Source organism: Paraburkholderia sp. UCT2 (assembly GCF_014397665.1).
In the GTDB taxonomy this organism is placed as follows: Bacteria; Pseudomonadota; Gammaproteobacteria; order Burkholderiales; family Burkholderiaceae; genus Paraburkholderia; species Paraburkholderia tuberum.
This window is the reverse complement of sequence record NZ_VZQO01000014.1, coordinates 1-51965: the sequence shown is the minus strand read 5'-3', so window position 1 is coordinate 51965 and position 51965 is coordinate 1. Positions and strand designations below refer to the sequence as shown.

Annotated in this window: 65 protein-coding genes and 2 tRNA genes; 31 read left to right on the top strand and 36 right to left on the bottom strand. The window is 63.3% G+C overall.

Features of this window, described 5'->3' with window-relative positions; all coding sequences use genetic code 11:
• Window positions 1-296 precede the first annotated feature (296 nt).
• The gene (locus F6X39_RS14000) at window positions 297-1349 is read left to right on the top strand and encodes a DGQHR domain-containing protein (RefSeq protein ID WP_187617027.1); all 1053 of its coding nucleotides are present in this window, start codon (window positions 297-299) and stop codon (window positions 1347-1349) included.
• Between the two features lie 4 nt (window positions 1350-1353).
• Complete coding sequence (locus tag F6X39_RS13995; RefSeq protein ID WP_187617025.1) at window positions 1354-2100, top strand: hypothetical protein; 747 nt, start codon at window positions 1354-1356, stop codon at window positions 2098-2100.
• Between the two features lie 33 nt (window positions 2101-2133).
• On the opposite strand, the gene F6X39_RS13990 is transcribed toward F6X39_RS13995, so the two are convergent.
• The 14 genes from F6X39_RS13990 to F6X39_RS13925 all read right to left on the bottom strand — a co-directional run bounded on the left by F6X39_RS13990 (window position 2134) and on the right by F6X39_RS13925 (window position 11993).
• Window positions 2134-2835, bottom strand: coding sequence for a hypothetical protein (locus F6X39_RS13990; RefSeq protein WP_187617023.1), 702 nt, complete (start codon window positions 2833-2835; stop codon window positions 2134-2136).
• Window positions 2836-2849: 14 nt separating this feature from the next.
• Complete coding sequence (locus F6X39_RS13985) at window positions 2850-3416, bottom strand: IbrB-like domain-containing protein (protein WP_187617021.1); 567 nt, start codon at window positions 3414-3416, stop codon at window positions 2850-2852.
• Window positions 3400-4602 carry a phosphoadenosine phosphosulfate reductase family protein gene (locus F6X39_RS13980; RefSeq protein WP_187617020.1) on the bottom strand — a complete coding sequence of 401 codons (1203 nt, stop codon included), beginning with the start codon at window positions 4600-4602 and terminating at the stop codon, window positions 3400-3402. Before F6X39_RS13980 ends, F6X39_RS13985 begins: the two co-directional genes overlap by 17 nt.
• Window positions 4599-5342 carry a cupin domain-containing protein gene (locus tag F6X39_RS13975; protein WP_187617019.1) on the bottom strand — a complete coding sequence of 248 codons (744 nt, stop codon included), beginning with the start codon at window positions 5340-5342 and terminating at the stop codon, window positions 4599-4601. Before F6X39_RS13975 ends, F6X39_RS13980 begins: the two co-directional genes overlap by 4 nt.
• Complete coding sequence (locus tag F6X39_RS13970) at window positions 5339-6088, bottom strand: ParB/Srx family N-terminal domain-containing protein (protein WP_184063991.1); 750 nt, start codon at window positions 6086-6088, stop codon at window positions 5339-5341. The genes F6X39_RS13975 and F6X39_RS13970 overlap by 4 nt, the downstream gene beginning before the upstream one ends.
• Entirely contained in the window at window positions 6036-6677 is a 642-nt protein-coding gene (locus F6X39_RS13965) for a hypothetical protein (protein WP_184063989.1), read from the bottom strand. The genes F6X39_RS13970 and F6X39_RS13965 overlap by 53 nt, the downstream gene beginning before the upstream one ends.
• A 204-nt stretch (window positions 6678-6881) precedes the next feature.
• The gene (locus tag F6X39_RS13960) at window positions 6882-7316 is read right to left on the bottom strand and encodes an antirestriction protein (protein WP_184060359.1); all 435 of its coding nucleotides are present in this window, start codon (window positions 7314-7316) and stop codon (window positions 6882-6884) included.
• A 1-nt stretch (window position 7317) separates the two neighbouring features.
• The gene (locus F6X39_RS37370; protein ID WP_316251683.1) at window positions 7318-7953 is read right to left on the bottom strand and encodes a HigA family addiction module antitoxin; all 636 of its coding nucleotides are present in this window, start codon (window positions 7951-7953) and stop codon (window positions 7318-7320) included.
• 684 nt (window positions 7954-8637) lie between these two features.
• Window positions 8638-8865, bottom strand: coding sequence for a hypothetical protein (locus F6X39_RS13950; RefSeq protein ID WP_184063986.1), 228 nt, complete (start codon window positions 8863-8865; stop codon window positions 8638-8640).
• The gene (locus tag F6X39_RS13945; protein WP_187617018.1) at window positions 8862-9353 is read right to left on the bottom strand and encodes a RusA family crossover junction endodeoxyribonuclease; all 492 of its coding nucleotides are present in this window, start codon (window positions 9351-9353) and stop codon (window positions 8862-8864) included. The genes F6X39_RS13950 and F6X39_RS13945 overlap by 4 nt, the downstream gene beginning before the upstream one ends.
• Window positions 9350-9886 (bottom strand): hypothetical protein, encoded by a 537-nt coding sequence (locus F6X39_RS13940; protein ID WP_187617017.1) that lies wholly within the window; start codon window positions 9884-9886, stop codon window positions 9350-9352. Before F6X39_RS13940 ends, F6X39_RS13945 begins: the two co-directional genes overlap by 4 nt.
• Window positions 9887-9947: 61 nt before the next feature.
• Complete coding sequence (locus F6X39_RS13935; RefSeq protein WP_187617016.1) at window positions 9948-10847, bottom strand: hypothetical protein; 900 nt, start codon at window positions 10845-10847, stop codon at window positions 9948-9950.
• A gap of 47 nt (window positions 10848-10894) precedes the next feature.
• A complete protein-coding gene (locus tag F6X39_RS13930) occupies window positions 10895-11092 on the bottom strand; it encodes a hypothetical protein (protein ID WP_187617014.1) in 198 nt (65 codons plus the stop codon).
• 49 nt (window positions 11093-11141) lie between these two features.
• Window positions 11142-11993, bottom strand: a complete 852-nt coding sequence (locus F6X39_RS13925; RefSeq protein ID WP_187617013.1) for a hypothetical protein — start codon at window positions 11991-11993, stop codon at window positions 11142-11144.
• A gap of 455 nt (window positions 11994-12448) precedes the next feature.
• On the opposite strand from F6X39_RS13925, the gene F6X39_RS13920 reads away from it, so the two are divergent.
• The 6 genes from F6X39_RS13920 to F6X39_RS13895 all read left to right on the top strand — a co-directional run bounded on the left by F6X39_RS13920 (window position 12449) and on the right by F6X39_RS13895 (window position 17209).
• Entirely contained in the window at window positions 12449-12640 is a 192-nt protein-coding gene (locus tag F6X39_RS13920; RefSeq protein ID WP_187617011.1) for a hypothetical protein, read from the top strand.
• A complete protein-coding gene (locus F6X39_RS13915; protein WP_187617009.1) occupies window positions 12637-12858 on the top strand; it encodes a DNA-directed RNA polymerase subunit alpha C-terminal domain-containing protein in 222 nt (73 codons plus the stop codon). Before F6X39_RS13920 ends, F6X39_RS13915 begins: the two co-directional genes overlap by 4 nt.
• 4 nt (window positions 12859-12862) lie before the next feature.
• Window positions 12863-13771 (top strand): YqaJ viral recombinase family protein, encoded by a 909-nt coding sequence (locus tag F6X39_RS13910; protein WP_187617008.1) that lies wholly within the window; start codon window positions 12863-12865, stop codon window positions 13769-13771.
• The gene (locus F6X39_RS13905) at window positions 13768-14928 is read left to right on the top strand and encodes a RecT family recombinase (RefSeq protein WP_187617007.1); all 1161 of its coding nucleotides are present in this window, start codon (window positions 13768-13770) and stop codon (window positions 14926-14928) included. The genes F6X39_RS13910 and F6X39_RS13905 overlap by 4 nt, the downstream gene beginning before the upstream one ends.
• Window positions 14925-15431, top strand: a complete 507-nt coding sequence (locus tag F6X39_RS13900) for a hypothetical protein (RefSeq protein WP_187612976.1) — start codon at window positions 14925-14927, stop codon at window positions 15429-15431. The genes F6X39_RS13905 and F6X39_RS13900 overlap by 4 nt, the downstream gene beginning before the upstream one ends.
• 86 nt (window positions 15432-15517) lie before the next feature.
• Window positions 15518-17209, top strand: a complete 1692-nt coding sequence (locus tag F6X39_RS13895; protein WP_316251686.1) for a recombinase family protein — start codon at window positions 15518-15520, stop codon at window positions 17207-17209.
• Here F6X39_RS13895 and F6X39_RS13890 read toward each other — a convergent pair.
• Window positions 17166-17242 (bottom strand) — tRNA-Met (locus F6X39_RS13890). The genes F6X39_RS13895 and F6X39_RS13890 overlap by 44 nt on opposite strands.
• A 223-nt stretch (window positions 17243-17465) precedes the next feature.
• On the opposite strand from F6X39_RS13890, the gene F6X39_RS13885 reads away from it, so the two are divergent.
• Together F6X39_RS13885 and F6X39_RS13880 are read left to right on the top strand one after the other, a co-directional pair.
• Complete coding sequence (locus tag F6X39_RS13885; RefSeq protein ID WP_184043993.1) at window positions 17466-17963, top strand: heme-degrading domain-containing protein; 498 nt, start codon at window positions 17466-17468, stop codon at window positions 17961-17963.
• A 4-nt stretch (window positions 17964-17967) separates the two neighbouring features.
• Window positions 17968-18306 carry a DMT family transporter gene (locus F6X39_RS13880; protein WP_184068636.1) on the top strand — a complete coding sequence of 113 codons (339 nt, stop codon included), beginning with the start codon at window positions 17968-17970 and terminating at the stop codon, window positions 18304-18306.
• Window positions 18307-18352: 46 nt separating this feature from the next.
• On the opposite strand, the gene F6X39_RS13875 is transcribed toward F6X39_RS13880, so the two are convergent.
• Both F6X39_RS13875 and F6X39_RS13870 read right to left on the bottom strand, forming a co-directional pair.
• A complete protein-coding gene (locus F6X39_RS13875) occupies window positions 18353-18742 on the bottom strand; it encodes a hypothetical protein (RefSeq protein WP_090805720.1) in 390 nt (129 codons plus the stop codon).
• Window positions 18743-18824: 82 nt separating this feature from the next.
• Window positions 18825-19016, bottom strand: a complete 192-nt coding sequence (locus F6X39_RS13870) for a hypothetical protein (protein ID WP_184029291.1) — start codon at window positions 19014-19016, stop codon at window positions 18825-18827.
• 290 nt (window positions 19017-19306) lie between these two features.
• Between F6X39_RS13870 and F6X39_RS13865 the strand changes: the two genes are divergently transcribed.
• Window positions 19307-19594 carry a hypothetical protein gene (locus F6X39_RS13865; protein WP_090804360.1) on the top strand — a complete coding sequence of 96 codons (288 nt, stop codon included), beginning with the start codon at window positions 19307-19309 and terminating at the stop codon, window positions 19592-19594.
• A 197-nt stretch (window positions 19595-19791) separates the two neighbouring features.
• Window positions 19792-20076 carry a DUF1488 domain-containing protein gene (locus F6X39_RS13860; RefSeq protein ID WP_184029285.1) on the top strand — a complete coding sequence of 95 codons (285 nt, stop codon included), beginning with the start codon at window positions 19792-19794 and terminating at the stop codon, window positions 20074-20076.
• Window positions 20077-20169: 93 nt separating this feature from the next.
• Here F6X39_RS13860 and F6X39_RS13855 read toward each other — a convergent pair whose 3' ends face one another.
• On the bottom strand, window positions 20170-21144 hold the full coding sequence (locus F6X39_RS13855) for an NAD-dependent epimerase/dehydratase family protein (protein WP_187617005.1): 975 nt from the start codon (window positions 21142-21144) through the stop codon (window positions 20170-20172).
• A 144-nt stretch (window positions 21145-21288) separates the two neighbouring features.
• On the opposite strand from F6X39_RS13855, the gene F6X39_RS13850 reads away from it, so the two are divergent.
• Together F6X39_RS13850 and F6X39_RS13845 are read left to right on the top strand one after the other, a co-directional pair.
• A complete protein-coding gene (locus tag F6X39_RS13850) occupies window positions 21289-22137 on the top strand; it encodes a TetR/AcrR family transcriptional regulator (protein WP_187617003.1) in 849 nt (282 codons plus the stop codon).
• Between the two features lie 46 nt (window positions 22138-22183).
• On the top strand, window positions 22184-23320 hold the full coding sequence (locus F6X39_RS13845; RefSeq protein WP_187617001.1) for an enoyl-CoA hydratase/isomerase family protein: 1137 nt from the start codon (window positions 22184-22186) through the stop codon (window positions 23318-23320).
• Between the two features lie 64 nt (window positions 23321-23384).
• Here F6X39_RS13845 and F6X39_RS13840 read toward each other — a convergent pair whose 3' ends face one another.
• A complete protein-coding gene (locus F6X39_RS13840) occupies window positions 23385-23810 on the bottom strand; it encodes a hypothetical protein (protein ID WP_090805723.1) in 426 nt (141 codons plus the stop codon).
• A 532-nt stretch (window positions 23811-24342) separates the two neighbouring features.
• Here F6X39_RS13840 and ssuD point away from each other — a divergent pair.
• The 4 genes from ssuD to F6X39_RS13820 all read left to right on the top strand — a co-directional run bounded on the left by ssuD (window position 24343) and on the right by F6X39_RS13820 (window position 27715).
• Window positions 24343-25503, top strand: coding sequence for an FMNH2-dependent alkanesulfonate monooxygenase (gene ssuD / locus F6X39_RS13835; protein WP_187616999.1), 1161 nt, complete (start codon window positions 24343-24345; stop codon window positions 25501-25503).
• 74 nt (window positions 25504-25577) lie between these two features.
• Window positions 25578-26426 carry an aliphatic sulfonate ABC transporter permease SsuC gene (gene ssuC / locus F6X39_RS13830; protein ID WP_187616998.1) on the top strand — a complete coding sequence of 283 codons (849 nt, stop codon included), beginning with the start codon at window positions 25578-25580 and terminating at the stop codon, window positions 26424-26426.
• Window positions 26423-27442 (top strand): ATP-binding cassette domain-containing protein, encoded by a 1020-nt coding sequence (locus F6X39_RS13825; RefSeq protein ID WP_187616996.1) that lies wholly within the window; start codon window positions 26423-26425, stop codon window positions 27440-27442. Before ssuC ends, F6X39_RS13825 begins: the two co-directional genes overlap by 4 nt.
• A 57-nt stretch (window positions 27443-27499) precedes the next feature.
• Window positions 27500-27715, top strand: coding sequence for a molybdopterin-binding protein (locus tag F6X39_RS13820; protein ID WP_008922916.1), 216 nt, complete (start codon window positions 27500-27502; stop codon window positions 27713-27715).
• Between the two features lie 35 nt (window positions 27716-27750).
• Here F6X39_RS13820 and F6X39_RS36785 read toward each other — a convergent pair whose 3' ends face one another.
• Entirely contained in the window at window positions 27751-28011 is a 261-nt protein-coding gene (locus tag F6X39_RS36785) for a hypothetical protein (RefSeq protein ID WP_090804375.1), read from the bottom strand.
• 240 nt (window positions 28012-28251) lie between these two features.
• On the opposite strand from F6X39_RS36785, the gene F6X39_RS13810 reads away from it, so the two are divergent.
• Both F6X39_RS13810 and F6X39_RS13805 read left to right on the top strand, forming a co-directional pair.
• Window positions 28252-28452 (top strand): hypothetical protein, encoded by a 201-nt coding sequence (locus F6X39_RS13810; protein ID WP_187616991.1) that lies wholly within the window; start codon window positions 28252-28254, stop codon window positions 28450-28452.
• 147 nt (window positions 28453-28599) lie between these two features.
• On the top strand, window positions 28600-28842 hold the full coding sequence (locus F6X39_RS13805; protein WP_018418205.1) for a DUF6566 family protein: 243 nt from the start codon (window positions 28600-28602) through the stop codon (window positions 28840-28842).
• Window positions 28843-29065: 223 nt separating this feature from the next.
• On the opposite strand, the gene F6X39_RS13800 is transcribed toward F6X39_RS13805, so the two are convergent.
• The 5 genes from F6X39_RS13800 to F6X39_RS13780 all read right to left on the bottom strand — a co-directional run bounded on the left by F6X39_RS13800 (window position 29066) and on the right by F6X39_RS13780 (window position 31798).
• The gene (locus F6X39_RS13800) at window positions 29066-29335 is read right to left on the bottom strand and encodes a hypothetical protein (RefSeq protein WP_018418204.1); all 270 of its coding nucleotides are present in this window, start codon (window positions 29333-29335) and stop codon (window positions 29066-29068) included.
• Window positions 29336-29686: 351 nt separating this feature from the next.
• Window positions 29687-29762, bottom strand: a tRNA-His gene (locus F6X39_RS13795).
• 89 nt (window positions 29763-29851) lie between these two features.
• Complete coding sequence (gene dusA, locus F6X39_RS13790; protein WP_187616990.1) at window positions 29852-30853, bottom strand: tRNA dihydrouridine(20/20a) synthase DusA; 1002 nt, start codon at window positions 30851-30853, stop codon at window positions 29852-29854.
• 124 nt (window positions 30854-30977) lie between these two features.
• Entirely contained in the window at window positions 30978-31352 is a 375-nt protein-coding gene (locus F6X39_RS13785; protein ID WP_187616989.1) for a hypothetical protein, read from the bottom strand.
• A gap of 191 nt (window positions 31353-31543) precedes the next feature.
• A complete protein-coding gene (locus F6X39_RS13780) occupies window positions 31544-31798 on the bottom strand; it encodes a hypothetical protein (protein WP_187617112.1) in 255 nt (84 codons plus the stop codon).
• Between F6X39_RS13780 and F6X39_RS13775 the strand changes: the two genes are divergently transcribed.
• On the top strand, window positions 31797-32228 hold the full coding sequence (locus F6X39_RS13775; RefSeq protein WP_262414702.1) for a sulfotransferase: 432 nt from the start codon (window positions 31797-31799) through the stop codon (window positions 32226-32228). The two genes, F6X39_RS13780 and F6X39_RS13775, sit on opposite strands and share 2 nt — an antisense overlap.
• On the opposite strand, the gene F6X39_RS13770 is transcribed toward F6X39_RS13775, so the two are convergent.
• Window positions 32204-32449 carry a hypothetical protein gene (locus tag F6X39_RS13770; RefSeq protein ID WP_187617104.1) on the bottom strand — a complete coding sequence of 82 codons (246 nt, stop codon included), beginning with the start codon at window positions 32447-32449 and terminating at the stop codon, window positions 32204-32206. The genes F6X39_RS13775 and F6X39_RS13770 overlap by 25 nt on opposite strands.
• Before the next feature lie 247 nt (window positions 32450-32696).
• Window positions 32697-32924 carry a DUF3820 family protein gene (locus tag F6X39_RS13765; RefSeq protein WP_187616987.1) on the bottom strand — a complete coding sequence of 76 codons (228 nt, stop codon included), beginning with the start codon at window positions 32922-32924 and terminating at the stop codon, window positions 32697-32699.
• Window positions 32925-33092: 168 nt separating this feature from the next.
• On the opposite strand from F6X39_RS13765, the gene F6X39_RS13760 reads away from it, so the two are divergent.
• Window positions 33093-34145, top strand: a complete 1053-nt coding sequence (locus tag F6X39_RS13760; protein ID WP_187616986.1) for an NADP(H)-dependent aldo-keto reductase — start codon at window positions 33093-33095, stop codon at window positions 34143-34145.
• 95 nt (window positions 34146-34240) lie between these two features.
• Here F6X39_RS13760 and F6X39_RS13755 read toward each other — a convergent pair whose 3' ends face one another.
• A complete protein-coding gene (locus tag F6X39_RS13755; RefSeq protein WP_187616985.1) occupies window positions 34241-35665 on the bottom strand; it encodes a M20 family metallopeptidase in 1425 nt (474 codons plus the stop codon).
• A 255-nt stretch (window positions 35666-35920) separates the two neighbouring features.
• Between F6X39_RS13755 and F6X39_RS13750 the strand changes: the two genes are divergently transcribed.
• Together F6X39_RS13750 and F6X39_RS13745 are read left to right on the top strand one after the other, a co-directional pair.
• The gene (locus F6X39_RS13750; RefSeq protein WP_187616984.1) at window positions 35921-36904 is read left to right on the top strand and encodes a LysR family transcriptional regulator; all 984 of its coding nucleotides are present in this window, start codon (window positions 35921-35923) and stop codon (window positions 36902-36904) included.
• Between the two features lie 280 nt (window positions 36905-37184).
• Window positions 37185-37607 (top strand): hypothetical protein, encoded by a 423-nt coding sequence (locus tag F6X39_RS13745; protein ID WP_090804526.1) that lies wholly within the window; start codon window positions 37185-37187, stop codon window positions 37605-37607.
• Window positions 37608-37699: 92 nt separating this feature from the next.
• On the opposite strand, the gene F6X39_RS13740 is transcribed toward F6X39_RS13745, so the two are convergent.
• Window positions 37700-38527 carry an ABC transporter permease gene (locus F6X39_RS13740; RefSeq protein WP_187616983.1) on the bottom strand — a complete coding sequence of 276 codons (828 nt, stop codon included), beginning with the start codon at window positions 38525-38527 and terminating at the stop codon, window positions 37700-37702.
• A 19-nt stretch (window positions 38528-38546) separates the two neighbouring features.
• Window positions 38547-39461: a nodulation factor ABC transporter ATP-binding protein NodI gene (gene nodI / locus F6X39_RS13735; RefSeq protein ID WP_187616982.1), complete on the bottom strand. Its 915-nt coding sequence runs from the start codon at window positions 39459-39461 to the stop codon at window positions 38547-38549.
• Between the two features lie 430 nt (window positions 39462-39891).
• On the opposite strand from nodI, the gene F6X39_RS13730 reads away from it, so the two are divergent.
• Window positions 39892-40359, top strand: a complete 468-nt coding sequence (locus tag F6X39_RS13730; protein WP_018418191.1) for a universal stress protein — start codon at window positions 39892-39894, stop codon at window positions 40357-40359.
• A gap of 118 nt (window positions 40360-40477) precedes the next feature.
• Here F6X39_RS13730 and F6X39_RS13725 read toward each other — a convergent pair whose 3' ends face one another.
• From F6X39_RS13725 to lexA, 3 genes are all read right to left on the bottom strand, one after another.
• Window positions 40478-41095 (bottom strand): DUF2939 domain-containing protein, encoded by a 618-nt coding sequence (locus F6X39_RS13725; protein ID WP_184043954.1) that lies wholly within the window; start codon window positions 41093-41095, stop codon window positions 40478-40480.
• A gap of 119 nt (window positions 41096-41214) precedes the next feature.
• Window positions 41215-41559, bottom strand: coding sequence for a hypothetical protein (locus F6X39_RS13720; RefSeq protein ID WP_184043952.1), 345 nt, complete (start codon window positions 41557-41559; stop codon window positions 41215-41217).
• A 102-nt stretch (window positions 41560-41661) separates the two neighbouring features.
• Complete coding sequence (lexA, locus tag F6X39_RS13715; RefSeq protein WP_184029221.1) at window positions 41662-42312, bottom strand: transcriptional repressor LexA; 651 nt, start codon at window positions 42310-42312, stop codon at window positions 41662-41664.
• Between the two features lie 311 nt (window positions 42313-42623).
• Between lexA and F6X39_RS13710 the strand changes: the two genes are divergently transcribed.
• The 6 genes from F6X39_RS13710 to F6X39_RS13685 all read left to right on the top strand — a co-directional run bounded on the left by F6X39_RS13710 (window position 42624) and on the right by F6X39_RS13685 (window position 49061).
• The gene (locus F6X39_RS13710) at window positions 42624-43670 is read left to right on the top strand and encodes a sulfate ABC transporter substrate-binding protein (protein WP_187616981.1); all 1047 of its coding nucleotides are present in this window, start codon (window positions 42624-42626) and stop codon (window positions 43668-43670) included.
• Window positions 43671-43831: 161 nt separating this feature from the next.
• The gene (gene cysT, locus F6X39_RS13705; protein WP_184029216.1) at window positions 43832-44728 is read left to right on the top strand and encodes a sulfate ABC transporter permease subunit CysT; all 897 of its coding nucleotides are present in this window, start codon (window positions 43832-43834) and stop codon (window positions 44726-44728) included.
• Entirely contained in the window at window positions 44725-45732 is a 1008-nt protein-coding gene (gene cysW, locus F6X39_RS13700; protein ID WP_187616980.1) for a sulfate ABC transporter permease subunit CysW, read from the top strand. Before cysT ends, cysW begins: the two co-directional genes overlap by 4 nt.
• Entirely contained in the window at window positions 45733-46791 is a 1059-nt protein-coding gene (locus tag F6X39_RS13695) for a sulfate/molybdate ABC transporter ATP-binding protein (protein ID WP_184064820.1), read from the top strand.
• A gap of 118 nt (window positions 46792-46909) precedes the next feature.
• Window positions 46910-47836, top strand: a complete 927-nt coding sequence (locus F6X39_RS13690) for a CysB family HTH-type transcriptional regulator (protein WP_184064823.1) — start codon at window positions 46910-46912, stop codon at window positions 47834-47836.
• 178 nt (window positions 47837-48014) lie between these two features.
• Window positions 48015-49061, top strand: a complete 1047-nt coding sequence (locus F6X39_RS13685; protein WP_187616979.1) for an asparaginase — start codon at window positions 48015-48017, stop codon at window positions 49059-49061.
• A gap of 259 nt (window positions 49062-49320) precedes the next feature.
• Here F6X39_RS13685 and F6X39_RS13680 read toward each other — a convergent pair whose 3' ends face one another.
• The 3 genes from F6X39_RS13680 to F6X39_RS13670 form a co-directional block, all read right to left on the bottom strand.
• Complete coding sequence (locus tag F6X39_RS13680; protein WP_187616978.1) at window positions 49321-50232, bottom strand: 2-hydroxy-3-oxopropionate reductase; 912 nt, start codon at window positions 50230-50232, stop codon at window positions 49321-49323.
• Window positions 50233-50304: 72 nt separating this feature from the next.
• Window positions 50305-51114: a 2-oxo-tetronate isomerase gene (gene otnI, locus F6X39_RS13675; RefSeq protein ID WP_187616977.1), complete on the bottom strand. Its 810-nt coding sequence runs from the start codon at window positions 51112-51114 to the stop codon at window positions 50305-50307.
• 129 nt (window positions 51115-51243) lie between these two features.
• Window positions 51244-51965: thiamine pyrophosphate-dependent enzyme (locus F6X39_RS13670; RefSeq protein WP_262414700.1), on the bottom strand; the 722-nt coding region annotated here is incomplete at its 5' end.

The following is a 51965-nucleotide window of genomic DNA, read 5'->3' as shown; positions in this document are numbered from 1 at the left end:
TGTCCGAAACGTGCTCGCGCCGCGCGAACTCGCGGATTGAAATGCCGTCAGCCACGGTGCAAAGACTTTTTGAAACCTGTAGCTACGGAAAGAACGGGGTCGCGCAATTCCCCCCGTTTTTTTGGCCGTGCCCAGGACCCGCACGGCCCCGCGACTCCGTCGGCTAGGGCTGCCGGAATCGGACAAGTTGGCGAGGGATCGTGGGCACGCTTCTCCGTGGCGCGATTTCCAGTCGTTACTAGCGTTGCGCTTGAAGACCTGTAAAATAACCGCGCCCCTTCCACCGAATCGCACAAATGGCCGCCCGCAAACCGAAAGCCGTAAAAACTTTTCCTTGTATCCATGTGAAACAGGAAAAGCATTCGTTTTTTCTGACTAGGTTGGATGCGAAGACTGTCACGCAGCTTAGCTATGCTGCGGTCCGCGGCCAGTCGCTTGAGGAGGGCGCCGTTCAGCGGGTGCTCAACACCAGCCGGATCGTCAACATCAAGCGATTCGTTATGAATGGCGGAAATTTCCCGAACGCGTTCGTTCTAAACTGGGTTAATACCGACCAGCCCCTGGAGTTCACGTCTACCACCATTAATATTCCCATGGTAGCGCAGTCGGCACAGATTATTGACGGTCAGCATCGGATTGCGGGTATTCGCGAAGCTATCGAAGAAGACGATAAGTGGGGCAAGCTCGAGGTGCCAGTCGTTATCTATGCCGGACTAGGAACGCAGGAGTGCGCGGACATTTTTCTTTCGATCAACACCGAGCAGAAACCAGTCCCACGCAGCTTGGTCTTCGACCTGTACGGTGTGGCGAGTGCCGAAATCGTGGATCCGGCCGCTGAACGCGCGCGCGATATCGTCATCTTTCTGAACGAAGATGAGGACTCGCCGTACCGTGAGCAAATCAAACTGCCCGGAGCGCCCACCAGGCGAGGCGGAATCGCGCTATCAACTGCTGTATCAGCAATCAAGCCACTCGTCGAGGAAAGGGGTGACTTCGACCGCATCGGCGTCAAGGAATTGAACATGCAAAAACAGATCATCATGAATCTGTTCGTCGCCCTGTCGGAAAAATACGGGGCGAAATGGTGGGAAAGGGAGAACGCTTTTATGTACGCGGCGGGCTTTACCGGGGCGATAAACTTTTTGCAACTCAAGCTTTTCCCTTACTGCAATCAGCGTAGCTCGTTTTCCTCGAAGACGATCAGTGATTCGTTGACCATGCCGGAAAACAGGCTCATTGAACAGGCGGATCTGAAGAGTCTCGGCGGCAGCGAGGCGACCAAGCGTGTGTACGAGCGCCTGACTGAGCAATTCAGGCCGAAGGTCGAAGCCAAACAGTTCGAGATTTGATCGCATGCATCAGGCTTCGACGTATTTGAACGGCGAATTTGGCGTCGGGGCCTCCTTCACGCCATTCACGGCATCCCAAGCGCAGAGTCTTCGACAAGCCCTGCGGGACGACGCGCGTTCATATCTTTATTCGGGAGCAGTATCGTTAGCGGAAGCTGTGAACGGAGCAGACGGATACGCGTTTAGCTGGAGCACGGTCAAAGCTTACTACGCCACGTTCTACGCGCTGCGAGCGCTCTTGGCGATTGAAGGCTGGGCCATCCTCTATCGGGGAACCAAGCCGTTCGTGGCCGAGGCTCAGACCGGGAGCGTTGTCTCAAAGACGAAAGGCAATACCCACGAAGTAGTACTAGAACTGTTCGCCACGAAATTTCCTTCTCATCCTTTGCTGTCTCAGGAAATCGCGTCCGAGAATCCGTTAGAATGGATTAAGCATCGTCGAGAGGAGGCGAACTACACGCGTGCGCGCTTTGTAGATCCAGAGATTCCTCAGCACTTTAGGGAGATCAAGCGACTTGGCGTGAGAAGAGCCCTAGGAGCTTATGTACGCGATAGCTATTACGCATTCGACGCTGATCACGCCATACTGGCTTTTCCCCTTGCTACCTTGTACACCTCGCTGAACCGGCTTCAGGTCGTGACCGGGACTCATCTCATCCCGGATGACGTTCGCTTCATCTGCCATCTTTGCAGGGATAAGGACGGGCCTCTAACGCCTTTCTCGTCTATTTTTGGCCGTCAGTTACCATAACGTTGCGAGCTTCGACTACTGTCGCGCCTGCGATCATTGCCCACTCGCGACGGCACGCGCAAGTTCACGCCCGAACATGCGATCAACGTTCGCCGTCACAACCGCTTCTGCGCGCTCGCCAAATTCAAGCCGCTTCTTCGTCTCAACGGGCGCCCTAAACTCGACGAGCAAGCGAAGCCGGCCTGTCGTGTTCGCGTCTTTCGCCAGCCGCTTGTGTCTGCCCCTGAGCTTCCTGCGCTGCGCAACGTCCCCGGTTATGTCCGTCGCATGTTCGCGGAGAAATGGACGCTGCCATACACCGTACACGGTGCCGCGTTTCGTTCTGACGCTTCCCATGAACACGTCAGGCCGCCCCATGTACTTGCGGATCGCGTTGCGCGGCAGGTTGCCGTACTGGTTCGCCGATGCGCCGGCCGGAACGAGATTCGCAGGCTTCGCGCCAAGATACTGCACGCCGCCGAATTCATAGGGTGCAAGGTATCGAGCGGCCTTGTCGCGGATATAGACGCGTGCAACGGGCGTTCCCTTGCGCGCGGGCTGCACGGCCACCGAGTTGACCGTAAAGGGCGTCGGGTTGTCAAATACCTGCGGTAGTGCGTTCCTTTCGGCGTCGGCGGCGAGCTTCGCCAGTTCGGTCACAGTGTGTGCTTCGGCAAAGGGCAATTGCCGATAAGCCAGCGCTGAGAGCTTGCGCGACACGGCCTCAATGTTCGAGCGGATCGACAGTTCAAGCATCGATACACGCAGCGTCAGGACGGAATCCACGCGCGGCCGAACTCCGCTTTTGCGAGGCGCTTACCCACACGTTCAGGCATGCCGGAACGGTCTGCAAGTCTGTCTACTTCCTCCGGTTCCATGCCAAGGCCGCGCTCGATCTCCGGTACCGGTACGCCTGCCTCGATGATCGTGCGGACAATCCCGGCCATCGGCAAAACTGCGTGCGTGCCACGCGCGCGATTGTGACGGATAGTGGACATCATCCGGTGTACCGGATCGGCTTCAATCTCCGCAGCCGGGACGAAGCCGCCGTACCGCTCGCGGATACGAGCATCGTCCGACACCAGCCAGCGATGAAAGCCATCAATCAGCAGATAACCGCTGCCGTCCCTGAGCACAACCAGCGGCTGTGTGAAGCCGTCCTCTAGGATCGAGAGAACCAGCAGTTCAAGTTCGGGCGGCGCAACGCGGTTGGGGTTGTAGTCGTTCGCCCGCACGCAATCGCGATGTACCCACTTCACGCGTGAGACGGCAGCGCGTTCAATAGCGCCGCGCACGTCATCCGGTAGTGGGGAAGCTGACTCAATAGCGGGTGCCATCGTTGTCGTTTTCCATTGCAAGCAATTCTTCGAGCGTCACCCCCCGTCGCTTCTGCTCCGCTCCGGCAAGCGTGACCAGCCCACCAGCCTTGCGGTTCTTGAAGTCGCCCTTGAGCGCGATCTGTGCGAGCGCGCGCCACGATACGCCGCTCATTGGATCAGCTCTTGTGTCGTCAATCGGCCGCTTCGTCTTGCGTTGGTGCACTTCTATCGCGCGCTTGAGGGAGAGTGCCACGCGTGAGCGCCAGGGTTCATCGTACAGATTGATGATCCGCCAGGTCCATTCCCGCCATGTCAGTCCTACTGGCGGCTCGCGCAGGTGCGTACCGTAAAGCTCGGTCAGCGCGTAGCGCGCGGCTGTTGCGGCACCCGGTACGCGCGCCGTCATCCGGTGCCACAGGTCGGGATAGCAGATCGCCCAGGTGTGCAGCAGGTTGAGCGGTTCTTCGCCAAACGGCGGGCAGACGCGCTGTTGGGCATGCGCCAGTCCCATCGCTTCGAAGCGGTCATAGGTGTGGTTGTAGTCCCAGCCGAAGCACGACGGCGCGACCCATACGTCTTCGAATCGCCAGTCGTATATCGGATCGCACAACCACACGTTGCGCGCGTTAGGGCTCTGATGAATGTAGTTATCGACGCGCGAGCGCATGGTCATGCGCAACCGGCGCAACGACTCCTGAGTACGGATGCCGCGCAGCATGGCGACGGTCTGCGACTGGCCCGCGAATGGCAGGTGACTGCAATCGGGAATCATCATTCCGCGCGCGAAACCCGGCATCGTCGGCTCAGCGCAGGACGGCATGGGGCGTACCCATTTCTCCCGCTCGTCAGGATTCCAGCAGTACCAGTACGGCTGCTGCCGCGAACAGGCGTTGCGGTGTTTGACCGGCACGCAATACCACGTAAGCGCGATATCGGGCTGCGCGCGCACCCACTCCACATAGTCCTCGGTGTCGGGCGATATGCATTCCTCGTCATAGAAATGCACCTCGAGCGGCAGGCGTCCGGTCTCGCGAGCGACCGCGAGTGCGAGATGCAGCACGACCGTCGAGTCCTTGCCGCCCGAAAACGAGACGACGATCCGGTCGAATCTGCTGTAAAGATGCCGGAGTCTTTCGAGCGCTGCATCGTGGACGGTTTCGTCCACATAGTGCCGGTCCAGCGTCAGACGCGCCTTGCCGCTCATGAGCGTTCCAGTGTCGTATCGCCGGTCGTGCGGATCGCAGCAAGATTGCGGGCCGACACGCCATCCACGATAGTGCGGTTGATCATCGGGTGATCGTCGTCGGCCGGGCCGCAATCGGAATCCGGGTGATAGGCGAGCACGCGCATTTCGTCGCCCCGGTCGGTTGCGAAGTGGTGTCGGCCGTTCGCATGGATGCAGAAGATCATTCCCGCTTCGAGCGCGATGCGGGCATCCGCGCCCGCATTACGTGCGACGCACGTCCCGCGCCCTGAGAGAACGAGTCCAAGCCGGTCCGATGGATGCGTGTGTGCGGTCTGAAAAACGCCTGCGGGGAAGTACAGCAGGTTCAGACATGGATCGCCGCGGCGAACCGGCTGAACCAGCGTGGTATCACTGCACTGGTCGATATAGCGCAAGCGGCCCTTGTGCTCGACGGGCCCACCGATCATGAACAGGCCGCGCCAGCCAGCGCGCCGCATGATGACTCCGCGGCTGCTCCGTGCAGACAGCGTGAACCGGCCCGGGACGCAGAAGTACTGGCCGGCGTGCAGCATCCACGCATGGCCGTTGTGCTGCAGGCGCGCTGCCCCCTCATGCACGTAGCCGAAGTGAGTCGCCTGCGGCTCAGTCATAGCGAGGTCCTCTGTCCACGCCTGCAATGCGTCAGCCAGATAGCCATGCTGCCAGCCGTAAGCCGTGAAGGCGTGCGAGGGCGCGCCGATGTGAGCGGATCGATTCATTGGATACTTTGGCTTGCATCAAGCCATTCGCGCGCTATCAGCAGGAGCGCCGCGCCGCTGTCGGCGGCGCCGCGCGTTCGCGCGTGTGCAATGGCATCGAACAGAATCTGACGGTCGGCAACTCGGACCATGCAGGAAAAGACTGCGAGAGATGCAGCTGCATCGCTCACAGCAGAAAAACCATTCTGGCTGGCGGCAGCGTCGGCGGCTGCACTGACAGGAGCCCGGTCGTGTGTATTGGCGTTCGCGCTTGCGAAACCAAATTCCGTAGGGTCTGCGACTTCGGCAATCTGCGCGGCGTGATCGAGCCGGAGCCTGTCTGTATCGTCAGTCAGCCGCGCCAGATCAGCGTCAGAGAAACCTAGCAGATCGGGCTCGAAGCCCTCAACGGTGAGTGCCTGAAGCTCCTGCGCGAGCAGTTCCGTGTCCCATGAGGCGTTAAGTGCGAGCTTGTTGTCCGCAATCCGGTAGGCGCGCTTCTGGGCCTCACTCCATCCCCGCGCCACGATTACGGGCGCATCGTCCAGCCCGATCTGGCGCGCGGCGAGCAGACGTCCGTGTCCGGCGATGATTTCGCCGACTTCGTCTACAAGTACGGGAATCGTCCAGCCAAATTCACGCAGTGAGCCTGCAAGGCTCTCCACCTGCTCCGGTGGATGGCTACGCGCGTTGCGCGTCGCAAGCTGCAGCCGCTCAAGCGGCCAGCGCTCCACGCTGTCGGCAGGCCAGGGCGGTTGTTTCTTCATTCGTGACGTCTGATGCGGATTCGTCGCGTACGATCCCCGCTTCGCGCAGGAGCGCATCGATGCGCCCGAACGCTGCGTCGAACTCACCGCTTTTCTGCCGCGTGCCGCTCAGTGTTGCACCGAGAATCGCGGTATGTTCGGCAACGGTCTGCCGGTGCACGCCGCAGCGCTGCGCGAGGCTGACCTGTGTCTCGCCGGTATGGGTGAGGATGTTGGCGACCAGCGCGGAACGCAAACGGATATTCGGGACGTGCCCGATGAAGAGCGGCGCAGTGTGCGCGACGATCTGAGCGAGCGCGCCCGACCATTCGGGATTGGGATAGTGCCCCGCGCAGCAGGGACGATGGCACGCGCAGGTTATGTTTTGGGGTGCGTAGCTGACTACGAGCAGCGCGCGCTGCAAATCCGTCAATCGGTCCAGCCGGTAACGGATACGCGCGGCCTGCGCGGTGGCATCCGTGCCGGTCAGTACGTCATCGCCGGGAGCCGACTGGTGTAGCGCCTTGAGAGACGACGCGCCTCCACGCAGAACCGCGTGCGAAAGCGCGTCACGCAGCGCCGCTGCTGTGCCGCAATAGGTGTCTTTCATGGGGGGCGGTGCAGAAATCTGAACGCGCAAAACGAAAAAACCCGCTCGAGGCGGGTTCCGGGTGCAGTTCGGAGACTACTAATCTTTGCGTATATTCGACTGTTTTTGCCGGTTGTCAAGAAATTTCAATCCGACCCACCAGCGCGCTAGCGTCAGAAACGCTCAGGCCTGCGCTCGGCGGGCCTGGACTGGTGCGCCAGATCGCTAGTCGATAGCCCGCAAAATCAGCCCGCCCTCGGCGTGCTGTTTCGCGTACTCCCTCAGCGCGTAGTACTGCTCGACCTGCGGATCGTAGTTACCGCCCTGTTCATGAATCGTCCATATCAGCCGGTTCAGGACGAACAGGCTGATGGTGATTCCGGCTGCGTCCGCGCTCATGGTGCTATCGAACTGATTGCCCTCTATCCTCAGTGTCATCCGTTCCGGCGCGCGGGGTGCAAGATAGAAACTGCCGTTCGACAGTTCGTAAAAATTCCACGCCCCGTGCGCATACTCCGGCGAGAGCTTGGCCGCGCAGGAATACACCAGGTTCTCTGCAACCGGCCATAAAAATTTGCCCAGCATTTTCGGGAGAAACCTCAGGCGACGACTCTCAGGGACCAGCTTTGCAACGATTCCGGCCGGCTTTTTCCTCGCCATCTCACGCTCCCCTGGAAGCGACGACAGGAGTCTGCGCGACGCGCGCCAGGGGCACGATCGACGCGAGTACGCCGGAGAGCTCCTGAGTCTCCTGCGCGATTTCGTACGCAAGCTGGTAGCCCATCCAGGTCATCGGATCGTCGCCGAAGAACACAGCAAGGCGAACGGCCGTATCAGCCGTCAAACGGCGCTTGCCCTCGATGATCTCGCGGATACGGCGCGGCGCAACGCTGATCGCTTTCGCCAGCTTGACTTCAGTCACGCGCGCGTCGGCGATTCGCGCAGCGAGCGCCGCGCCAGCCGTCTGAGGAAGAGATTTTGCACCGCTGGACTGGCTCGACGCAGGCGGCGTCGGCGCTAACGTTGTCGAGGTTTTTTCGCCAGGCGTCGGCGCGACCTTCGCTGCGGGCGTCTTGACGGCGGGCGCGGCCTTCGTCGCGGGAGTCTTGGCGGCGGGCGTCGGCGCGACCTTCGTCGTCGGAGCTTTGGCAGCCGCCTTCGCCGCCACCGTCGTTTTTGCCTTCGGCTCAACCACACTCGCAGCCATCGTTTTCTTTGCCGGTGCCTTCGTTGCCGGTGCTTTCGTTGCCGGTGCTTTCGTTGCGGCGTGGTTCGTGGTGGTCTTCGTCGATTTCATCTGGAATCCTATCTAATAAGTGGGTAATTACAAACAACTGCATACCCACCTTAAGGCGACCGCGCAGGCCTGTCCAGAGGCAAACTTCGGCCAGACTCAGATTTCTTCCGAGGCGGCGAGGATGCCGCGTTGATGGGCGAGGATTGCAACCGGGGCGGCGAGGATTGACCGTCGCCGGGCGAGGATTGCACCTGACGCGGCGAGGATTTGGTGTCCGCCGGCAAGGTTTGATACGCGGCTGATCGCCCCTCGGTGGTCTGCTCCCGTATCCATTCGAGCGCGGCGCGGTGCGCTTCCCGATACGAGCGCGAAGGATGGTCGCCGCGCTCGATTCCCTGACGGTAGGCGCGGCCGATCCACGCCCTCAGATCGTTCGGCAGCGCGTACCAGTGTCTCCGGCAACCCCACGCATTGCGCGGGTTGATCTGCCTGCAACCGGGCCACGGACAACGGTGCATGGCTATGTCCTCTCAGCCCTGAACACTTCGCCAAACACGATACGCAGGTCCTCACCTTTGCATGGTCTGCGTCCGTACCACTTGACCGCACGTGCCGCGCATTCGTCAGCCCGCGCCTTCCATTCGCCGCCGCGCCGGATCGCTTCAGCGCGCACCTGATCGGCGAGGGTCACGCTTAGGAGCGGCGCGCATTCGGCGACCGGAAATCTGTGCATGGTTTTCCCACTCAGTGTGTCACCGCACCGGATTGCTGACGCGGGTCCGCTGGTTCCGCACCCACCAGCGCGGCGCGTGCAATCCGCGCGATATCGGGCAGCGTTAGCGCGCTCGTCGTGCCTTCCGCGAGGTCGGCAATCAGCGCGAGCGCTTCGCGCAAACGTGCAGCGTCGTGCAATGCGCGGTGGCGCATCTGGTCGGAACGGATCACTCTGACCTCTCTCTGTCGCAGGTTCATGGCATGGCCTCCATCGATAGCGCGTGCGCGAACGACAGCACGCACTGCTGTGCTGCAAGCGGTTCAACGACGACCTCGGTGCGCGGATTGGTGCGGTCGATACCGTGATAGACGTGTTTCTCGCGCACCTGCCTGTCGTTCCTGTAGACGCCGGCCTGTACCAACTCGCGCACACTTGCACCATTGGCCTTCACCCTTGCATAGCGGTTCTGCAGCACGTCGAGAATCACGGATTCATCGAGGTCCGGCCGTTCGGACGCGTAGAAGATCCGCAGCGTGACGCGCACCGGGCCGGTCAGTTGCACGCGGCACAGTGGGGGAATCTGCCGTAGCGCGTAGCGCTCATAGGCGCGCGCCTTGTCTGACTTGATCGACATCGGGCGCGAACGGATGCGGTTCGCGTCATCGCGATAGCGGCGCGAGACGATTTCGCGGCTGTTCGCTTTGCCGGCGGGCTCGCCCAGGATCGTGAAGGCAATCGCGTTCACACCGTGGCCTCATGCGGCACTTCGTCGTCTTCGCCCGGTACACGCGAGGGCAGCACGCTGCCGCGCAATTGGAACGCGGCATCGAAAACTGCGCGGTACTGCGCTCGTTTCTCTGCAGGCGCGTTGTCCAGATATGCGCGGCCCGCTGGCGACAGTACTGCATCAATCGAGATTCGCTTCGTTTCATAGGTGAGCGGTGCGCCGTTTTTTGCGCACCCGCGTAGCAACATCTCAAAGGCCCATTGCGGCGAGGGCCGGCGATTCGCGAGCGGCGCAAGAATTTCCCGCATGCGTGCGAGGCACGCTTCTACCTTCGCCGGGTCCGCCCGGTCGGGCTGCGGCAGACGTGGCGGACTGCTTGCTGCGGCTTGTCGGCGCGTGGCGCGGCAGAGTTCAAGGAATTCGGGCAGCGTCGGTGGATGCGGCACATCGCAGAGCGCGACAATGCCGGCCTGTAGCGCTTCGGCTGGCACACCCTGAAGCGTGTGCGTCCAGACGCGTTTCAGATCGTTGGTATCGACGCCGCGCCACATCGCCACGAAGCGCGCGCCATAGATCGCGTGCATCTGGCGAAACAGCCATTCGCCGCGGGTTTCAGGTTGATCGGTCGGGAACATCGCGCACGTCCTCAGGGGCAAGGTCGAACACGTTTGGCGGGCGCGACGCATCGCGCCCGGTTAGCGCCGCGATCATTTCGCGGTCGCCTGCCTCGCGCACATCGCGCGGGCTGAGCCGCGCGAACGGCGGTCCGGTTGCACCGTTAGCGCGAGGCAGCAGCCATTCGGCCTGGAAGCCGCCCCAGCCACGCGTGCAGCAGATTCGCAGTGCGTCGTTTAGCGACAAGGCAGCCGATTGCGCTTCCCGCAGAACGCCAGCAATGGCCGTTTCCGTGGGTTTCAGACGCTTGCCGCTGCGCAGGGTCAGCCAGTCGCTTGCGATCTGAGGTTCCACACCGAGCGACACAAGACGCGCGTGCGCGTCGAAGCGCGCTCCGCGCGCGGTTTTTGTCTTTGCATTTGATGAAGTAGAAGATGAAGATGAAGAGCCGTCACTTAAGGAGGGCTTTGGTGCGGGGTTTGGTGCGTCACCCTCAGCAGCACCAAAGCGCGAGGAATTGCCGCGAATGGTACGCACGTATTCATCCCTGACCATCCGCGAGGAATACCAGACTGGCCCGGTCTGTTCGCATACCAGAACGACAGGCGTTCCCTCCCTTCGTCCCGAACGGGGAACGTAGACATAAGGCTCGACAGGTTCACCCACGTCGCCGCCTTTCAGGATTCGCTTGTCGGCCAGCATACGCAGCGCGGCGAGCGTGCAATGTACCGCTTGGGCGATGTCCCTCAACGGCCAGCGAACCGTGCCGTAATCCTCCTGGTCGTGTAGCAGGCACAGCACGTCAATCCAGATTCCTTTTTCCGAGTGCGAGCAGCGGCGAAGTTTGCCGTTCGAAGTCCAGTCGCCCGGATAGAACTGGAACGAGGGACGTTTCATTGGTCCGCCTCAGTGTGTAAATGCTTTTGACCACTGCGAGCGGGCGCTTACGGTTGCCGATCCTGCAGCGCATCGCCGAGTGCCAGCAGAAACGCGCAGCCCGGTAAGCCAGAGCTATCAGCCAGCAACGCGCGGGCTCGCGCGTCCTGTTCGCGCAGCTCTGCCAGACGGCCACCAATGCAGCGTGTGACCGCTTCAGCGTCACGCAGTACGACGCGCGCCGCGCGCTCATAATCGGCCAGCATGAGTGCGCGTCTTGGGACGCGGAGAGCGAAACTTCCTTCGATTCTGGAATCAGTCATGATTTGCCCCTTCCAGCATTGCGCACAGAAACGCGGTCATTGCCGGCACGATGCGCCGCACCTCGGCCTGCATAGCGTCCGTCATCGCGTCATAGATCGCGATGGGATTCTTCGACAGATACCCGTCGCTTTCGAAGTCGCGCACGCGCCCCCATATCCAGAGCACGTCCTCGGGAATCCGGTTGATAGTCGCCGCGACGTCGTTGCGAATTTCGCGGACAAGCGCCGCTGTTGAGGGCTTCCCGGCGGGGTCGTGCAACGCTTCCTCGAACTGCGCTTCAGGAATCGCGGCCAGCTTCTGCCACTTCGAAGACTGATCGCGCGTCACGCCGAGATCGGCAAGCGTTTGCGGGCGGGAAGGTGTCGAATCGTGCGACACCTTGGGCGACGCGTTCGCCGGATTGACATTGCCTTTCGGCGTCGCCCGCATTTCCGCTTCGGCAAGTTCTTTCAGCAGCACGCCTGCGCGGCGTTCGGCGCGAAGGCGGATTGCGCACGCCTTGCGTTCGGCGTCGGTGTTCTTCGCCTGCCTTGCATAGACTTCGAGCGCGAGTGCCCTGTCGCGAAGGTCTTTCACTTCATCGACGCGATGGCATTCCGCAATGGCGGTACACATTGCGACGTAGCGTGCATCGAGCCGCGCCCCGGCGCGGGCGGTCATGTTCCGGCGCACGTCGATAACCGTATCGCGTGACGCGCTGGTCACCCTGGCTATCGCCGTGTTGGTCGCGGTCGGATCGGCTTCGATGGCCTTGCGGATCGCTTCGCGGTTGACCCTGTAGCTGCGCGGGTACGTCTTGCCGTCCGAGCCGGTAAGGCGCGCTCCCTGGTCGGCTGGATTCATCGCGTCATCCTACGGTGTCGTCACCCCGGGAAAATCGTCTATCGCGGTGAGCATGACGAATTCCTTTGCTGAATTCACGAACTAAAAATTAGGCGCAAAAAGGCACCCAGTCAATTACGTTGATTTGTATTAATCGTGCATGAAAGTGCATGGAAGTACACAGATGTTTTTTATAAAAAATCAAGGGGATAGGTGCATTCACTTAGCAAAACCGGATGTTTCAACCATTATCGTCAGATTATGTAAATTTATCCTCGACACCCGCTGCGCAAGCCGCTGATGGATATGAGAATAAAAATTAAACGACCGTTCTGGAAGCGGCAACTGATAATTTTTTATGCGGCAGTGTGCTTTATATTTTTCCTTGAACTTAACCCGGCTCGACGCCTATCTTTCGATCCATGTTTCTCGGCATGGAGTGAATTGTGTCAACTGGATTTATTGAGCACTGGTCAATGCCGCATGAAGAAGGTGGGGAAAACCACATTATCCGGTCGTCAGATAGCGAAGCGGCCTATGCGCATGCCTTGACTGTCCGCGATTCGATCTGCTCGGCCCGGCCGCCGGTCATCACCGGCCAGTATCGCGACATCGAAACGGGTCTATGGACGGTGTTCGTCCGCGTCCTGCCGGACCCGCAGCAATGAGCGCATACGACTTCTCGCTGCCTGCCCGACAGCCAATTGCGGAGCTTGGCCTGTCCGTGCGGATCGCCAACCAGCTTCGTGCGGCCGGTATCACGTCGATAGGCGAGTTGTGCGAGCGTCGTGCGCGCGACCTGTTGCTGATTACGCACGTTGGCCCGGATTCTGTGCAGGCCGTTGTGGACGCGCTGACGCAACGCGGTCTTTCACTCAGGGAATAGACCTATGAATGCAAGGGACGACTGGCTTGCGGAGCGCCGCAAGGGCATCGGCGGCAGCGACGCCGCCGCCGCTATCGGACAGTCGCGCTATCAGACAGCCTATGAGTTGTGGCTGGACAAGACCGGGCAGACAACAGGCGAGCGCGAAGACAACGAAACAACCCGCTTCGGCCGGGCGATGGAAGCCATCGCGGCCGATATGTTTGCGCATCGCACGGGTGTGCGTCTGCGCCGTCGCAATCAGATCATCCGACACCCGAAGTACCAGTTCATGGCTGCGTCCGTAGACCGGCTCGTTGAAGGTCGGCGCGAAGGCTTCGAAGCGAAGAACGTCAATGCGGATTTCTTCCGCTTCTCCGGCGAGTGGGGCGAACAGGGTTCGGATCAGGTTCCGGTCGAATACCTGTGCCAGTGCCATCACTATCTGACGGTACTGAACTACGACGCCTGGCACCTGGGCGCGGTTGTCGGTGGCAACCGTCTTGTCACCTACACGATAGAGCGCGACCCGGAATTTTCGGAACTGCTGATCGGCCAGGAAATGACGTTCTGGACGTTCGTGGAAACCGGCGAGCCGCCGCCTTTCGACTACTCGCACCGGCATGCGGTTGAAATCCTGAAGCATCTCTATCCCGGCACGACCGGCGAAACCATCGCGCTCGATGCGGCGCTGATGGACTGGCACAACGTACGCATCGAAGCCGATGAACAGGTGAAGTCGTATCAGGCCGTTAGCGACGGCGCACGCGCCCATATCCTGCATGCGATGCGGGAGGCCGCAATTGGCCGGCTTCCCAATGGTGGCGCGTACAAACGCAAGATCGTCCACCGTCCCGCGTACAGCGTTGAGGCGTGCAATTACACGACGCTGACCTACAGCAAACCGAAGGAAGGAAAGGAGATTGCCGAATGATCGCAACAGTGGAAGAGGAACCGCGCACCCTGAAACGGTTCGAATTGAACCCCGACATGCTTGGCTACATCGAGCGCTTCTCGAACCTGATGGCGACGGCTGGCGTCACCGTTCCCGAACCATATCGCGGTAAGCCGGGCAATTGCGCAGCCGTGACGATTCAGGCGCTGCAATGGGGTATGAATCCGTTCGCCGTCGCAGCGAAAACGCATTTCGTCAACAACCAGATCGGCTACGAGGCGCAACTCATCATCGCCGCCGTCAATACATCCGGCCTGCTGGTGGATCGCATCAACTGGGACTGGTTTGGCGATTGGGAAAAGATCGTCGGGCAGTTCGTTGAACGCGAGTCGAAGACGAAGAAAAACGAACACGGCGAGCCTGTCCGATACCGCGTGCCAGCATGGAATATCGAAGACGAAGCAGGCGTTGGCGTGCGTTGCTTTGCGACGCTCAGGGGCGAGCGCGAACCGCGCGTGCTGACGATCCTGATGAAGCAGGCGCGCGTGCGCAACTCGACGTTATGGGCGGATGACCCGAAGCAGCAGATTGCCTACCTGTCCGGTAAACGCTGGTCCCGGCTTCACGCGTCCGAAATTGTCTTTGGTGTCCGCACGCCCGACGAACTCGACGTGGTCGACAACGGCATGCGCGACATGGGGCCAGCCGAAGAAGTCAGACGGGAATCCGCGGCGCATGGATCGTCGCGCACAAGCAGCGTCAAGGAGCGCATCAAGAAGAACGCGACTACACGCAATGCAGCGCCGACGCTTGACGAGGTTCTGAAGGCCATTGCGGAAGCAACGAACACCGGCGAAATGACGGTGGCTGGCGAACTTGCAACGAAGTTGCGCACCGATCAGGAAAAGGAAATCGCGCGCACGGCATACAGCGACAAGCTGAGCGCCGAACGCGCAGCGGCGCACGCGCAAGCCGCGCAGGACGATCCTGCTGACGCAGGCTCGAAACGTGATCGCGGCGGCGAAGTGGCAGCAATGACGTTCGCCCAGGTCATGGACGCGCTGGAACAAGCGGAAACGCTCGACGCGCTCGATGTTGCCGCCGACCTGATACGCACCGTGCCGGACGAAGGCCAGCGCGAAGAGCTGGAAGAGTTCTATCTAGCGAAACGCCACAGGATGGAGAGTGAGCAATGATGCACTTTGAAAATCATCCTGTCAGGCTTGAACACATCAACACGCGCGTGGAATTTCACGGCGAAGAGGAAAGGCTTGCGCTCGACCTGACCATCAAGGCGGACCTGCCGAATACTGCGCTCGATGATATGTCGCCGACGCTGCGCGGTTCGCTATATGAGGCGGATCGGCAAGCCGATATCGTTGACCCGGACAGTACGCCGGTACTGCGAAACCCACAGCTTGGCACGCTGCATTGGGCGGGCAAATTCGCTGGCGTAAAGCTCGCGCTGCGTGACGAAGATCGCGACGGCCTGGGCGGTTTGCGCTTCGTGGACGCGCGCCTGGATCGCGTTCGTTTTCAGCCGAAGGACGGGGGCACCTGTTCGTTCGTGTGGCACATCCACATCTACCCGGACGATGAAGCGACGACAGCGCACACGGTCTATTTCCTCCGCCGGCTGCACACGCTTGGAACGATGAACGTGCCTGATCCGAACGGCATCGACGACGACCAGGAATGAACCGGCCAGCGCTCAGATTCGGAATGCGCTGAAAGCCTACAACGAATGTGGAGGCTAAAATTGTTGCGGGACAAGCATCCTGAAGCATGGCAAGCCCTGATAAATCTTCTCGCGCGCAGCGTAGCGCGCGACATGGTACGGGGTTCCCGAGCGGCGAACAACACGGAGAACGAATCGAAATGCGAGTGGCAATCTATGCCCGCTTCTCAACGGACAAACAGAAAGAAACATCGGTCACGGACCAAATAAACGTATGTGCGCGTCGCGTCGCGACGCTGGCTGAGTGCGAAATTGTTGCCCGTCATTCGGACGAAGGTATCTCAGGTGGGACGCGTGTCGAATCACGCCCTGGCGGCAAGCAGCTGATGGCCGACGCGATGGCGGGCCGGTTCGATGTACTGGTCGTCGAAGCGCTGGACCGCCTGTCGCGCGATCAGGTCGAGCAGGAAACAATTTTGCGTCGGCTTGAGTTTCGCGGTATCCGCGTGCTCGGCGTGTCCGATGGCTACGATTCGACATCAGGCAGCCGCAAGGTGCAGCGGACGGTTCGCGGCCTTGTCAACGAACTCTATATTGATGATCTTCGCTGCAAGACGCTGCGCGGGCAGACCGGCCAGGTTGATCGCGGGTTCGTCGCCGGTGGCAAAAGCTACGGCTACGACCTCGTTAAAGGCGAGCATGGCAGCGATTACCGCGTCAACGACGAACAGGCGAAGTGGGTGCGGTTCATCTTCGAGAAGTTCGCGGCGGGCTGGTCCACCTTCAGGATATGCGACGAACTCAACCGCCTCGGTGTGCCGTCGCCGCGCAACACAACCTGGATGCGTTCGGCGCTGTACGGCTCACCGCGCAAGGGTTCCGGCATTCTCAATAACTCGGCCTACATCGGTATCTATATCTGGAACCGCTCGCAGTGGATAAAGGACCCTGACACGGGCGCGCGCGTACGTCAGGACCGGCCGGAAAGCGAATGGAAAACCGAACGCCGCGACCACTACCGCATCGTCAGCGATGACCTCTGGCACTCAGTGCGCACGCGCATGGGCGCGGATCGCCTGAACGCCGGAACGTCGGGGGCTGGCCGTGCGCCGCGTAGCCTCTTCGGTGGATTGCTGCGCTGCCCTGAGTGCGGCGGGGCAATGGTGTCAATCAATCAGCGTTACTACGGTTGCGTGACCCGAAAGGAACGCGGCCTGCAAGCGTGTAGCGGAGTGAACATTTACCGCTCTGAAACCGACGAACGATTGCTCAATATTCTGCGCGATGAACTGCTGTCCGACGACGCCCAGGCGGGTATTGATTCGGCCGTGCGCCGATACTTCGCGAACGAACAGGACGATGCGGCCGGATCGGCCAGGGAGATTCGAGCGAAGGTAAGCACGCTCGACCGGCAGATTGAAAATCTGACGCAGGCGCTGGCAGAAATAGGCGTTTCAGTGGCCTTGATGGAACGGCTGAAAAAAGCGGAAGGCGAGCGTGAGGCGCTTACCCAGGCTTTGACGCGAACGAAGGTCAACAGCGAACAGTTCGCGGAAATTGCTCAACGCGCAAAGGCACGAACAACAGAACTCAGGGAAGCGTTATCGGGGGAATCCGTCGATGAAGCGCGGCAAATAATTGCGACGCTGATGGGACCGATAGAGATACAGAAGAGGGACGGTGGTTACTTCGCGTCCTATGAAGACGTTTCCGAACAGTTGCTCGTCTGTGCTGCCGGAAATCAGTCTCGAATTGTGGTTGCGGGGGTAGGATTTGAACCTACGACCTTCGGGTTATGAGCCCGACGAGCTGCCAGACTGCTCCACCCCGCGTCCGTCGAAGAAAAGATTATAGACTAGCCAGACGGCCAGCGCAATAGCCATGTAAGAATTGGCTTCATTGCGCTTCGCTCTGCCCGCGCGGCGTCGCCTATCGGAAAGGCTCTGGAAATCCGTGCGCGGACGCTGCGCTAGAATTCAGATTCTCCACGCGGCTCGCCGGATCTTCACGACGGCGGCCCCTTTGACTCTGATGCCCCGACCCGTTCTGAACCCCATGGATATCGCTCACGACCTGCAGGTCATCGCCATTCAGGAAAAGACCCTCGTGTTTCCCCGCTTCGATGCCGACCGCGCGTGGCAAGTCGGCGCGTATCTGCACGAAGTCGCGAAAGCGCGCGGCATTGCCGCTGCGATCGACGTGCGCACGTTCGGCCAGCCGCTGTTCTTCAGCCTGCTCGACGGCGCGACGCCCGACAACGTCGACTGGGCGCGCCGCAAGGGCAACACCGTCGCGCAATTTCGCCGTAGCTCGTACGCGATCGGTCTGAAAATGCAGCTTGCGGGCGCGACGCTCGCCGACAAGCACGGACTGCCGGCCACCGAGTACGCATCGCACGGCGGCGCGTTTCCGCTGGCGGTGGAAGGGGCGGGCGTGATCGGTTCGATCACGGTGTCCGGTCTGCCGCAGCGCGCCGATCATGAACTCGTGGTCGAAGCGCTGTGCGCGCATCTCGGTCACGACTACGGCAAGCTCGCGCTCGCGAAAAACTGACGCGATGCGCGTACCCCCGTATGCGCTGCTCGCGATCGCGATCGTCGCCGAAGTGATCGCGACTTCCGCGATGCGGGCCTCGGACGGCTTTTCACGGCTGCTGCCGTCGATGGTCGTCGTGCTCGGCTACGGCATCGCGTTCTATTGCCTGTCGTTGACGCTCCGAAGCATTCCAGTCGGCATCGTCTACGCGATCTGGTCCGGCGCGGGCATCGTGCTGATCACGCTGGTCGCGCTAGTGCTGTACCGGCAGGTACCCGACGTGCCGGCGATCATCGGGCTGGGATTGATCGTCGCTGGCGTCGCGGTGTTGAATCTCTTCTCGAAGATGCAGGCGCATTGAGCACCCGCGCCAGCCGCCGCGATTGCCGCCAGGCACGTAAATCGGCTTACTTGCAGCGCACGATCATCGAGCGGCCCTTCACGTTCGCCGACGCCACGTTCGTGACGCTGCCGCCGGCGGTGCCGCCTTCGTCGTTATCCTTCGACACGATGTCGTAGCCGGTCGCGCCGCAGGCCTTACCCGCTTGCACGTAGCACGAGGCCCAACTCGAGCCGGCGTCGGCGCCGCTGCAGTTGACCGCGAAGCCGGTCTGGCCGTTGGGCAGATTGATCAGCGTGGTCGTGTTCGACGACGCGCAGCCGCCCAGTCCCGCGGCGAGCAGCAGCGCGGCGGGCAAGGCGGCCGACAGCGACGCGCGACGCACGAGGGCAAGCGCGGCGCTGGATCGGAGGCGGTGGAATCGGCCGGCGCGTCGCGGTTGCGTCGTGAATTGCATCGTGTTGTGTCCTTTCATTCAAATAGAGGGGGTCTGCCGGGTGGGGGCGGCCGCTGTGGAGCGCGAGGGCGTGCGCCACGGCTCAGGTCATTTCGACCGTGATGCCCGCCGCGTTGAGGAGCCGCCGGGCTTCCGCGCCTTCTTCAGTGGCTGCGTCTTCCCAGATGCCGATCGCTTTCGGGATGTCGATGCCGTGACTTTCGGCGTACTCGAACCAGCGGTTCGCCGCATCCGGCTCGGGCAGTTCATGATCCTGCAGAAAATATTTTCCCATATTGCGCTCGCTGGCCTCGAAATGGCGTCGTGACAGGTACCGTGCGACAGCATGGAGCATGCCGGTATGGACCGTTCGACCAGCGCGCGCGGCTGAAGTGCGGCGCGGCTCTTTTGGCGCGGCGCGGGGGGCGCGTCTCGCGAGCAGAACTTATCGCGCTGCAACGCGCCTTATCGTTATGGGACGGGCCGCCCGCACACACCCAGTGCAGCGGCGCGCCGCATGCTGAAGCATCAGGGCGGCGCCGTTGCGACTGGCGCCAGCTCTGCAACCGCAACAGGAGGACGAAGATGGCTGAACGGGTCAGTGGCCCTTATCGCGGCTATTACATCAGCGCCGCCGCGCGCCTCGTGCCAGGGGGCAGCACGTCGGGCCCGTCGGGCGACGCGCACACCAAAGCGGACGGTACCTACGTCGGCACGGTCAGCCTCGCCGAGCTTGGCCCGGACGATCCGCACCGGATGGAAACGCTGCTCGAGCTCGGCGACCGGCAACGCTTCGACAGTGAAGAAGAGGCGCTCGCGTTCGTCGAACGGGCGGCCCGCGAGTATGTCGACCGATTGCTGGATGGGCCGTGAGCGTGTCGGCGATTTCCGTGCAGAGGGCCCGCCGATGGGCTCGCCAAGGCAGCGCGCGATGCCCTGAATCAGGCCCCCGCGCGCGCTGGACCGTGATCCGGCGGCGCGAGTACCATAGCGGGACTTGCGAGGATCGGCGGCGCGCAGGGCCTTCCGCGCAAGCGACGTTCCCGCCGCCAACTTCTGACGAGGCGACCATGAAAATCCGTTTTCCCGAAGACGCGCCTGCTTACCGCGACTCCAACCTGACCGTCGTGTTTTCCGCGCTGGTGGACGGTGAGCCGGTGCCGTGCGCGATCTCGGTGGAAGCGCTCGAGGATCATTTCGGCGCTTACAGCGAGGACCTCGACGGCTGGCTGCGCGCGTTCGATGCGGGCCGGCCGCGCATCGAGGCCGTTGCGCGTGAGCATCTGCAGATCAGTAACGGCACACCCGTGCTGCTCAAGAGTGGCCACTTTCCGCCGGGGCAGATGGCAGGCTAAGCGGACCTGCCTATGGACCGTCGGCGCCAGAGGCCGGGAGCAGGTCCATCTCTGCGGTTTTCACTTCACCTACGCATCGCCAACGCCTTGCCGCTAATTCATGTCGCGTGCCGGCACTACCTCGCGCGCCGCTTCGAAGCACCGCCTGATCCCTTCCTGATACGACGTCTTCCTGAGCGGCCCGATCAACGTCGCGAGCGCCGAATCATCGAGCACGACCGGCTCGGTCATCAGATAGTTCATCTCGACCAACTCGCGCATCAGCGGATTGAATAGCCCGAGCACGCGCAGCATGCCCTTGCCGGCCACCATCAGCTTCGGCCCGGAGCCCGCGAGCGCGTAGGCCTCGCGAGCCACCTCGCGCTGCGTGATCGTGCCGGCGCCCGCGAGATGCCACCAGCGACCGTAGGCTTCGGGCGTGCGCGTGAGTCGTTCGATCACGGGACCGACATCCGGCAGATAGATGAATTCGTGCGGTACGTCGACGGGACCGAGCACCTGCGCGCGCTTTCCGGTAGCGGCGCCAACGAAGACACCGTGCAACAGGCTGCGCTCGACCCCCGGTCCGTAGAAATCGGGCAGTCGCAATACCAGCGTTTCGAGACCTTTGTGGCCATGCGCGGCCAGCACGAGCTTTTCCTGTTCAAGCCGCATGCGGCCCTTGAACGTGTGCGGCTCGCGCGGATGATCTTCTCGGACCGGGTTGCCGCGCGCGCGGCCATACGGATACACGGTGCCGATCAGAATGAAGCGCCCGACACCGGCGGCCGTCACGCCAGCCAGCGTTTTCTCCATCAACGACGGGTGCTGCGCGAACTGGTCGTAGGGCACGCCGACGAGGTAGATCACGGTCTGCAGACCTGCGGCCGCGGCGCGGATCGAGGCGGGGTCGTCGGGGTTCCAGGTGACGATCTCCGCGTGCGGGTCGTCACCGAAAGTCCGTTGCAATACCTCGCGCGAGCGGCCGACCACCCGGTAATCGCGGCCCGCCGCGCCAAGCGCCGTCGCGATGCTTTGGCCCGCAGCGCCCGCTGCACCGAATAAACCGACCTTTCCCGTGGTTTGCATGACGACTCCCTCAGATGGCGGCGCGACATCGTCGCGCGCTCGTGGCTGCTTGATTTGACAGATGAAAACTTACTGAACATTGTTCAGTAAACGATGTTCAGTTTAAATTGACTTTTCAGTTTGTCAATCTGAAAATTGCGAGTCATGGGAATCGCCGAACGAAAAAGCCGCCAGAAGCAGGCACTGCGCGAACGCATCCTCGATGCCGCGCGGCGCATCGTCGTGGGCGAGGGCTTTGCCGCGCTGTCGATGCGCAAGATCGCTGACGCGATCGAGTATTCGCCCGCCACGTTGTATCTGCATTTCGCGAGTCGTGACGACATCGCGCGGGCCTTGTGCGCCGAAGGCTACGCGCAGTTGCTCGCGACCTTCGTGCCGCTCGTGCAGATCGCGGATCCCGCCGAACGGCTGAAGGCGCTCGGGCGCGCGTACGTCGCGTTTGGCGTCGAGCATCCTGAAACGTACCGGCTGATTTTCATGGAGGACCCGAGCTATACCGGCGCGGCGCTCAGGGGCGGGGTTGGCACTGGCAAACAAGACGGCAACACGGGCGACACAAGCGCGAACGCCGGGACCGGTGGTTCGACCGCCTCCCTGGGCAACGCCGCCGGCGGCGTTGCCGACGACGACCCCGGCGACGCCGCGCTGCACATCATGATCGACGCGCTCGACGAGTTGCGAGCAGCGGGGCGTCTGTCGGCGTCGGTCGCATCGATGGAGCCGGCCGTCTGGGCCGAGGCGTTGTGGGCGAGTCTGCATGGCATCGTCGCGCTGAATCTCACGTGCCCGATGTTTCCGAGCGCGCCGCTCGAGACGCTCGTCGGCGTGACGCTCGACGCATGGCTCGGTGTGCCGCAGGCCGTGGCGGCGGGCGCATCGAACAGCGCCGCAGTCCGCGGCAAGAAAACAGTCGCGCGGCGCGACGCCAAGTCGGCCGGCTCCACGCACCCGGCCCCCGAGCTCCCCACCAAACGCAAAGCGGCAGGCCCGTGATAACGTTCAGTTCCACCTCATGCCGCGCCGCCGCGCCCAGTTCTCCATGTCCACGTCCGCCTCGCCCGCCACTAGCGACGAAATCGCGACCCACGTAGCCAACCGCATCGGTCTCATCGAACTGGAGCGGCCGAAAGCGCTGAACGCGCTGTCGACCGGCATGATCCGCGCGATCCACGCGGCGCTCGACCAGTGGCGCGAGGACCCCGAGGTGCTGGCCGTCGTCGTGCGCAGCCGGCACGAGCGCGCGTTCTGCGCGGGCGGCGACATCCGCGTCATGTACGAAGCGGCGCAAACCGGCGACCAGGAGGCGCGCGATACGTTCTTCAGCGAGGAATACCGGCTCAATCACGCGATCTTCGTGTATCCGAAGCCGTATATCGCGTTGATGAACGGCATCGTGATGGGCGGCGGCATGGGCATTTCGCAGGGCGCACATCGCACCGGCGGCCTGCGCGTCGTCACGCAATCGACGAAGATGGCGATGCCCGAAACCCGTATCGGCCTCTTTCCGGATGTCGGCGCGAGCTGGTTTCTCGCGCGCACGCCCGGCGCGATCGGCCGCTATCTGGCGGTGACCGGCGAGACGATCGGCGCGGCCGACGCGCTGTACGCGGGCCTCGCCGATGCCTACATCGACGACGCGGCGTTGCCCGCGCTCGTCGATACGTTGAGCCGCGAACCGTTCGAGCGCAGTGCTGATGTGGTTGCGTGCGTCGAGCGCGAGACGCTCGCGTATCAGGTCGCGCCGCGGCCCGAGGAGAGCGCGCTCGCGAAGGCGCGGACGTTGATCGACCGGCATTTCGCGCGGCCCGACGTCGCGCGGATACTCAAGTCGCTCGAACAGGAACGCGAGCGCGGTGGCGACGCGGCGGAGTGGGCCGAGCAGACGATCGCGGTGCTGCGCGAGCGCTCGCCGCTGTCGATGGCGGTCTCGCTCGAAGTGGTCACGCGCGCGGAAGGGTCGATGGCCGACGTGCTGCGCACTGATCTCGATCTGACGCGCTCGAGCTTTCTGCGCGGCGATACGGTGGAAGGCATTCGCGCACGCATCATCGATAAGGACAACGCGCCGCGCTGGCGTTTCGCGCGCATCGAGGACGTCAACCGGGCCGATGTGGAGCAGATGTTCGACAGCCCGTGGCCGGCGAACGAGCACCCGCTGCGCGCTCTGCGCGGGTGAACGCGCGGCCTCGCGAACCCGCCCGCGCGAATCTACGCGTTGCGCGAATTCATGTTCGCCGCGTTTATTCCTCTGCCTCGCTCGCCATGAACGCGCGCATGAACACGAGCGCACCCCAGCCCCACATCGCGTTCGCCGTGAAGCCCACCGCGAGCCGCGGCAGCATGTTGCCGCTCGGCCAGATGCCGCGCAGCGGATCGACGACGAACACGCTCGCCGCCGTCAGCACGATGCCGCCGAACACGAACGCGGGTACCCACGGCGCGCGCCGATGCGGCGCGACGCGCAGCAGCCAGGCCATCAGCACGGCCCAGCACGCGCTCCAGATTGCGTTTGCGATGAACTCAGGCAGGCCGAGCGGCAAAAACGGCGCGGTCGAAAAACCGCTGGGGTCGATCATGCCGGCAGCGTGCATCAGCGCCAGCGTCGATTCGCGAAAGAACAAAGAAGCCAGAAAACCGGCGACGAACGGCAGAATAATTTTTTGCATGCATTGCACCGGCAACGTACAGGCGACGCGAATCGCAAGACCTGTACCGGGTGATTGGAAACGAGCGCCATTATATCGACCGGGGTTGGGCGGCCGGGGCCGCGTGTATAAAGCGCAACAACCGTATGCGGTAGAACCGGGCTAATCACGAAAGCGGAAATCCTAAGCTCAATAAAATCGTTCAAAAGCCGCGGACCGCTCCATAGACTGTTTCCTCATGCAGACGGCTCGGGTGTCGCCGTCGTCCGATAAATCGGGCGCATCACGCGCACGTTGGTCGAGGAAAGCCGTCGCAATGTCGAGCCTCACGCCGAATCTCCGTTGTCGCAGGGCTCACGCGCGGTCGTGTTCGCGGTGTCGTCCGCCAGACGCATGGCCTTTCGTTTGACGCAGTTGCCGATGGCCTGAGTCCATCGTCCGTTTCTCAATCCTTCAACGCGTCGCAGCGCCTTGCCGGTTGCCGGCTCGATGCGCGCGGCCGGCGCTCGCGCTCACCGTTTTCATTACGTCAGGAACAGTCAGGAGTAACAACATGAATGTGTTCTGGTTCATTCCGACTCACGGCGACAGCCGCTATCTCGGTACGTCCCAAGGCGCACGCGCAGCCGACTACGACTACTTCCGGCAGATCGCCGTCGCCGCCGACACGCTCGGCTACGAGGGCGTGCTGCTGCCGACCGGCCGCTCGTGCGAGGACGCCTGGGTCGTCGCGTCGAGCCTGATTCCCGTGACGCAGCGGCTGAAGTTCCTCGTCGCGATTCGCCCGGGGCTGTCGTCGCCGGGAATTGCCGCGCGTATGGCGGCGACGTTCGACCGGCTATCGAACGGGCGTCTGTTGATCAACGTGGTGACGGGCGGCGACGCGGCCGAACTGGCTGGCGACGGCGTGTTCGTCGATCACGACACGCGCTACGAAATCACCGACGAATTCCTGCACATCTGGCGCAAGCTGCTCGCCGCGTCGCACAGCAACGAAGCGATCGATTTCGACGGCAAGCATTTGCGGTCGAAGGGCGGCAAGGCGCTATATCCGCCGGTGCAAAACCCGCATCCGCCGCTGTGGTTCGGCGGCTCGTCGGCGGCCGCGCACGATATCGCGGCCGAGCACATCGACACCTATCTGACGTGGGGCGAGCCGCCCGCAGCGGTCGCGAAGAAGATCGCCGACATTCGCGCACGCGCCGCGGCGCGCGGCCGGCAGATCCGCTTCGGGATCCGTCTGCACGTGATCGTGCGCGAGACCGAGGAGGAAGCGTGGGCCGCCGCCGACCAGCTGATCAGCAAGCTCGACGACGACACGGTCGCGCGTGCGCAGGCGTCGTTCGCGAAGATGGATTCGGAAGGGCAGCGCCGTATGGCCGCGCTGCACGGCGGCAAGCGCGGCGGGCGCGAGCAGCTCGAGGTCTATCCGAACCTGTGGGCGGGCGTGGGGCTCGTGCGCGGCGGCGCGGGCACCGCGCTGGTCGGCAGTCCGGAGCAGGTGGCCGCGCGTATGAAGGAGTACGCGGCGCTCGGCATCGAGACGTTCATCCTGTCGGGCTATCCGCATCTCGAGGAATCCTACCGCTTCGCCGAACTCGTGTTTCCGCTGCTGCCGCAACGCTTCAGCAAGGTTTCCAACGGGCCGTTGTCGGGGCCGTTCGGCGAAATCGTCGGCACCAGCTATCTGCCGAAGGCGGCGAGCGCGAGTTGAGCGCGCGCATAGCATGGGTCGCGCGGCTTGCGCGACACGCGCACGACGATCGACAGGCAAGGAGAAAAGCCAACATGAGTGACACCACTTTGAGCGCGGGAACGGCGGCAACCCCGCAGCCCGCGTCCACGACGCGCGCTGCCGCGCTGCGCCGTTTCGGCGCGCACCTGCTGCCGTGGCTCGCGCCGATCGCGATCCTGCTCGCGTGGGAAATCGCCGCGCGCAGCGGTGCGCTGTCGACGCGCGTGCTGCCCGAGCCGCTCGCGGTCGTGAAGGCCGCATGGTCGCTGATCCAGTCCGGCGAAATGTGGGCCGACGTGAAGGTCAGCACCTGGCGCGCGGTGTCGGGCTTCGCGATCGGCGGCGGCATCGGTCTGGTGTTCGGACTGGCGACGGGTCTCTTCAAACCCGCGGAAATCGTGCTCGATTCGACCGTACAGATGATCCGCAACGTTCCCGCGCTCGCGATGATTCCGCTCGTGATCCTGTGGTTCGGCATCGAGGAACAAGCGAAGGTGTTCCTCGTCGCGCTCGGCGTGTTCTTCCCGGTCTATGTGAACACGTTTCACGGCATCCGTTCGGTCGACGCGAACCTGATCGAGATGGCGCGCAGCTATGGCGTCAAAGGTTTCGCGCTGTACCGCCACGTGATTCTGCCGGGTGCGCTGCCGTCGATTCTGGTCGGCGTGCGCTTCGCGTTCGGTCTGATGTGGGTCACGCTGATCGTCGCCGAGACCATTTCCGCGCAATCGGGCATCGGCTACATGACGATGAACGCGCGCGAATTCCTGCAAACCGATGTGGTGGTGGTGGGCATTCTGCTGTACGCGGCGCTCGGCAAGCTCGCGGACATGCTCGCGAAGAGCCTCGAGCGCGTGTCGTTGCGCTGGCATCCGGCCTATCAGCGAGGAGCAAAGGCATGAGCGCAACGACGCTATCGACGACGTTCGGCGGTATCGCGGGCAGCGATCTCGAGACCGAACTCGCGCAGCCGCGGCTCGCGGATCACGACGCGAACGAGGCTGCGGGGGTTGAGCGGGACGGGGCGGCTGTGGCGCATTGCGGCTCGCAACCGAGCTTGCAACCCGCCACCGCCCTGGCCCGCAGCGACGCGCGCCCCGCGAGCGACTACGCGGTGCAATTGCGCGGCGTCGGCAAGTGCTATGGCGAGCGCGAGGTGCTGTCGGGCTTCGATCTGTCGATCGAGCGGGGCAGCTTCGTCGCGATCGTCGGCCGCAGCGGTTGCGGCAAGTCGACCTTGCTGCGGCTCGTCGCGGGTCTCGAAGAAGGCAGTTCGGGTGTGCTCGAAAAGCGCGCCGGGAACGGCGGTCCGCTCGACACCCGCATCATGTTTCAGGATGCGCGTCTGCTGCCGTGGAAAAGCGTGCTGCAAAACGTGATGCTCGGCCTCGGCCGCGGCGCGCGCGACGATGCGCGCGCGGTACTCGCCGAAGTCGGCCTGCTTGAACGCGCGAACGACTGGCCCGCGCAACTATCGGGCGGTCAGCGGCAGCGCGTCGCGCTCGCGCGGGCGCTCGTGCATCGTCCGCAATTGCTGCTGCTCGACGAGCCGCTCGGCGCGCTCGATGCGTTGACGCGCATCGAAATGCACACGCTGATCGAAAGGCTGTGGCGCGAGCATCGCTTCACCGCGCTGCTCGTCACGCACGACGTGCACGAAGCCGTCGCGCTCGGCGACCGGATTCTGCTGATCGAGGAAGGCCGCATCGCGCTCGATCAGCCGGTCGCGCTCGCACGTTCGCGCGCGCGGGCGTCGGCGGGCTTCGCCGCACTCGAAGACCACGTGCTGCAGCGCGTGCTGAGAAACGCGCCGAACGACGACACGCTGGCGCATCGCGCGTATCAGCCCTATGACCCGTACGGCTTGCCCGAACCCGGCCGTCTCACGCGGCCGACCGAGGTGCGCTGGGCCGTCTGAGTTTTCCTGGCAAATCGATCCGATCCGTTATCAACTGCTTCTGTGGAGTGATCTGAAATGAGCATTTCCGCCATCAACGTGCGCAATCAGTTCAAAGGCAAGGTCAAGGAAATCATCCGCGGCTCGGTGGTGTCCGAGGTCGACGTAGAGACGCCGTTCGGCATCGTCACGTCGGTGATCACGACGCGCTCGGTCGACGAACTCGAACTGAAAGTCGGCTCGGAGGTGGTCGCGCTCGTGAAATCGACCGAGGTGTCGATCGCGCGGCTTTGATGACGCTCCGCCAATGCGAGCGGCGTGCGCAGCGGCTATTTCGCGTTTGCGCCGCTGGCGGGCGGCTCGTGCGACATGTGGTCGTTGGTCGGCTTCGCCGGCCGCTTGATCGGCATGTTGTCCGGGTTGCTCGAACTGCCGGCGCCCGATGCCGCCTCGGGCGGTTTGGCCATCGGCGCATGGCTGTCCGGCGGCGCGCTGGGCGCCGTCTGCGCGACGGCGCTGGCGCCGCTCGCGAAGAGCGCCGCCAGCGCGGCGGCGGTGGCCGTCAACGTGGCCCAATTGCCTCGCTTCATGTCGTTCTCCTTCGATGTCGCGTGCCGTCTGCAGACACGCGGCTGTGTGCACGATTAGCTAGTAGCAGGCCGCGTTCCGGGGCCGCTGCTGGCGCGTTGAGGCGTGCTCCTAACGGTCACGCCGGTTTCAGACGCCAATTGCCTGGCTCGACGCTCCGGGGAGCGGCTCGTCAGGCACGCACACCTGCATCCGCCGATGAAACTTGCTACGATGAATTGAGCATTCCGACGGAGACGGCCATGTCGAAGTCCTTGAGTCCTGAAGCGGTCGAAGCGTTGCGGCGTCTGAACGACGTCGGCGTCGGACAGACGGCGCCCGAAGTCGCGCAGTCCGTTGCGGCGGAGTTGCTGGCATGCGACCTGGTTGCCGAAGCGGGCAGTAGTGGTGGGGTCGAAATCAACTGCAACGGCCGGCAGTATCTTTCCGGCGATTGCAACTGATCCGCTGATCGGCGGCCGGCCGCACGGCCGGTGTGTAGAGCGAGGCGGCGCGTCGCGGGTGAGTCGCGAGCAGGTGATTGGCCAGCGCGACGCCAGCTGGACGTGCGTGTCCGGCTACCCGCGATCAGCGAAACCACGGAGACGAGCATGGAGCCGAAGGGCGTCGACATGGGCGACTATCAGGCGCGCTATGGCGACTACGACATCGAGGTGGCGGTGGAACAGGTACTGACCGGCGTCAAGGCGCATTTCCGGGTGCTGCGCGACGATTCGACGGTGGTCGACTGGCAGCTCGTGCATATCGATAGCTTGTGGTCCACCGAGCATGCGGCCGCCGAGGCGGCTTTTCGCGCGGCGCGCGAATTGATCGATGCGGGGCTGGCGAGTTAGACGCGGATAGCCGCGTCGCGACAGAAGGGGACGCCGTGTTCGGATGAGGCAAGGAAGCGGCAGGCGCACGAGACGACGGTTGCAAACCGAACGCTACCCGGGCAACGTACCGGGTACCACGGCTGCCGTAAATGCAACTGGGCGCCGGCATCGATACTGCATGCGCGGCGCCCAGTTTGATCGCTGCCTCAGAGGCAGCGGATCTGACGGTACTGCTGGCGGCTTAGTGGCCGAAGAACACCGATTGCGGACCCGACGTGGGTTCGCTGCGCGTACCCGATTGCGTCGACACGCTATTCACGCCGCCGTATGCATTCGATTGTGCGTTGGCGCGTTCAGCAGCGACGGTCTGCGCGTTCTGGCCTTGTTGCGAAGCCGGCGCGCCAACCGACGGACGGTAGTACGGTGCCGGACCATAGCCGCTGGCGAAAGCGGGAGCGGCGATAGAGGCAGAAGCGGCAACCAGCAGGGCGGCGATAAACTTGGTCTTCATGGTAGGACTCCGATAACGTTTCGACTGCATTTCAGGAAGAGGTTGCAGGAGCCAGTGAACCAGGTGTCTGCAACGTCGATGGAAGCCAGTGTATACCCCTACTATTGAAAATTTGTGTCGATAATCTGAAATTACTATTCCCGACGAAGAAACAATCGTTCAGACGTACGCGCCGCAAGGCGGACCGGTGAACCGGCCCTATTGGCCAAGCGGTTTTTGAGAGGCGGGAGAAGGCGGGAAGGGGTGATTGCGGGGCGGAAAACCGCACAGACATCGTGGAAAACGCAGAAGGCCGTCAGCAAAACAAAAACGGCGTTGTGATTGCTCACAACGCCGTTTGCTTGAATTCTGTGGGGTGGCTGATGGGACTCGAACCCACGACGACAGGAATCACAATCCTGGACTCTACCAACTGAGCTACAGCCACCACTAACATCCGCTTGACTTGCTCTAAAAACCTGTCTCGCCGACGAAGAAACGAGATTATAGGGACTAGATGGTCGTTTGCCTAGTCCTTTATTCAAGAATTTCGATGGGCTCGCGCAGATGCTGTCTTGCTTCGTCGAAGATGGTCAGATCACGGGCCGCAAGTCGCTTGCTGTCGGACAAAACTCGACGCCAACCACGCGCACCCGCTTCGCCGCGATACAGCCCAAGCGCATGGCGCGTGATCGCGCCGAGATAGGTGCCGCGCGCCATTTCGGTCGCGCAATACTCGATCAGTTTCGCTTCGACCTGCTCGCGCGTCAGCGGCGCCTGCGCGGAGTCGTAGAAGCGCGCGTCGACATCGGCGAGCAGGTAGGGGTTGTGATACGCCTCGCGCCCGAGCATCACGCCGTCGACGTGCTGAAGATGCGCGTCGACTTCGTCGAGCGTCTTGATACCGCCATTGATGATGATTTCCAACTGCGGAAAATCGCGCTTCAACTGATACGCGTAGTCGTACTTGAGCGGCGGAATCTCGCGGTTTTCCTTCGGGCTCAGGCCCTTCAGTATCGCGTTGCGCGCATGAACGATGAAGACCTCACAGCCGGCTTGCGCGATCGTGCCGACAAAATCGCGGACGAAGCCGTATTCCTCGACCGTATCGACGCCGATGCGGTGCTTGACCGTGACTGGCACCGATACGACGTCGCACATCGCCTTCACGCAATCGGCGACGAGTTGCGGCTCGTTCATCAGGCATGCGCCGAACGCGCCGCGTTGCACGCGCTCGGATGGGCAGCCGCAATTCAGGTTGATTTCGTCATAGCCCCATTGCTCGCCGAGCTTGGCCGAACGCGCGAGATCGTCGGGCTCGCTGCCGCCGAGTTGCAGCGCGACTGGCGCTTCGTCGGGCGTGAATGCGAGATGACGCGGCACGTCGCCGTGCAGCAGCGCGCCGGTCGTCACCATCTCCGTGTAAAGCCAGGTATGGCGCGAAATCATTCGATGCAGCGAGCGGCAATGGCGATCCGTCCAATCCATCATCGGGGCAACGGACACGCGGCGGGGGCTGGGAGTGCGAGGTAGAAACATGGAGCGGCCAAGCGGCTTGAATCAAAACAATAATTTTACCGCAAGGCCAGAAACCGCCGGGCGCGCTGGAGCCATATCACTGTCGCGACAGAGGCGGGCACCGGTTCGTCAATGCTTCAATGCCTTAATGTCCATGTCCCCCCCTCCCGCCACCACTGCTCCACGAACTGCCGCCGCCGTGCATGCCGCCGTATCCGCCACCGTGCCATCCGCCGTTCCCGCCATGCCATCCGCCGTGCCCGCCGTGCCCGCCGTGCCCGCCACCGCCATGCCATCCGCCGCGCCCGTGCCAATACCCATGTCCGTAATAGCAGCACGACCCTCCGAAACCGCCATAGATACCAACCGAGCCGTACGCCGGTCCGTAGTAAGGCGGTCCATACGCGTAGGGATAGTAGGGTTGCGCGTAGCCGTAGTCCGCTGGCGGCGCGACGACGCATCCAGTGATGCTCGCTGCCGCGGCCGCTAGCAGCGTCATCGATGCAATGAGCCTGGTCACGATTTTCTCCTTCACGTAAACCTCAGAAAAACCGCGCGCAACGGAGTTCAGCCGCGTTTGTGTCCGAGCGTTACCGGCGCCGGCGCGGCGGTGCGCGCTCGGGGCTTCCACCACGCGAGCCGTTGCCGCGACGCTCGACCGTTTCGCCAATCTTCCCGCGTATTACCGAGCGCCGTTGCGGTAACACTTCGTTAACGATCTGATACGTTACTGAAGGGCGTGGCTGCTGACTTCCATCGGACGATTCGTTGTTTAAGTCGGAAGCGATTCGCTTGCCCGCCCCGTTCGATCATCTGCTCAAAGGCAACGTGCTGTATCGCCACGGCATGCGCTATAACGAGGCGGAATCGCTTGGCCCGCTCGCGCGCTTTGCCGACAAATTCCCGTTCAACTTCATCACCGTCGGCCTCATTCATCTCGCGCTGCCGAACGCGCGCATCGATCATGGCCGCCACTCGCCATTACATTCTGTCTATCGATTTTCTCGCGCATTTTTACGACGTGTCGTTCGGCTGCCACCTCGGCGAGCTGGGCCGCTGTCAGCGCGCGTACGATGCGTTGATAACGCGCTGGCGACGCGTTCTACACGCGGGCGTGATGATCGAGATCGAGCACGAGGAACTGGTCGACGCTTGCGAAGCGAACGTGCGACGCATGCTCGCGCATTGCGGGCTCGAGTGGGACGAACGTTGCCTTGCATTTCGCGAGACGATGCGGCGTGTCAGCACCGCGAGTTCGGCACAGATGCGCCGACCGTTGGATCGAACGTCGATGCGGCGCTGGCAGCCGCGAGGCGAATTGCGTGAACCGCTATGGGAAGGTCTCGGACCCCACCCGACGGCGGCCGACGCTCAACGCGCGATCGCCGATACGTGATGCAGCCACGGGTACACGCCGGCAATGAACGCCGCGTAGATCGCGGCCATCGTTACGCCGGCGGCCGTGCCCCAGATGTCGCGCGAGGCCGCGCCCTGGCGAAAATGCAGAGGCAGTCCGACCACGACGTAGCCGATCACGAAGAACAGGATGACCGCGCGCACCGGCGACAGATCGTGGCCGATGAATTCGAGCAACGCCGACAGGCTGAATTGCGACATGGACATGCAGGGAGTCACGAAGGCGGGGGATCGCACGGTGCCGGAACACATCGAAATTGTTCAGCGAATGACGACTGATCCGCTTCACTCCCGACGTTTCACAGCGCGACGACCTATGCCGATTAAAGGCCACGCAAACGCGATCCGCAAGAAAAAACCTGTATGAATTTGTACTGTCCTACATTGCTTGCAGTTTGCCTGCGCCGCGACTTTCAGCCAGCCTGGCAACGCTTTCACGGCCACGGTCTCAACGCTCCCGGGGCTTCGGTTTGCGCAAGGGGGCGAGCAGCGGTTTCAAGCCGTTGTGATCGATCTCGTGCATCAACGCGAGCAGACGGCCAATCTCGCCGGGCGGAAAGCCCTGGCTCGCGAACCAGTTCAGATAGTGGCCGGGCAGGTCGGCGATCACGCGGCCTTTATATTTCCCGTAGGGCATCACGCGCGTGACCAGCAATTCGAGGTGTTCGTGATTCATGGCAACGAAGTCATGATGAAACGCGCATCGAGAGCGCAAAGCGCGCAACGCGCAAGCACCCGGCGGCGCGCTGCAACGCATGGCCCCGCATTCTAGCCTTGCTGCAGGTAATGCGTCGGCGTGGTAACGTCTGCGCTTTCCGTTCACCTCTTCAACAGGACAAGTTAGATGGAATACCGCAGACTCGGCGACTCCGACGTGCAGGTTAGCCTGATTGGTCTCGGCACGATGACGTGGGGCGAGCAGAACACCGAGCAGGAAGCGCACGCGCAGATCGACTACGCGCTCGATCACGGCGTGAACCTGATCGACACCGCGGAAATGTATCCGGTGCCGCCGCGCGCCGAAACGCAAGGCTCGACGGAGCGCTACATCGGCACGTGGCTCGCGCAGCACAAGAGCGCGCGCGAGAAGATCGTGCTCGCCACCAAGATCGCGGGCCCCGCGCGTCAGCCGCACAATCCGCGTCATATTCGCGGCGAGGGCAACCAGTTCGATCGCAAGAACCTGACCGAGGCGCTCAACGACAGCCTCGAACGTCTGCAAACGGACTACGTCGATCTGTATCAGCTGCACTGGCCCGATCGCAGCACGATGACGTTCGGCCGTCCGTCGTATCCGTGGGTCGACGACGCGTACACGGTGCCGATCGAGGAAACGCTGACGGTACTCGCCGAATTCGTGAAGGCTGGCAAGGTGCGCCATATCGGCGTGTCGAACGAAACGCCGTGGGGCGTCGCGCAGTTTCTGCACGCGGCCGAAAGACTCGGCTTGCCGCGCATCGTTAGCATCCAGAATCCGTACAGCCTGTTGAACCGCACGTACGAAGTGGGTCTGTCCGAGTACGCGCATCGCGACAACATCGGTCTGCTCGCGTATTCACCGCTCGCGTTCGGCTGGCTGTCGGGCAAGTACGAAGGCGGCGCGCGTCCTGCCGGCGCGCGCATCACGCTGTTCGAGCGCTTCCAGCGCTATAGCAAGCCGCAAGCCGTGCAGGCGACCACGCGTTACGTCGAGCTCGCGAAGCGCCACGGCATGACCCCCGCGCAATTCGCGCTCGCGTTCGTCAATAGCCGGCCGTTCGTGACCAGCAATCTGATCGGCGCGACCTCGCTCGAACAATTGAAGGAAAACATCGCCAGCGCGGACGTGAAGCTGTCGCCGGAAGTGCTGGCGGAAATCGACAGGCTGCACGAGCTGCAGCCGAATCCGGCGCCTTGATGTCGAGGTAAGCGCGACGCGCTTGCCGCGGTGGCCCCGGTCGATTGCCGGGGCGGCCGCGCAAGGCGCAGCGAATCACTCGGCGTCGGCCGAACTCAACCCGCGGCCTTTGCCGTGTCCACCGTCTCGCGCTTCGCCGCAAGCGGCGAATTCTCGCCGAGATCCCAGAACAGTCCCGCCATCATCTGCAGGCCCTCGCGCACCACCGGAGCCAGAAGGTGCTCGTTCGGCGCATGCTGCGAGCAGGCCGGATAAGAATGCGGCACCCAGATCGTCGGCAGACCGAGCGTGTCGGCGAATACCTCGTTCGGCAGCGTGCCGCCGAGATTCGGCAGCAGCGCTGTCTTCTTGCCGGTGGTCGCTTCGAGCGACGCGATCGCCCACGTGACCCACGGATCGTCGGGATCCAGCCGCGTGGCTGGCGCGCCGCGTTCGACGTCGATTTCGACCAGCTGAAAACCGTGCGCATCGAGATGCGCGCGCAGATGCTTGCCGAGGTTTTCCCAATCGGTGCCGACCACGAAACGCAACTGGCAGACCGCGAACGCCGACGGCGGAATCGCGTTGACCGGGTTCTCCGGATTACCCGCCTTGAAGGCCAGCACTTCGAAGCTGTTCCAGCCGAACACGCGCTCGGGCGCGGAAAGACCCGGCTCGCCCCAGTTGTCATCGACGGTGGGGTCGCCCGGACCATTGCCCACCGTGATGTCGGCAAGTGCGCGGCGCACGGCCTCGGGGATCGGCGGCGGACGCAGGCCGTCGACTGCGATCACGCCGCGCGCATCGACGAGACTCGCGAGCGCGTTGGCGAGCACCGTCGCCGGATTGCGCAGCAAGCCGCCCCAGTTGCCCGAGTGATGCGCGCCGTCGCGCAGGTTCAGCGACAGCCTGAAATTGACCGCGCCGCGCGAGCCGAGAAACACGGTCGGACGACGCGCTGCGAGACGCGGACCGTCGGAGGCGATCAGCACGTCGGCGGCGAGTTCGTCGCGATGCGCATGGCAGATTGCGTCGAGCCCCGGTGAGCCGGTTTCCTCACCCATCTCGATCAACAGCTTCGTGTTGAAGCCGAGTTTGCCGTCGCGCGCGGCGAGCGTGCTCGCGAGCGCGGCGAGGTTGATCGAGTGCTGGCCTTTGTTGTCGGCGGTGCCGCGACCGAACCAGCGCTCGCCTTCCACGGTCACCGCCCACGGCGTCAGCGGCGCGCGCCACTGGCTGTCGTAGCCGCGCACGACGTCGCCGTGGCCGTAGATCAGCACGGTCGGCAGATGATCGCCTTCGTGACGGTTGGCAATCAGGAACGGACCGAAGCCATCGACCGGGTTATCGACGATGCGCGTGCTGAAGCCGAGGCGCTCCGCTTCGGGCTGGATTGCGTCGGTCAGATACGACAGCAGCAGTGCGCCGCGATCGCTTTCCTGGCTTTCGGTGCGAAAACCGACGCGACGGTTCAGATCGGCGAGAAAAGCGCCGGATTCGAAGTGCCGGGTGGCAAGCTCGATGGCCTGGTTGCGGCTCATGTCGATGTCTCCGATGCGGGGGATGGGTGAAGGGGCGGAGGGCCGCGAGGCTCGATGGCTCGATGCTCGGCGCGGCGTTCAGGCGAATCGCCTGCAACGTCATTGCGACCGATTCTAGAAGCGCGCCATTTTTGTCACAATGATCATGTTTCGAAGCTTGCCTTGCCGGAAAAGCAAAGCGTCGCGCGTCGGCTCGAACCGCGGCACCCGCCCACCCATGGCACCGTTGCAACTGATTCGATCGAGGCGTCCAGGATGGCACGTTCACTGCATGGCATCGCGTTGCGTTATTTCGTCGAAGTCGCGCGCGGCGGCTCGCTGAGCGACGCGTCCGAGCGGCTGCACGTCGCGGTGTCGGCGATCAGCCGGCAAATCGTGCGGCTCGAAAGCGAGCTCGGCGTGACGCTGTTCGAGCGGCGTCCGCGCGGCATGACGCTGTCCGAGGCCGGTGAGCGGCTGCTTGCGTACGCGCAACGCAGCCTGCTCGAAGCCGAGCACGTGATGAAAGAGATTAGCGGCCTCGCGAGCTTGCACGGCAGCCGGATCAAGATCGCGACCGCCGAGGGTTTTGCGGTCGACTTCCTGCCCGCCGCGATTGCGGATTTCCGCGCCGAGCACCCCGGCATCGATTTCACGCTGACCGTGATGTCGCCGGCCGACGCCACTCGCCACGTGCGCGACGGCGACGTCGATATCGCGCTGTCGTTCAGCCTCGCGCCGGAGAAGGGCGTGAAGGTCGAGCACACCGAACGCGCGCCGGTGTTCGTGCTGCTGCGCGCCGATCATCCCCTTGCGGCGCGCGCGAAACTGTCGCTCGCCGAGGTGAGTCGCTATCCGCTCGTGTTGTCGGAGACGGGCACCACGATTCGCCAGTTGATCGACATCACGTGCGCGCTCGAAGGCATCCTCCTCGAGCCGGACCTGATCTGCAACAACAGCGGCGCGAGTTATCGCTACGCGCAGCGGTCCGGCGCGATCATGTTCACGGGGCTGCTGTCGGTGCGCGACCGCTATGCCAACGACGGCTTCGTCGTGATTCCGCTCACCGACCCGCAGATGCGCCAGCGCAGCATCCAGGTGCAGACGATGGCGGGGCGCGAGTTGCCCCCGTCGGTGCGCACGTTTCGCGACCATCTGATCGCGCGGATCGCGGATGCGAAGCCGGCTGGGGCGCAGGCTTCGAAGGTCACCGGTGGACGCGGTAAACGTACACCGCGGCGCCCGCGAGCCGATGCATGAAATGCGACACATGCCCCGCACTAAACGGCAAATGTTCGCCCGGAATCCGAATCACGACCTAAACTGTGGTGGACGGCAAGGACGGCCCTGAGAAAACGACCCAGATGGTGCGCGCCACGATCAGAGGAAACGCGGAACAATGACAGTCGAACCGCGGACCTGCCGCCCAGCCCGCGATGCTGCAATGCACACAAGCGGCAATAGATGGACCCAAATAGAAAGGCGGCGCGTCGTCCCGATGGCGCGTTGCCCACGACAGAGCGATAGGACCAACACAGCCATGGCGCAACAGAAAACCAATCCAAAACTCGAGCAGGCTCTCACGCGCGGTGATCTCGCGATCCGTCAGGCGAACTCGGCGCGGGCGACCGCCTTGTTGCGTGCGCTCGCCAAGATGATCGTCGATGCGTCGGCGACCATCGGCGTGGAAGCCTTCACGCTGATTCACGACGGCGACAAGATCTACGATCCCGCCGATGGTCTATGGCCACAGGCGCTGCTGATTTCGCTCGACGGTCCGGTCGAGGACGCCGATCCCGACGAATTGCGCACGGTGCGGCTGATCGCGGATGATCCGGTCACCGTGTTCCGGGTGGAATGGCAGCGCGCCGATGGCAAGATCGGGCGTCACGAGGGCGGCCCGTTCGCGACGGTCGCGTTCATCTCCGACGTCGACATTCCGTGGACCGATGACGAGGACTGAGCGCGCACAACGATAGCAAACACGCCGTGCGACGACCGACGCGGCGTCGTCTTGCGCGGGTGCAGGCGCAACGCGCCGCCCGCGCGTTCGGCTTACTTCATCATGCGACGCCGAAACAGGATCGCCGACACGATGAAGCCGCCGACCGCGTAAGCGGCCAGCACGCTCACATGGAGCGCCGCGTGCTCCATCGGCCGACCGAGCATCGCCGGGCGCATCAGATCGACCGCATTGGCGAGCGGCAGCGCGGCAGTCACCGCTTGCGCGGCGCCGGGCAGTTGCGAGATCGGAAAGAACACGCCGGAGAGCAGCAGCATCGGCGTGAGCACGAGCGTCTGATAGAACATGAAAAAGTCGTATGACGGCGCGAGCGCCGTCACGATCATCGCGAGGCTCGCGAACGCGAGACCGGCCAGCACGATGACCGGCAGCGCGAGCAGCATCGACGGAAAACTCGCATAGCCGAGCGCGCCCGCCACCAGCATGATCGCCACACCCGACAACACCGCTTTGCTGGCGGCCCACACCACCTCGCCGAGCACGATATCGCCGAGCGTGAGCGGCGTATGCATGATCGCCTCCCACGTGCGCTGCACGTGCATGCGCGAAAAGCCCGAATACATCGACTCGAAGCTCGCCGACATCATCACGCTCGACGCCACCGTGCCCGCCGCGAGGAACGAGATATACGACACGCCGTCGACGTGCCCGACCATCAGCCCGAGCCCGAGGCCGAGACCGAACAGATAGATCATCGGATCGGCGAAGTTGCCGAACATCGACGCGATCGCGAGCTTTTTCCACACCAGGTAATTGCGGCGCCACACCGCGATCCAGTTCGTGGCATTGGCGGGGAAGGCGCCGAACGGCTCTTGCGCCGATGGCGTGCCGTCGTGGGTTTCGTAAGTACGAGCGTCCATCAAGTGTCTCGCTATGGGTTCAGTCCTGCATTTCGCGACCGGTGAGCCGCAGAAACACATCCTCGAGATTCGCCGGCCGATGCAGATAGCGCAAATCGGCGCGCTGCTTGAGGCGCATATGCACGGGCTGCGCGTCGTTCACATAACAGAACAGTGTCTCGCCGCTGATCTCGGTGCGCTCGGCGAGCGGCGCGAGTTCGTCGCGCAACGCAACCGGATCGGGGCCGTAGATCTCGATCACGTCGCAACCGATCTCGGACTCGATCAACTCGCGCGGCGCGCCTTCGGCGATCTTGCGGCCTTCCTCGATCACGCACAGTCGATGACAGAGCCGTTCGGCTTCTTCCATAAAGTGCGTGGTCAGCAGAATGGTCTTGCCGCGCACGAGCAGCGAGCGCAGCCGCTCCCAGATCAGATGGCGCGCTTGCGGATCGAGACCGGTGGTCGGCTCGTCCATGATCAGCACGTCGGGATCGTTGATCAGCGCGCGCGCGAGCGTGAGGCGCCGCTTCATGCCGCCCGACAGTTCGCTCACGCGCGCGTCCGCCTTGTTCTCGAGGCGAGCGAATTCGAGCAGACCCGGCACCGCCGCGCGACACTGCGCGGCGCTCAGACCGAAGTAGCGACCGAATACGAGCAGATTTTCGCGCACCGTGAAATCGGGATCGAGGTTGTCGAACTGCGGCACCACGCCGACGCGCGAGCGCGCGAGGCGCGCGCGGCCCGGGATCGGCTCGTCGCACAGCCGGATCGCGCCGGCGTCGGGCGCCGCAATGCCGAGCAGCATGCGCAATGTCGTGGTCTTACCGGCGCCGTTGGGGCCGAGCAGCCCGAAGCATTCGCCGGTGTTCACATGAAACGACAATCCGTCGACGACCGTTTTTTCGCCGTAGCTTTTCCTGACCTGATGGAATTCGATGGGGGCGGTGGGCATGGCTCGAGCAAGGCTCCGGAAAAACACACAACGTACGCGCAAGACACACAACATACCTGCGATGCACGCATTGCGCACGCGAAGCCGCTTACTCCAGGTTTCGGATCGCTGATGCGAGCGGGTGTCCGGGAACGCGTCATGCGTGGGGTGCGATGCGCTCGTCGGTGTCGATTGGCGCCGCTGATTGGCGGTGGCACGACTGGCACGACTGGCACGTCAACCGGCCCGCAGTGTGTCGACGCAGCGTTCGCAAACGAAGTTTTGCATTGCGGCATCCGTGTGCAAACGCTGCGTCGGGTCGCCCAACGCTTGTGCAGACTGGATCGGCATGCACCGGGTATGCACTTAGCGTTTTCCATCCCTTGCAAGCCGAATTGCGGCGCACCATGATTGATTCAGACCGCGCTTTCCGCGCGAATGGAGAAAACAGATGGCGAGCTACCAGAAAATCCTGTTGTGCTACGACGGCTCGCGCGAAGGCCGCAAAGCCCTGCGTTGCGGTGCCGATCTGGCGTTGGAACTGAAGGCGGAAACGCATCTGCTGTCGGTCGTCGACATGCGTTCGAGCATCGCGCAGAGCGCGGGCCTGTTGACGGACGTCGCCTGCGGCAGCTTCGAAAAAACGGCCCGCGAGATTCTGCAGGAGGGCGTGAACTGGCTGACCGAGCGAGGCGTGAGCGCGCAAGGGCATTTCGCATTCGGTCATCCGATCGACGAGATCGCCAATCTTGCCAACGAGTTGCAGGTCGACCTCGTGGTGGTGGGTCATCGCTGCCGGACTGGTTTGTCGCGGTGGTGGATGGGGGCGGGCAACACGCCGCTGCTCGACCGCGTGTCGTGCAGCATTCTGGTGGCGTGCTCGTCCGCCCAGGAGCAGCAGCAGGCGGCTGCAGCGTAATAGGCTAATGAGGGACGCGAACTCGCGCGCCCCGTCATCTAGCCCAGATGTGAATAGACCTTGTCGCGTGGCCGGCCCCGCTGGCCAGCCACGCATCCCATCCGGCCAGGCTTCGATCTCACTCGTTCAGATTGATCGCCGCGAGCTTCCACGTGACCAGACCTTCGCGACGAAAGATTGCCGAATAGTTCGCGTTACCTTCGCCACGCCGGTACGTGATGACAAACTCGTTGAGACTGCGATAGCCGGCCGTGCTTTGACGCCCGGGCGGCGGTGCGCTTGCCTGCGTGGTGGTGTCGCCCGCGGCTGGTGCGGCCGGCGCTTCGCCGCCCGCGGCTGGCGGCGCGGACGGTTGCTCGCCCGGCGTGCCACGCGGCGGCATGCCGTTCAGCAGCGCCGCGACGCCGTCGGGTGTCGCATAGGCATCGACGAGCGGGCCGATCAGCGTCACGCCGATCACCGCGCCGATCGTGGCCATCTTGTTGCCGGCATCCGCCTCGAGCCGGCGTGTCAGCATGGCGCCCACCTGTTGCTTCAGGCTATCGCGTAGCGCGGGAAAGTCCACATACTGATTGACGGTTTGCACGTCACGCGCATCGGCGGCGCGTTTGAGATTGTTCACCGCGAGATACGGTGATGCATAAATAAAGCCCAGCGCGGCAATCACGATCACCACGATCAGCGTGATCAGCAGCGGCCGGGTGGCGCTGCCCTGTATGCGTTTCCGAATTGTCATCGAATGGGACTCCACGTCAGTGATGATCTAACGTCGAGCACGGCGAGGTCGGAACGATCCCATCCCACGCGAATCTCTGAACATCCGAAGTGCTTGTTGCATGCGTACTCAGGATTCGCTCAGGCTTCGAACACCGCGCCGTGCACGTTGGCTTCGTCGGCTATGCAACGATCGATCATACGGCATACGGCGTCGACCGTGCCGACCATGATCAGTCGCGACGGTCCGTGATAGACCCGCACCGGCGCGCGACGCGCGGGCTCGGCGATGTTCAGCGCCGAATTCAGCGACACGCGCGCGAACGCCGGCAACGACGACGGCAGACCGGAAGCTTCGGCAGCCGCGTCGAACAGCGACGGCGTGCGCGCAGCGGGCGCCTCGATTAGCGCGCAGGGCGTGAGCTTGCGCAGATGGCGCAGACGGCCGAACTGGCGAAAGGGCAACAGGCGGGCAAGGCGTTCCATGAGTCTCTCCAGGCGATTCGGCGTAGATGCGGGCGTAGATGCGGGCGTAAATGCGGCTTGGGTTGGACAAACCGGCGCAAGCGTTCCGGCGACAGCGAAAGATCAGAACTCGCTGGGGCGGATCAGCCCGACCGCGATCCCTTCGAGCGCGAAATCGGCGCTGCCGGATTCCACGAAGATGTTGTCGTAATCGGGGTTTTCGGCGATCAGTTCGATGCCGTTCGGCCGGCGCTTCAGACGTTTGACCGTTACGTCGTCGCCAAGCCGCGCAATGATGATCTGGCCGTCCTTCGCTTCGGTGCGCTTTTGCACCGCGAGCAGGTCGCCGTCGAGAATGCCCGCGTCGCGCATCGACAGGCCGCGCACCTTCAGCAGGTAGTCGGGCTTGCTCGAGAATAGCGCCGGGTCACACGCGTAGTGCTGCGAGATATGTTCCTGCGCGAGGATCGGGCTACCCGCCGCGACCCGGCCGATCAGCGGCAACGACAACTGCATCAGGCCCGCATGCGGCAGGGTGAACTGATACGGCGCGTCCTCCTGCCCGGACAGCAGGCGGATGCCGCGCGACGCGCCGGCCGCGAGTTCGATCACGCCCTTGCGCGCCAGCGCGCGCAGATGCTCTTCCGCGGAATTGGCCGAGCTGAACCCGAGTTCGGCGGCAATTTCCGCGCGAGTGGGCGGAAAGCCGGTGCGTTCGATCGCGCGGCGGATCAGATCGAAAACCTGCTGCTGTCGTGCGGTGAGTTTTGTCATGGCCACTGTATGTATGAACAGGTGACTGTATTTTTATACAGTATTCGGCGCATTTCAAGCTTTACTTTAAGTTCGGCGCAAGGGTCGCGTTGGGGCGTCGTTTATCGGCGACATGACGGCGTTGTCGGCGTCCCAACCGCCGGCGCATCTGTCGTTACCACTTTTGAGCATTAAAAAATGAAGAAACATTATTTTTAATAATGAAAGCGCTTCGATAGACTGGCCTCCGGTTGGCGCTCATGTGCACGTGACCGCGACGCAGAACAACACCAGACGCTCATCAGCGGACCATCACGCGGAGAAAAATTGAAATGAACCATCGGCATATGGGGCTTGCGGCTCGAACCAGAAAACTGATCGCGGCGCTCGCCGTCGGCGCGGCGGGTGCGCTCGGCATGTTGGGCGCAAGCGGCGTCGCGCACGCCGACACCACGCTGTTGAACGTGTCCTACGATCCGACGCGCGAGCTGTATCAGGACATCAATCAGGCATTCGGCAAGGAATGGAAGGCCAGGACCGGCGAAGCCGTCACCTTCAAGCAGTCGCACGGCGGCTCGGGCGCGCAGGCTCGCTCGGTGCTCGACGGACTGCAGGCCGACGTCGTGACGCTTGCGCTCGCCTATGACATCGACGCGCTCGCGAACAAGGGGCTCGTCGACAGGAACTGGCAAAAGCGTCTGCCGGACAACGCATCGCCGTACACGTCGACGATCGTGTTTCTGGTGCGCAAGGGCAACCCGAAGCACATCAAGGATTGGGACGATCTGGTGAAACCGGGCGTGTCGATCGTGACGCCGAATCCGAAGACCTCGGGCGGCGCGCGCTGGAATTATCTGGCCGCGTGGGCGTACGCCGAGCATCAACCGGGCGGCAACGACCAGAAGGCCAGGGAGTTCGTCGGCAAGCTGTACAGGAACGCCGGCGTGCTCGATTCGGGCGCGCGCGGCGCGACCACGAGCTTCGTGCAGCGCGGTATCGGCGACGTGCTGATCGCGTGGGAAAACGAGGCGTTCCTGTCGCTGAAGGAGTTTGGTCCGGACAAGTTCGAGATCGTGGTGCCGTCGGTGAGCATTCTGGCCGAGCCGCCGGTCGCGGTGGTCGACAAGGTCGTCGACAAACACGGCACGCGCAAGCTGGCCGAAGCGTATCTGAACTTCCTGTATAGCGAGCAAGGTCAGGAGATCGCCGCGCGCAATTTCTATCGTCCGCGTTCCACCAAGGTGCCCGCCGATCTGACCGCGAAGTTTCCGAAGCTGAAGCTGTACACGATCGACGATTCGTTCGGCGGTTGGACCAACGCGCAGAAGACCCATTTCGCGGACGGCGGCGTGTTCGATTCGATTTATCAGCCGCAGTAAGAACCACCGCCTGAATCACAGCCAGGGGCAAAAGGGCGCGCCCAATGGGCGCGCTTTCGGCTAACCGGGGTCCCGGTGGCCAGCAGTGCGGCAGTACCGCAGTACGGCAGCACGGCAAAACGAACAACCGCGCGAGCATCAACCATGAACGAGTATCCAGCATGACCACGTTGACCTTCCGCAAGCCGAGCGCATTGCCCGGTTTTGGCCTGACACTCGGCATCACGGTGGCTTATCTGAGCCTCGTGGTGCTGATTCCATTGGCGGCGACCTTTCTGAAAACCGCGACGCTCGACTGGGATCAGTTCGTGCGCGCGGTCACGTCGCCGCGTGTGCTCGCGTCGTATCGGCTGACGTTTTTCTCGGCGCTAGGCGGCGCGCTGATCAACGCGGTGTTCGGCTTTCTCGTCGCGTGGGTGCTGGTGCGCTACACGTTTCCGTTCAAGCGTATCGTCGATGCGGTCGTCGATCTGCCGTTCGCGTTGCCCACCTCGGTGGCGGGCATTTCGCTAGCGGCCGTGTATGCGGGCAACGGCTGGATCGGCCAGTTCCTCGCGCCGCTCGGCATCAAGATCGCGTTCACGCCGGCGGGCGTGCTGGTCGCGCTGACGTTCATCGGCCTGCCGTTCGTCGTGCGCACGGTGCAACCGGTGCTCGAGGAGTTCGAGCGCGAGCAGGAGGAGGCGGCCGCGTGTCTCGGCGCGTCGCGCTGGCTCACGTTTCGCCGCGTCGTGCTGCCGGCCGTGTTGCCGGCGCTGCTGACCGGCTTCGCGCTCGCCTTTGCGCGCGCGCTCGGCGAATACGGCTCGGTAATCTTCATCGCCGGCAATGTGCCGATGAAGTCGGAGATCACGTCGCTCCTGATCATCACGAAGCTCGAGCAATACGACTATGCGGGCGCGACGGCGCTCGCGGTCGTGATGCTGGTCGTGTCGTTCCTGATGCTGCTGTCGATCAACACGCTGCAGTGGTATCTGCAGCGGCGCACGAGCCGCGGCAAGACGGGATCGGCGCCAGTGGCCACGAGCGTCGCCGCTATCGGTGGAGGTGTGCAATGAGCCGCGTTCCGACCAATCCGGCGAGCGTGGCGCGTCGCCCCGATCCGGTCAGCGAGCCGGCGGTCGTGCGCTGGCTGCTGATCGGCCTCGCACTGCTGTTTCTCGCGCTGTTTCTGGCCGTGCCGCTCGCCGCGGTGTTCTACCAGGCGCTGAACAAGGGGCTGCGTTTTTACTTCGAAGCGCTCGCCGATCCGGATGCGCTGTCGGCGATCAAACTGACGCTGCTCACCGCGGCGATCGCGGTGCCGCTGAACCTCGTGTTCGGCCTCGCGGCGTCGTGGTGTATCGCGAAGTTCGAATTCCGCGGCAAGGCGCTGCTGACCACGTTGATCGATCTGCCGTTTTCGGTGTCGCCGGTGATCTCCGGTCTGATCTACGTGCTGATGTTCGGCGCGCAGGGCTGGTTCGGCCCGTGGCTCGAAGATCACGACGTGCAGATCATCTTCGCGGTGCCGGGCATCGTGCTCGCGACGATCTTCGTCACGTTCCCGTTCGTCGCGCGCGAGCTGATTCCGCTGATGCAGGCGCAGGGCAACGACGAGGAAGAAGCCGCGCACGTGCTCGGCGCATCGGGCTGGCAGACGTTTCGTCGCGTCACGCTGCCGAACGTCAAGTGGGGTCTGCTGTACGGCGTGATTCTATGTAATGCGCGCGCAATGGGCGAGTTCGGCGCGGTGTCGGTCGTGTCGGGCCATATTCGCGGGCAGACCGACACGATGCCGCTGCACGTCGAAATCCTCTACAACGAGTACAACTTCTCGGCCGCGTTCGCCGTGGCCTCGCTGCTCGCGCTGCTGGCGCTGGTTACGCTGGGGCTCAAGCTGTTGGCCGAGCGTCATATGTCGGCGGAACTGTCGGCGGCGCGCGAAGTGCCTGCGTATGCGGGGCCCGTGTCGCCGTCCGGCGCTTCGCAGGCCAATAGCGCGCAGTCCGCTTCGCATTCGTTTTTCGTCAACGCCACGCCTGCGTCGCAGCGACATCCGCTCAAGCAAGGAGAGCTGTAAATGGGTATCACCGTTCGTAACCTGCAAAAGCGCTTCGGCGATTTCGTCGCGCTCGACAACGTGTCGCTCGACTTTCCGCCGGGCGAACTCGTCGCGCTGCTCGGGCCGTCGGGTTGCGGTAAGACGACGTTGCTGCGTGTGATCGCCGGCCTCGAATATGCGGATGGCGGCCGGGTCGAGCTGCAAGGCCAGGATGTCGCGGCGGTCGGCGCGCGTGAGCGCGAGGTGGGTTTCGTGTTCCAGCACTACGCGCTGTTCCGGCATATGACGGTGTTCGAAAACGTCGCGTTCGGGCTGCGCGTGAAGCCGCGCAAGGAACGTCCGTCCGAGAAGGTGATTCGCGAGAAGGTGCATGAGTTGCTGAAGCTCGTGCAGCTCGACTGGCTCGCGCAGCGCTATCCGTCGGAGCTGTCCGGCGGCCAGCGCCAGCGCATCGCGCTCGCCCGTGCGTTGGCCGTGGAGCCGAAGGTGCTGTTGCTCGACGAGCCGTTCGGCGCGCTCGACGCGAAGGTGCGCAAGGAACTGCGCAGCTGGTTGCGTCGCCTGCACGACGATCTGCATATTTCGACGATCTTCGTCACGCACGATCAGGAAGAAGCGCTCGAAGTGGCGGACCGCATCGTCGTGCTCAATCGCGGGCATGTCGAGCAGGTCGGCAGCCCACAGGAGGTGTACGACCATCCGCAGACGCCGTTCGTCTACGAGTTTCTCGGCGCGGCGAACCGTCTGCATGGCAGCGTCGATGCGCAAGGCTTCGTCGTCGATGGCGCGGCGCTGCCGGTCGCGATCGCGGCGGGTTTTAGGGGCCCGGCGTTTGCCTATGTGCGGCCGCACGATCTGCAGTTGTATCCGCAGGCGGCGGGGCATCGCGAGGGCATTGTCGTCGACGTGCGGCGCGTGGTGACGCTCGGCGGTTCAGTGCGCGTCGAGCTCGCCGGTCGCGAGGGCAATTTGCTCGAAGCCGAACTCGATCGCGAAACGTGGCGTGATCTGCAACTCGCGGTGGGCGACGGCGTCACCGCGGTGCCGCGCGCGCTGCGGGTGTTTCCGGCGCAGTGAGATGGCGGCGCCGCTGTGCGGCGCTGTGGACAGGAGAGAACGTATCAGCCGTACCGCGTGGATCGGCTGGCATTTGCGGCTCCAATAACTCAACTCTGGCGGAACCGGAGACACAACGATGAATTTCCAGCAATTGCGCTTCGTGCGCGAAGCCGTGCGGCAGAACATGAACCTGACCGAAGCGGCGAACGTGCTCTACACCTCGCAGTCGGGCGTATCGAAGCAGATCAAGGATCTCGAGGACGAACTCGGGGTCGACATCTTCATCCGCCGCGGCAAGCGTCTGACCGGGCTCACCGAACCGGGCAAGGCCGTGCATCAGTTGATCGAGCGGATGCTGCTCGATGCGGAGAATCTGCGCCGCGTCGCTCGTCAGTACGCGGATCAGGACAGCGGCCACCTCGTCGTCGCGACCACCCACACGCAGGCACGCTACGCATTGCCGAAGGTGATTCGGCAGTTCACGTCGGTGTTCCCGAAAGTGCATCTGGCGCTGCGCCAGGGCAGCCCGCAGCAGATCGCGCAGATGATCATCAACGGCGAGGCGGATATCGGCATCTCGACCGAGGCGCTCGACCGTTTTCCCGACATCGTCACGTTCCCGTGCTATTCGTGGCATCACGTCGTGGTGGTGCCGAAGGATCATCCGCTCGTCGGCCGTGCGAATCTGACGCTCGACGAGATCGCCGAATTCCCGATCGTCACCTACGACCAGGACTTCACCGGCCGCTCGCATATCGATCAGGCGTTCGCGAAAGCGGGTGCGTTGCCCGACGTCGTGCTGACCGCGATCGACGCCGACGTGATCAAGACCTACGTCGAACTCGGCATGGGCATCGGCGTGGTCGCGGCAATGGCCTACGACCCGAAGCGCGACAGCGAACTCGTCGCGCTCGACACGCAGCATCTGTTCGAGGCGAGCACCACGCGTGTCGGCCTGCGCAAGGGGGCGTTCCTGCGCGCGTACGCCTATCGGTTGATCGAGATGTTCGCGCCGCAGTTGAGCGAGGCAGACATCGCGGCGCAGTTGCGCGAGGCGGCTTAGAGCCGCGAGCAGCTTAGGGTGGGACTCGCACCCGTCATCAATACGTGTGGTGATGAGTGCAATTGGGCACCGCATGAGATTTAAGCCCGCTCGCGCGTTGCGCACGCTCGCGCAAGCCGAACCCGCGTCCGGTCTTCCACACATGGCGACGCGAAGCGCATCGCTTACAATCGCCGCCATGAATACCCCGACTTCTCCCTCTCTCCCGATTCCCCCCGGCCATAGCACCGCGCCGACGCTGCCGCGCATCGCGGTGCTCGCGACCGGCGGCACGATCGCCGGCGCGGCCCCGGATGCGGCCAATACGTCGGGCTATCAGGCGGGCGTCGTCGGCGTCGATCAACTGCTCGCGGCGGTGCCGGCGTTGTCTACGGTCGCGCGAATCGCGCCCGAGCAGATCGCCAGCGTCGACAGCAAGGACATGTCGCTGCCGCTGTGGACCACGCTCGCGCAACGTATCAACGCGCTGCTCGCGACGGACGACGTCGACGGCGTGGTGGTCACGCACGGCACCGATACGCTCGAGGAAACCGCCTACCTGCTGCATCTGACCGTCAAGTCGGACAAGCCGGTCGTGTTGACCGCGGCGATGCGCCCAGCGTCGGCGCTGTCCGCCGACGGTCCGCTGAACCTGCTAAACGCGGTGACGGTCGCCGCGCACACGGCGGCACGCGGGCAGGGCGTGCTGGTCGCGTTCAACAACCGGATTCATAGCGCGCGCGACGTCGTGAAAACGAGCACGTATGCGGTCGATGCGTTCCAGTCGCCCGAAATCGGCGCGCTCGGCTGGGTGCAGGATGGCCGCGTCGAATTCCAGCGCGGCGTGGTGCGCGCGCATACGGTCGCGAGCGAATTCGCAATCGATGCGGCGTGGCCGCAGGTGGAGATCGTCCCGAGCTATGCGGGCGTGTCGCGGATCGCCATCGATGCGCTGGTCGCCGCGGATGTGCGTGGCATCGTGGTGGCGGGAACGGGCAATGGCTCGATCCACCAGTCGTTGCAGCAGGCACTGGCGGATGCCGCGTTGCGCGGCGTGGCGGTGGTGCGCTCGTCGCGCGTGGGTTCGGGGCATGTGATGCGCAACGGCGCGGCGGCCGACGATGCGCTCGGTTTCGTCAGCGCGGGATCGCTGAATCCGTACAAGGCGAGGGTGCTGCTGATGCTGGCGCTGGCCGCGGGCCACACTGCGCCGGCGGCGTTGCAGAAGGTGTTCGATACGTATTGATTGGCGAATCCGACAGCCGGACACCCGACGACGACGTCTGACCGACCAAGGCTTCCCCGTCACCGACGGGTGCCGCTGCGGACCCCACTTGCCGCTCTCAGCCCAGAGCGGCGCGATTTGCCCGTTACGCCGCGCCGGCAACCCAAGCTGCCGTGCAACGAACGGGCGCCCCACCTGTGTTCACCGTGACTTCGCCGATGCCGAAGCGGCAACCGGCGGAATCAACGGCGAGCTGAACTGAAGAGGAATCACGAAGACCTCAAGCCGCCTTCGCTTCCTCGCTATCCGGCGCCTGCGCGACCTCATGATTCGCCATGATTTCGAGCGCGCGCACCATCGCCGAGTGATCCCACGCCTTGCCGCCGTTCGCGGCGCAGACGCTGAACAGTTGCTGCGCGCTCGCGGTATGCGGCAGCGCGATGCCGAGCTTACGCGCGCCATCGAGCGCGAGATTCAAGTCCTTCTGATGCAGCTCGATGCGAAAGCCCGGATTGAACGTGCGCTTCGTCATGCGCTCGCCATGCACTTCGAGAATCCGCGACGACGCGAAGCCGCCCATCAGCGCGCGCCGGACCCGCTCTGGGTCGGCGCCCGAGCGCGACGCGAACAGCAGCGCTTCCGCGACCGCTTCGATGTTCAGCGCGACGATGATCTGATTCGCGACCTTGCAGGTCTGACCCGCGCCGTTGTCGCCGATCAGCGAGATGTTCTTGCCCATCAGCTCGAACAACGGCTTGGCCAGCGCAAAGGCTTTGTCGGGACCGCCGACCATGATCGTCAGCGACGCATCCCGCGCGCCGATTTCGCCGCCGGACACCGGCGCATCGAGATAGTCGACGCCGAGCGCGTTGATCTTCTTCGCGAAGGCTTGGGTGTCGAGCGGCGAGATCGAGCTCATGTCGATGACGAGCTTGCCTTTGGCGAGGCCGGCGGCGACGCCGTCGTCGGCGAACAGCACGTTGGCGACGTCCGGCGTGTCCGGCACCATGATGATGACGATGTCGGCGGCCTGCGCGACCGCGGTCGAACTGGCGACCACGCTCGTGCTCTTCGCGATGTCGTCCGGTACCGGATACGCGCCGTTCACGAACAGCGCGTGACCGCCCTTGATGAGGTTGCGCGCCATGTGCGCGCCCATGATGCCGAGTCCGATGAAGCCGATCTTTGCCATGTGTGTGAATCTCCAGGGTGATAGGGGGCGTGCGTTGAGGCTTCAGGGTTCAATCAGGAACCCCAAGGCGCCTCAAGCCGCCGCATGCGCCGCGCCGCGCGCCTGACCTGCCACGCTTTGCACCCAGCCGAGGCCGGCATCGGTCGTCGTGCGCGGCTTGTATTCGCAACCGACGTAGCCGTCGTAGCCGAGCGAGTCGAGCAGCGCGAACAGATACGGATAGTTGATCTCGCCGGTGCCCGGTTCGTGCCGCCCGGGGTTGTCCGCGAGCTGGATATGCGCGATCTGCGCGAGGTTCTTTTCGATCGTCGCCGCGAGTTCGCCTTCCATCCGCTGCATGTGATAGATGTCGTATTGCAGGAACAGATTGTCCGAGCCGACCTCGCGAATCACGTCGAGTCCATCGCGCGAACGGTTCAGCGCGAAGCCCGGAATGTCGTACGAGTTGCATGGCTCGACGAGCAGCCGGATGCCGGCCTTCTTGAGCTCGCGCGCGGCAAAGCGCAGGTTGTCGACGATCGTTGCGCGGGCGGTGTCGGCGTCGACGTTCGCGCCCGCAATGCCGACGAGGCAGTTCAATTGCGGCACCTTCAAGGCGCTTGCGTATTCGATCGCGCGGCCCACGCCTTCCTGAAACTCGGCGACCCGATCGGGCAGGCACGCGATGCCGCGTTCGCCGGCTTCCCAGTTGCCGGCCGGCAGGTTGTGCAGCACCAGCTTGAGGCGGTTCTGTTGCAGACGTTCGCTCAATTCGGCGATCGAATACGGATAGGGAAACAGGAATTCGACGGCATGAAAGCCGGCGTTGGCCGCTGCCGCGAAACGGTCGAGGAACGGCACTTCGTTGAACAGCATCGTCAGGTTCGCTGCGAATTTAGGCATGGTGCTTTTGTCTCTCAGGTCGGTCAGGGAGTGGCGCGCTGGTCTCGATGAGGGGAGGGCGCGGAGCATGAGCCCGGCCCTCGCGCATCGAGCGCGCTGAATGCTGCGAATACCGCGAAGACGCAACGCTCAATCGAGCAGGCTGATCGCCGTCGGCGCGTCCTCGCGCTTTTCCGCTAGTTCCTCGAACTCGTTGATGGCGTCGATCTCGGTGCCCATCGAGATGTTGGTCACGCGCTCGAGAATCACTTCGACGATCACCGGCACGTTGAACTCGGCGAGCATCGACTGCGCTTTTTGCAGCGCCGGCTTCAGCTCTTCGGGCTTGAACACGCGAATCGCCTTGCAGCCGAGACCTTCCGCGACGGCCACGTGATCGACGCCATAGCCGTTCATCTCCGGCGAGTTGATGTTCTCGAAGCCGAGCTGCACGCAGTAGTCCATTTCGAACGCGCGCTGCGCCTGGCGAATCAGCCCGAGGTACGAGTTGTTCACGACGACGTGCACGTACGGCAGCTTGAATTGCGCGCCGGCCGCGAGCTCCTCGATCATGAACTGGAAGTCGTAGTCGCCGGACAGCGCGACGATTGGCCGTTGCGGATCGGCAGCACGCACACCGAGCGCCGCCGGAATCGTCCAGCCGAGCGGGCCTGCCTGGCCGCAGTTGATCCAGTTGCGCGCCTTGTACACATGCAGGAATTGCGCGCCGGCGATCTGCGACAAACCGATCGTGCTCACGTAGCACGTGTCGCGGCCGAACACCTGGTTCATCTCTTCGTAGACGCGCTGAGGCTTCATCGGCACGTTGTCGAAGTGCGTCTTGCGCAGCATCGTGCGCTTGCGTTGCTGGC

What these genes read in the sequence shown, in the direction of transcription:
- F6X39_RS14000 (WP_187617027.1), top strand. Translation starts at nt 297, where the DNA reads ATGGCCGCCCGCAAACCGAAAGCCGTAAAAACTTTTCCTTGTATCCAT.
- F6X39_RS13995 (WP_187617025.1), top strand. Translation starts at nt 1,354, where the DNA reads ATGCATCAGGCTTCGACGTATTTGAACGGCGAATTTGGCGTCGGGGCC.
- F6X39_RS13990 (WP_187617023.1), bottom strand. Translation starts at nt 2,835, where the DNA reads ATGCTTGAACTGTCGATCCGCTCGAACATTGAGGCCGTGTCGCGCAAG.
- F6X39_RS13985 (WP_187617021.1), bottom strand. Translation starts at nt 3,416, where the DNA reads ATGGCACCCGCTATTGAGTCAGCTTCCCCACTACCGGATGACGTGCGC.
- F6X39_RS13980 (WP_187617020.1), bottom strand. Translation starts at nt 4,602, where the DNA reads ATGAGCGGCAAGGCGCGTCTGACGCTGGACCGGCACTATGTGGACGAA.
- F6X39_RS13975 (WP_187617019.1), bottom strand. Translation starts at nt 5,342, where the DNA reads ATGAATCGATCCGCTCACATCGGCGCGCCCTCGCACGCCTTCACGGCT.
- F6X39_RS13970 (WP_184063991.1), bottom strand. Translation starts at nt 6,088, where the DNA reads ATGAAGAAACAACCGCCCTGGCCTGCCGACAGCGTGGAGCGCTGGCCG.
- F6X39_RS13965 (WP_184063989.1), bottom strand. Translation starts at nt 6,677, where the DNA reads ATGAAAGACACCTATTGCGGCACAGCAGCGGCGCTGCGTGACGCGCTT.
- F6X39_RS13960 (WP_184060359.1), bottom strand. Translation starts at nt 7,316, where the DNA reads ATGGCGAGGAAAAAGCCGGCCGGAATCGTTGCAAAGCTGGTCCCTGAG.
- F6X39_RS37370 (WP_316251683.1), bottom strand. Translation starts at nt 7,953, where the DNA reads ATGAAATCGACGAAGACCACCACGAACCACGCCGCAACGAAAGCACCG.
- F6X39_RS13950 (WP_184063986.1), bottom strand. Translation starts at nt 8,865, where the DNA reads ATGAACCTGCGACAGAGAGAGGTCAGAGTGATCCGTTCCGACCAGATG.
- F6X39_RS13940 (WP_187617017.1), bottom strand. Translation starts at nt 9,886, where the DNA reads ATGTGGCGCGGCGTCGATACCAACGATCTGAAACGCGTCTGGACGCAC.
- F6X39_RS13935 (WP_187617016.1), bottom strand. Translation starts at nt 10,847, where the DNA reads ATGAAACGTCCCTCGTTCCAGTTCTATCCGGGCGACTGGACTTCGAAC.
- F6X39_RS13930 (WP_187617014.1), bottom strand. Translation starts at nt 11,092, where the DNA reads ATGCTGGCCGATTATGAGCGCGCGGCGCGCGTCGTACTGCGTGACGCT.
- F6X39_RS13925 (WP_187617013.1), bottom strand. Translation starts at nt 11,993, where the DNA reads ATGAATCCAGCCGACCAGGGAGCGCGCCTTACCGGCTCGGACGGCAAG.
- F6X39_RS13920 (WP_187617011.1), top strand. Translation starts at nt 12,449, where the DNA reads ATGCCGCATGAAGAAGGTGGGGAAAACCACATTATCCGGTCGTCAGAT.
- F6X39_RS13915 (WP_187617009.1), top strand. Translation starts at nt 12,637, where the DNA reads ATGAGCGCATACGACTTCTCGCTGCCTGCCCGACAGCCAATTGCGGAG.
- F6X39_RS13910 (WP_187617008.1), top strand. Translation starts at nt 12,863, where the DNA reads ATGAATGCAAGGGACGACTGGCTTGCGGAGCGCCGCAAGGGCATCGGC.
- F6X39_RS13905 (WP_187617007.1), top strand. Translation starts at nt 13,768, where the DNA reads ATGATCGCAACAGTGGAAGAGGAACCGCGCACCCTGAAACGGTTCGAA.
- F6X39_RS13900 (WP_187612976.1), top strand. Translation starts at nt 14,925, where the DNA reads ATGATGCACTTTGAAAATCATCCTGTCAGGCTTGAACACATCAACACG.
- F6X39_RS13895 (WP_316251686.1), top strand. Translation starts at nt 15,518, where the DNA reads ATGGCAAGCCCTGATAAATCTTCTCGCGCGCAGCGTAGCGCGCGACAT.
- F6X39_RS13885 (WP_184043993.1), top strand. Translation starts at nt 17,466, where the DNA reads ATGGATATCGCTCACGACCTGCAGGTCATCGCCATTCAGGAAAAGACC.
- F6X39_RS13880 (WP_184068636.1), top strand. Translation starts at nt 17,968, where the DNA reads ATGCGCGTACCCCCGTATGCGCTGCTCGCGATCGCGATCGTCGCCGAA.
- F6X39_RS13875 (WP_090805720.1), bottom strand. Translation starts at nt 18,742, where the DNA reads ATGCAATTCACGACGCAACCGCGACGCGCCGGCCGATTCCACCGCCTC.
- F6X39_RS13870 (WP_184029291.1), bottom strand. Translation starts at nt 19,016, where the DNA reads ATGGGAAAATATTTTCTGCAGGATCATGAACTGCCCGAGCCGGATGCG.
- F6X39_RS13865 (WP_090804360.1), top strand. Translation starts at nt 19,307, where the DNA reads ATGGCTGAACGGGTCAGTGGCCCTTATCGCGGCTATTACATCAGCGCC.
- F6X39_RS13860 (WP_184029285.1), top strand. Translation starts at nt 19,792, where the DNA reads ATGAAAATCCGTTTTCCCGAAGACGCGCCTGCTTACCGCGACTCCAAC.
- F6X39_RS13855 (WP_187617005.1), bottom strand. Translation starts at nt 21,144, where the DNA reads ATGCAAACCACGGGAAAGGTCGGTTTATTCGGTGCAGCGGGCGCTGCG.
- F6X39_RS13850 (WP_187617003.1), top strand. Translation starts at nt 21,289, where the DNA reads ATGGGAATCGCCGAACGAAAAAGCCGCCAGAAGCAGGCACTGCGCGAA.
- F6X39_RS13845 (WP_187617001.1), top strand. Translation starts at nt 22,184, where the DNA reads ATGTCCACGTCCGCCTCGCCCGCCACTAGCGACGAAATCGCGACCCAC.
- F6X39_RS13840 (WP_090805723.1), bottom strand. Translation starts at nt 23,810, where the DNA reads ATGCAAAAAATTATTCTGCCGTTCGTCGCCGGTTTTCTGGCTTCTTTG.
- ssuD (WP_187616999.1), top strand. Translation starts at nt 24,343, where the DNA reads ATGAATGTGTTCTGGTTCATTCCGACTCACGGCGACAGCCGCTATCTC.
- ssuC (WP_187616998.1), top strand. Translation starts at nt 25,578, where the DNA reads ATGAGTGACACCACTTTGAGCGCGGGAACGGCGGCAACCCCGCAGCCC.
- F6X39_RS13825 (WP_187616996.1), top strand. Translation starts at nt 26,423, where the DNA reads ATGAGCGCAACGACGCTATCGACGACGTTCGGCGGTATCGCGGGCAGC.
- F6X39_RS13820 (WP_008922916.1), top strand. Translation starts at nt 27,500, where the DNA reads ATGAGCATTTCCGCCATCAACGTGCGCAATCAGTTCAAAGGCAAGGTC.
- F6X39_RS36785 (WP_090804375.1), bottom strand. Translation starts at nt 28,011, where the DNA reads ATGAAGCGAGGCAATTGGGCCACGTTGACGGCCACCGCCGCCGCGCTG.
- F6X39_RS13810 (WP_187616991.1), top strand. Translation starts at nt 28,252, where the DNA reads ATGTCGAAGTCCTTGAGTCCTGAAGCGGTCGAAGCGTTGCGGCGTCTG.
- F6X39_RS13805 (WP_018418205.1), top strand. Translation starts at nt 28,600, where the DNA reads ATGGAGCCGAAGGGCGTCGACATGGGCGACTATCAGGCGCGCTATGGC.
- F6X39_RS13800 (WP_018418204.1), bottom strand. Translation starts at nt 29,335, where the DNA reads ATGAAGACCAAGTTTATCGCCGCCCTGCTGGTTGCCGCTTCTGCCTCT.
- dusA (WP_187616990.1), bottom strand. Translation starts at nt 30,853, where the DNA reads ATGTTTCTACCTCGCACTCCCAGCCCCCGCCGCGTGTCCGTTGCCCCG.
- F6X39_RS13775 (WP_262414702.1), top strand. Translation starts at nt 31,797, where the DNA reads ATGGCCGCCACTCGCCATTACATTCTGTCTATCGATTTTCTCGCGCAT.
- F6X39_RS13780 (WP_187617112.1), bottom strand. Translation starts at nt 31,798, where the DNA reads ATGATCGATGCGCGCGTTCGGCAGCGCGAGATGAATGAGGCCGACGGT.
- F6X39_RS13770 (WP_187617104.1), bottom strand. Translation starts at nt 32,449, where the DNA reads ATGTCGCAATTCAGCCTGTCGGCGTTGCTCGAATTCATCGGCCACGAT.
- F6X39_RS13765 (WP_187616987.1), bottom strand. Translation starts at nt 32,924, where the DNA reads ATGAATCACGAACACCTCGAATTGCTGGTCACGCGCGTGATGCCCTAC.
- F6X39_RS13760 (WP_187616986.1), top strand. Translation starts at nt 33,093, where the DNA reads ATGGAATACCGCAGACTCGGCGACTCCGACGTGCAGGTTAGCCTGATT.
- F6X39_RS13755 (WP_187616985.1), bottom strand. Translation starts at nt 35,665, where the DNA reads ATGAGCCGCAACCAGGCCATCGAGCTTGCCACCCGGCACTTCGAATCC.
- F6X39_RS13750 (WP_187616984.1), top strand. Translation starts at nt 35,921, where the DNA reads ATGGCACGTTCACTGCATGGCATCGCGTTGCGTTATTTCGTCGAAGTC.
- F6X39_RS13745 (WP_090804526.1), top strand. Translation starts at nt 37,185, where the DNA reads ATGGCGCAACAGAAAACCAATCCAAAACTCGAGCAGGCTCTCACGCGC.
- F6X39_RS13740 (WP_187616983.1), bottom strand. Translation starts at nt 38,527, where the DNA reads ATGGACGCTCGTACTTACGAAACCCACGACGGCACGCCATCGGCGCAA.
- nodI (WP_187616982.1), bottom strand. Translation starts at nt 39,461, where the DNA reads ATGCCCACCGCCCCCATCGAATTCCATCAGGTCAGGAAAAGCTACGGC.
- F6X39_RS13730 (WP_018418191.1), top strand. Translation starts at nt 39,892, where the DNA reads ATGGCGAGCTACCAGAAAATCCTGTTGTGCTACGACGGCTCGCGCGAA.
- F6X39_RS13725 (WP_184043954.1), bottom strand. Translation starts at nt 41,095, where the DNA reads ATGACAATTCGGAAACGCATACAGGGCAGCGCCACCCGGCCGCTGCTG.
- F6X39_RS13720 (WP_184043952.1), bottom strand. Translation starts at nt 41,559, where the DNA reads ATGGAACGCCTTGCCCGCCTGTTGCCCTTTCGCCAGTTCGGCCGTCTG.
- lexA (WP_184029221.1), bottom strand. Translation starts at nt 42,312, where the DNA reads ATGACAAAACTCACCGCACGACAGCAGCAGGTTTTCGATCTGATCCGC.
- F6X39_RS13710 (WP_187616981.1), top strand. Translation starts at nt 42,624, where the DNA reads ATGAACCATCGGCATATGGGGCTTGCGGCTCGAACCAGAAAACTGATC.
- cysT (WP_184029216.1), top strand. Translation starts at nt 43,832, where the DNA reads ATGACCACGTTGACCTTCCGCAAGCCGAGCGCATTGCCCGGTTTTGGC.
- cysW (WP_187616980.1), top strand. Translation starts at nt 44,725, where the DNA reads ATGAGCCGCGTTCCGACCAATCCGGCGAGCGTGGCGCGTCGCCCCGAT.
- F6X39_RS13695 (WP_184064820.1), top strand. Translation starts at nt 45,733, where the DNA reads ATGGGTATCACCGTTCGTAACCTGCAAAAGCGCTTCGGCGATTTCGTC.
- F6X39_RS13690 (WP_184064823.1), top strand. Translation starts at nt 46,910, where the DNA reads ATGAATTTCCAGCAATTGCGCTTCGTGCGCGAAGCCGTGCGGCAGAAC.
- F6X39_RS13685 (WP_187616979.1), top strand. Translation starts at nt 48,015, where the DNA reads ATGAATACCCCGACTTCTCCCTCTCTCCCGATTCCCCCCGGCCATAGC.
- F6X39_RS13680 (WP_187616978.1), bottom strand. Translation starts at nt 50,232, where the DNA reads ATGGCAAAGATCGGCTTCATCGGACTCGGCATCATGGGCGCGCACATG.
- otnI (WP_187616977.1), bottom strand. Translation starts at nt 51,114, where the DNA reads ATGCCTAAATTCGCAGCGAACCTGACGATGCTGTTCAACGAAGTGCCG.